Origin of the sequence: Bacterioplanoides sp., assembly GCF_965219715.1 — a bacterium.
GTDB lineage: Bacteria > Pseudomonadota > Gammaproteobacteria > Pseudomonadales > Oceanobacteraceae > Bacterioplanoides.
This window is the reverse complement of the sequence record NZ_OZ244785.1, coordinates 3,198,694-3,256,364: the sequence shown is the minus strand read 5'-3', so window position 1 is coordinate 3,256,364 and position 57,671 is coordinate 3,198,694. Positions and strand designations below refer to the sequence as shown.

Annotated in this window: 51 protein-coding genes and 1 other RNA gene (2 of these 52 only partly in view); 25 read left to right on the top strand and 27 right to left on the bottom strand. The window is 49.2% G+C overall.

What is annotated here, in order from left to right:
- The 5 genes from ACOQOZ_RS15275 to ACOQOZ_RS15255 all read right to left on the bottom strand — a co-directional run.
- On the bottom strand, window positions 1-1,145 hold the 5' end (the start) of the coding sequence (locus ACOQOZ_RS15275) for a response regulator (protein WP_420589017.1). Its footprint begins 2,785 nt before the window's first position; the window shows 1,145 of its 3,930 coding nt (coding positions 1-1,145); it begins with the start codon at window positions 1,143-1,145; its stop codon lies beyond the left edge, outside the window.
- Window positions 1,146-1,311: 166 nt separating this feature from the next.
- Window positions 1,312-3,012: an acyl-CoA dehydrogenase family protein gene (locus ACOQOZ_RS15270; RefSeq protein WP_420589016.1), complete on the bottom strand. Its 1,701-nt coding sequence runs from the start codon at window positions 3,010-3,012 to the stop codon at window positions 1,312-1,314.
- Between the two features lie 43 nt (window positions 3,013-3,055).
- Window positions 3,056-3,733, bottom strand: coding sequence for a TetR/AcrR family transcriptional regulator (locus tag ACOQOZ_RS15265; protein WP_420589015.1), 678 nt, complete (start codon window positions 3,731-3,733; stop codon window positions 3,056-3,058).
- 271 nt (window positions 3,734-4,004) lie between these two features.
- On the bottom strand, window positions 4,005-5,876 hold the full coding sequence (locus tag ACOQOZ_RS15260) for an NACHT domain-containing protein (protein WP_420589014.1): 1,872 nt from the start codon (window positions 5,874-5,876) through the stop codon (window positions 4,005-4,007).
- A gap of 76 nt (window positions 5,877-5,952) precedes the next feature.
- The gene (locus ACOQOZ_RS15255) at window positions 5,953-6,648 is read right to left on the bottom strand and encodes a glutathione S-transferase family protein (RefSeq protein WP_420589013.1); all 696 of its coding nucleotides are present in this window, start codon (window positions 6,646-6,648) and stop codon (window positions 5,953-5,955) included.
- Window positions 6,649-6,853: 205 nt separating this feature from the next.
- Here ACOQOZ_RS15255 and ACOQOZ_RS15250 point away from each other — a divergent pair, with 205 nt between their 5' ends.
- Window positions 6,854-8,068: an acetyl-CoA C-acetyltransferase gene (locus tag ACOQOZ_RS15250; protein ID WP_420589012.1), complete on the top strand. Its 1,215-nt coding sequence runs from the start codon at window positions 6,854-6,856 to the stop codon at window positions 8,066-8,068.
- An 18-nt stretch (window positions 8,069-8,086) separates the two neighbouring features.
- The gene (locus ACOQOZ_RS15245) at window positions 8,087-10,285 is read left to right on the top strand and encodes a 3-hydroxyacyl-CoA dehydrogenase NAD-binding domain-containing protein (RefSeq protein WP_420589011.1); all 2,199 of its coding nucleotides are present in this window, start codon (window positions 8,087-8,089) and stop codon (window positions 10,283-10,285) included.
- Between the two features lie 99 nt (window positions 10,286-10,384).
- Here ACOQOZ_RS15245 and ACOQOZ_RS15240 read toward each other — a convergent pair whose 3' ends face one another.
- Window positions 10,385-11,419, bottom strand: coding sequence for an AraC family transcriptional regulator (locus tag ACOQOZ_RS15240; RefSeq protein WP_420589010.1), 1,035 nt, complete (start codon window positions 11,417-11,419; stop codon window positions 10,385-10,387).
- Window positions 11,420-11,558: 139 nt separating this feature from the next.
- Here ACOQOZ_RS15240 and ACOQOZ_RS15235 point away from each other — a divergent pair, with 139 nt between their 5' ends.
- From ACOQOZ_RS15235 to ACOQOZ_RS15210, 6 genes are all read left to right on the top strand, one after another.
- Complete coding sequence (locus ACOQOZ_RS15235) at window positions 11,559-12,791, top strand: acyl-CoA dehydrogenase family protein (protein ID WP_420589009.1); 1,233 nt, start codon at window positions 11,559-11,561, stop codon at window positions 12,789-12,791.
- Between the two features lie 105 nt (window positions 12,792-12,896).
- Window positions 12,897-14,645: an AMP-binding protein gene (locus ACOQOZ_RS15230; protein ID WP_420589008.1), complete on the top strand. Its 1,749-nt coding sequence runs from the start codon at window positions 12,897-12,899 to the stop codon at window positions 14,643-14,645.
- Window positions 14,645-15,856 (top strand): CaiB/BaiF CoA transferase family protein, encoded by a 1,212-nt coding sequence (locus ACOQOZ_RS15225; RefSeq protein WP_420589007.1) that lies wholly within the window; start codon window positions 14,645-14,647, stop codon window positions 15,854-15,856. Before ACOQOZ_RS15230 ends, ACOQOZ_RS15225 begins: the two co-directional genes overlap by 1 nt.
- On the top strand, window positions 15,853-16,881 hold the full coding sequence (locus ACOQOZ_RS15220) for a DUF2804 family protein (RefSeq protein ID WP_420589006.1): 1,029 nt from the start codon (window positions 15,853-15,855) through the stop codon (window positions 16,879-16,881). Before ACOQOZ_RS15225 ends, ACOQOZ_RS15220 begins: the two co-directional genes overlap by 4 nt.
- A 72-nt stretch (window positions 16,882-16,953) precedes the next feature.
- Window positions 16,954-19,329, top strand: coding sequence for a phosphatidylinositol-specific phospholipase C domain-containing protein (locus tag ACOQOZ_RS15215; protein WP_420589005.1), 2,376 nt, complete (start codon window positions 16,954-16,956; stop codon window positions 19,327-19,329).
- 73 nt (window positions 19,330-19,402) lie between these two features.
- Window positions 19,403-20,032 carry a hypothetical protein gene (locus ACOQOZ_RS15210; RefSeq protein WP_420589004.1) on the top strand — a complete coding sequence of 210 codons (630 nt, stop codon included), beginning with the start codon at window positions 19,403-19,405 and terminating at the stop codon, window positions 20,030-20,032.
- Between the two features lie 37 nt (window positions 20,033-20,069).
- On the opposite strand, the gene ACOQOZ_RS15205 is transcribed toward ACOQOZ_RS15210, so the two are convergent.
- Entirely contained in the window at window positions 20,070-21,443 is a 1,374-nt protein-coding gene (locus ACOQOZ_RS15205; protein ID WP_420589003.1) for an MATE family efflux transporter, read from the bottom strand.
- Between the two features lie 235 nt (window positions 21,444-21,678).
- Here ACOQOZ_RS15205 and ACOQOZ_RS15200 point away from each other — a divergent pair, with 235 nt between their 5' ends.
- The 4 genes from ACOQOZ_RS15200 to ACOQOZ_RS15185 all read left to right on the top strand — a co-directional run bounded on the left by ACOQOZ_RS15200 (window position 21,679) and on the right by ACOQOZ_RS15185 (window position 26,575).
- Window positions 21,679-22,395, top strand: a complete 717-nt coding sequence (locus ACOQOZ_RS15200; RefSeq protein WP_420589002.1) for a DUF481 domain-containing protein — start codon at window positions 21,679-21,681, stop codon at window positions 22,393-22,395.
- A gap of 309 nt (window positions 22,396-22,704) precedes the next feature.
- Window positions 22,705-23,898 (top strand): acetyl-CoA C-acetyltransferase, encoded by a 1,194-nt coding sequence (locus tag ACOQOZ_RS15195; RefSeq protein WP_420589001.1) that lies wholly within the window; start codon window positions 22,705-22,707, stop codon window positions 23,896-23,898.
- Window positions 23,899-24,063: 165 nt separating this feature from the next.
- On the top strand, window positions 24,064-25,743 hold the full coding sequence (locus ACOQOZ_RS15190; RefSeq protein ID WP_420589000.1) for a long-chain-fatty-acid--CoA ligase: 1,680 nt from the start codon (window positions 24,064-24,066) through the stop codon (window positions 25,741-25,743).
- 145 nt (window positions 25,744-25,888) lie between these two features.
- Window positions 25,889-26,575, top strand: a complete 687-nt coding sequence (locus ACOQOZ_RS15185; RefSeq protein WP_420588999.1) for a hypothetical protein — start codon at window positions 25,889-25,891, stop codon at window positions 26,573-26,575.
- A 10-nt stretch (window positions 26,576-26,585) separates the two neighbouring features.
- Here the strand turns inward: ACOQOZ_RS15185 and ACOQOZ_RS15180 are convergent, their stop codons facing one another.
- Window positions 26,586-27,236: a hypothetical protein gene (locus ACOQOZ_RS15180; protein ID WP_420588998.1), complete on the bottom strand. Its 651-nt coding sequence runs from the start codon at window positions 27,234-27,236 to the stop codon at window positions 26,586-26,588.
- Window positions 27,237-27,528: 292 nt separating this feature from the next.
- Between ACOQOZ_RS15180 and ACOQOZ_RS15175 the strand changes: the two genes are divergently transcribed.
- The 4 genes from ACOQOZ_RS15175 to ACOQOZ_RS15160 all read left to right on the top strand — a co-directional run bounded on the left by ACOQOZ_RS15175 (window position 27,529) and on the right by ACOQOZ_RS15160 (window position 31,322).
- On the top strand, window positions 27,529-27,849 hold the full coding sequence (locus ACOQOZ_RS15175; protein WP_420588997.1) for a DUF3817 domain-containing protein: 321 nt from the start codon (window positions 27,529-27,531) through the stop codon (window positions 27,847-27,849).
- The gene (locus tag ACOQOZ_RS15170; protein WP_420588996.1) at window positions 27,849-28,607 is read left to right on the top strand and encodes an NRDE family protein; all 759 of its coding nucleotides are present in this window, start codon (window positions 27,849-27,851) and stop codon (window positions 28,605-28,607) included. Before ACOQOZ_RS15175 ends, ACOQOZ_RS15170 begins: the two co-directional genes overlap by 1 nt.
- A 168-nt stretch (window positions 28,608-28,775) precedes the next feature.
- Window positions 28,776-30,572: a L,D-transpeptidase family protein gene (locus ACOQOZ_RS15165; RefSeq protein ID WP_420588995.1), complete on the top strand. Its 1,797-nt coding sequence runs from the start codon at window positions 28,776-28,778 to the stop codon at window positions 30,570-30,572.
- Between the two features lie 183 nt (window positions 30,573-30,755).
- Window positions 30,756-31,322 carry a DUF882 domain-containing protein gene (locus ACOQOZ_RS15160; RefSeq protein WP_420588994.1) on the top strand — a complete coding sequence of 189 codons (567 nt, stop codon included), beginning with the start codon at window positions 30,756-30,758 and terminating at the stop codon, window positions 31,320-31,322.
- 28 nt (window positions 31,323-31,350) lie between these two features.
- Here ACOQOZ_RS15160 and ptsP read toward each other — a convergent pair whose 3' ends face one another.
- Together ptsP and rppH are read right to left on the bottom strand one after the other, a co-directional pair.
- Window positions 31,351-33,639: a phosphoenolpyruvate--protein phosphotransferase gene (gene ptsP, locus ACOQOZ_RS15155; RefSeq protein WP_420588993.1), complete on the bottom strand. Its 2,289-nt coding sequence runs from the start codon at window positions 33,637-33,639 to the stop codon at window positions 31,351-31,353.
- Between the two features lie 23 nt (window positions 33,640-33,662).
- Window positions 33,663-34,154 (bottom strand): RNA pyrophosphohydrolase, encoded by a 492-nt coding sequence (gene rppH, locus ACOQOZ_RS15150; RefSeq protein WP_420588992.1) that lies wholly within the window; start codon window positions 34,152-34,154, stop codon window positions 33,663-33,665.
- A gap of 243 nt (window positions 34,155-34,397) precedes the next feature.
- On the opposite strand from rppH, the gene ACOQOZ_RS15145 reads away from it, so the two are divergent.
- Both ACOQOZ_RS15145 and ACOQOZ_RS15140 read left to right on the top strand, forming a co-directional pair.
- Window positions 34,398-35,054 (top strand): HAD family hydrolase, encoded by a 657-nt coding sequence (locus ACOQOZ_RS15145; protein WP_420588991.1) that lies wholly within the window; start codon window positions 34,398-34,400, stop codon window positions 35,052-35,054.
- A 14-nt stretch (window positions 35,055-35,068) separates the two neighbouring features.
- Window positions 35,069-36,304 carry an imelysin family protein gene (locus tag ACOQOZ_RS15140; protein ID WP_420588990.1) on the top strand — a complete coding sequence of 412 codons (1,236 nt, stop codon included), beginning with the start codon at window positions 35,069-35,071 and terminating at the stop codon, window positions 36,302-36,304.
- Window positions 36,305-36,333: 29 nt separating this feature from the next.
- Here the strand turns inward: ACOQOZ_RS15140 and ACOQOZ_RS15135 are convergent, their stop codons facing one another.
- On the bottom strand, window positions 36,334-37,530 hold the full coding sequence (locus ACOQOZ_RS15135; protein WP_420588989.1) for a class I SAM-dependent rRNA methyltransferase: 1,197 nt from the start codon (window positions 37,528-37,530) through the stop codon (window positions 36,334-36,336).
- 171 nt (window positions 37,531-37,701) lie between these two features.
- Between ACOQOZ_RS15135 and ACOQOZ_RS15130 the strand changes: the two genes are divergently transcribed.
- Window positions 37,702-38,580 (top strand): HDOD domain-containing protein, encoded by an 879-nt coding sequence (locus tag ACOQOZ_RS15130; RefSeq protein WP_420588988.1) that lies wholly within the window; start codon window positions 37,702-37,704, stop codon window positions 38,578-38,580.
- A 132-nt stretch (window positions 38,581-38,712) separates the two neighbouring features.
- Here ACOQOZ_RS15130 and ACOQOZ_RS15125 read toward each other — a convergent pair whose 3' ends face one another.
- From ACOQOZ_RS15125 to ACOQOZ_RS15110, 4 genes are all read right to left on the bottom strand, one after another.
- Window positions 38,713-39,936: a UbiH/UbiF/VisC/COQ6 family ubiquinone biosynthesis hydroxylase gene (locus tag ACOQOZ_RS15125; protein ID WP_420588987.1), complete on the bottom strand. Its 1,224-nt coding sequence runs from the start codon at window positions 39,934-39,936 to the stop codon at window positions 38,713-38,715.
- A 9-nt stretch (window positions 39,937-39,945) separates the two neighbouring features.
- Complete coding sequence (gene ubiH, locus ACOQOZ_RS15120) at window positions 39,946-41,178, bottom strand: 2-octaprenyl-6-methoxyphenyl hydroxylase (RefSeq protein WP_420588986.1); 1,233 nt, start codon at window positions 41,176-41,178, stop codon at window positions 39,946-39,948.
- Window positions 41,179-41,343: 165 nt separating this feature from the next.
- Window positions 41,344-42,657, bottom strand: a complete 1,314-nt coding sequence (gene pepP, locus ACOQOZ_RS15115; protein WP_420588985.1) for a Xaa-Pro aminopeptidase — start codon at window positions 42,655-42,657, stop codon at window positions 41,344-41,346.
- A 7-nt stretch (window positions 42,658-42,664) separates the two neighbouring features.
- Window positions 42,665-43,228: a UPF0149 family protein gene (locus tag ACOQOZ_RS15110; protein WP_420588984.1), complete on the bottom strand. Its 564-nt coding sequence runs from the start codon at window positions 43,226-43,228 to the stop codon at window positions 42,665-42,667.
- A 155-nt stretch (window positions 43,229-43,383) separates the two neighbouring features.
- Here ACOQOZ_RS15110 and ACOQOZ_RS15105 point away from each other — a divergent pair, with 155 nt between their 5' ends.
- The 4 genes from ACOQOZ_RS15105 (at window position 43,384) to ACOQOZ_RS15090 (ending at window position 44,897) form a co-directional block, all read left to right on the top strand.
- Window positions 43,384-43,617 (top strand): TIGR02449 family protein, encoded by a 234-nt coding sequence (locus ACOQOZ_RS15105; RefSeq protein WP_420588983.1) that lies wholly within the window; start codon window positions 43,384-43,386, stop codon window positions 43,615-43,617.
- Window positions 43,610-43,921: a cell division protein ZapA gene (locus tag ACOQOZ_RS15100; RefSeq protein ID WP_420588982.1), complete on the top strand. Its 312-nt coding sequence runs from the start codon at window positions 43,610-43,612 to the stop codon at window positions 43,919-43,921. The genes ACOQOZ_RS15105 and ACOQOZ_RS15100 overlap by 8 nt, the downstream gene beginning before the upstream one ends.
- Before the next feature lie 191 nt (window positions 43,922-44,112).
- Window positions 44,113-44,291: non-coding RNA, 6S RNA (ssrS, locus tag ACOQOZ_RS15095), on the top strand.
- 27 nt (window positions 44,292-44,318) lie between these two features.
- Window positions 44,319-44,897 carry a 5-formyltetrahydrofolate cyclo-ligase gene (locus tag ACOQOZ_RS15090; protein ID WP_420588981.1) on the top strand — a complete coding sequence of 193 codons (579 nt, stop codon included), beginning with the start codon at window positions 44,319-44,321 and terminating at the stop codon, window positions 44,895-44,897.
- Between the two features lie 35 nt (window positions 44,898-44,932).
- Here ACOQOZ_RS15090 and ACOQOZ_RS15085 read toward each other — a convergent pair whose 3' ends face one another.
- Window positions 44,933-45,058, bottom strand: a complete 126-nt coding sequence (locus ACOQOZ_RS15085; protein WP_420588980.1) for a hypothetical protein — start codon at window positions 45,056-45,058, stop codon at window positions 44,933-44,935.
- A gap of 162 nt (window positions 45,059-45,220) precedes the next feature.
- Here ACOQOZ_RS15085 and ACOQOZ_RS15080 point away from each other — a divergent pair, with 162 nt between their 5' ends.
- Window positions 45,221-45,682, top strand: coding sequence for an EVE domain-containing protein (locus ACOQOZ_RS15080; RefSeq protein ID WP_420588979.1), 462 nt, complete (start codon window positions 45,221-45,223; stop codon window positions 45,680-45,682).
- 16 nt (window positions 45,683-45,698) lie between these two features.
- On the opposite strand, the gene ACOQOZ_RS15075 is transcribed toward ACOQOZ_RS15080, so the two are convergent.
- From ACOQOZ_RS15075 to ACOQOZ_RS15045, 7 genes are all read right to left on the bottom strand, one after another.
- Complete coding sequence (locus ACOQOZ_RS15075; RefSeq protein WP_420588978.1) at window positions 45,699-46,145, bottom strand: ester cyclase; 447 nt, start codon at window positions 46,143-46,145, stop codon at window positions 45,699-45,701.
- A 77-nt stretch (window positions 46,146-46,222) separates the two neighbouring features.
- Complete coding sequence (locus tag ACOQOZ_RS15070) at window positions 46,223-47,191, bottom strand: alpha/beta hydrolase (protein ID WP_420588977.1); 969 nt, start codon at window positions 47,189-47,191, stop codon at window positions 46,223-46,225.
- A 51-nt stretch (window positions 47,192-47,242) separates the two neighbouring features.
- Complete coding sequence (locus ACOQOZ_RS15065) at window positions 47,243-47,758, bottom strand: dihydrofolate reductase (RefSeq protein ID WP_420588976.1); 516 nt, start codon at window positions 47,756-47,758, stop codon at window positions 47,243-47,245.
- Between the two features lie 64 nt (window positions 47,759-47,822).
- Window positions 47,823-49,526, bottom strand: coding sequence for a putative bifunctional diguanylate cyclase/phosphodiesterase (locus ACOQOZ_RS15060; RefSeq protein ID WP_420588975.1), 1,704 nt, complete (start codon window positions 49,524-49,526; stop codon window positions 47,823-47,825).
- 207 nt (window positions 49,527-49,733) lie between these two features.
- Window positions 49,734-50,528 (bottom strand): thymidylate synthase, encoded by a 795-nt coding sequence (gene thyA, locus ACOQOZ_RS15055; RefSeq protein ID WP_420588974.1) that lies wholly within the window; start codon window positions 50,526-50,528, stop codon window positions 49,734-49,736.
- 26 nt (window positions 50,529-50,554) lie between these two features.
- Window positions 50,555-51,361 carry a prolipoprotein diacylglyceryl transferase gene (lgt, locus tag ACOQOZ_RS15050; protein WP_420588973.1) on the bottom strand — a complete coding sequence of 269 codons (807 nt, stop codon included), beginning with the start codon at window positions 51,359-51,361 and terminating at the stop codon, window positions 50,555-50,557.
- An 82-nt stretch (window positions 51,362-51,443) separates the two neighbouring features.
- Window positions 51,444-52,229 (bottom strand): sulfite exporter TauE/SafE family protein, encoded by a 786-nt coding sequence (locus tag ACOQOZ_RS15045; RefSeq protein ID WP_420592424.1) that lies wholly within the window; start codon window positions 52,227-52,229, stop codon window positions 51,444-51,446.
- A gap of 178 nt (window positions 52,230-52,407) precedes the next feature.
- Between ACOQOZ_RS15045 and ACOQOZ_RS15040 the strand changes: the two genes are divergently transcribed.
- Window positions 52,408-54,606 (top strand): FAD-binding protein, encoded by a 2,199-nt coding sequence (locus ACOQOZ_RS15040; protein ID WP_420588972.1) that lies wholly within the window; start codon window positions 52,408-52,410, stop codon window positions 54,604-54,606.
- Between the two features lie 62 nt (window positions 54,607-54,668).
- On the opposite strand, the gene ACOQOZ_RS15035 is transcribed toward ACOQOZ_RS15040, so the two are convergent.
- The 4 genes from ACOQOZ_RS15035 to ACOQOZ_RS15020 all read right to left on the bottom strand — a co-directional run.
- Window positions 54,669-55,613 (bottom strand): DMT family transporter, encoded by a 945-nt coding sequence (locus ACOQOZ_RS15035; RefSeq protein ID WP_420592423.1) that lies wholly within the window; start codon window positions 55,611-55,613, stop codon window positions 54,669-54,671.
- Window positions 55,614-55,715: 102 nt separating this feature from the next.
- Entirely contained in the window at window positions 55,716-56,441 is a 726-nt protein-coding gene (locus ACOQOZ_RS15030) for a helix-turn-helix domain-containing protein (protein ID WP_420588971.1), read from the bottom strand.
- Between the two features lie 13 nt (window positions 56,442-56,454).
- Window positions 56,455-57,336 carry a transporter gene (locus ACOQOZ_RS15025; protein ID WP_420588970.1) on the bottom strand — a complete coding sequence of 294 codons (882 nt, stop codon included), beginning with the start codon at window positions 57,334-57,336 and terminating at the stop codon, window positions 56,455-56,457.
- Between the two features lie 43 nt (window positions 57,337-57,379).
- Window positions 57,380-57,671, bottom strand: partial view of a hypothetical protein gene (locus ACOQOZ_RS15020; protein WP_420588969.1) — the 3' portion only. It continues 53 nt past the right edge of the window; 292 of the gene's 345 nt are visible here — the last part of the coding sequence; its start codon lies beyond the right edge, outside the window — the gene reads right to left on this strand; the stop codon is at window positions 57,380-57,382.

The following is a 57,671-nucleotide window of genomic DNA, read 5'->3' as shown; positions in this document are numbered from 1 at the left end:
TAAGGCTTGGTAAAAGCCATATATTCACGCCGTTCTACGGTGGGATTAACACCCGAGATTAAATCCAGTTCGCCACGCTTAAAGGCTTTTAACGTTTCCTGCCAGGTTGTGTGATACACAGGTACAAACGGTTTATGAATCAGCTGGCTGACCAGCTCGTTATACTCCGCCGACAAGCCCTTGGGCTTACCCTCTTCATCAACAAAATCGAATGGTGGCCAGTTGGTATCGCTGCCCATGGTTAACGAGGAAAATTGCTGCAGATATTTTTGCTCAAGCTCGGTCAGTGTGAATAACGTGTTGTTCGCCGGATGCTCACGCAATGCCATCCAGTTCGATAAAATCATCTGCCTTTTCTTTTCCGGCATCGATAACAAAGCTTTATCGATAATACTGACCAGAGGTTGCCAGTCCGGATCTTTAAAAACAGCAAATCGCTGTAATGCCAGTGGCATTCCGGTTCCACCCGAAACCACCAGATTGTTTAACTGCAGATTACTCATCACCCAGCGCACAACAGCCTGATTACCAATGTAGGCATCAACACTGCCGGTGGATAATGCAATTAAGGCTTTTTCGGTTGAAGGGAATATACGGATGCGAACGTCGGGGTAATTTTTTTCGATAATATCGACCAGATAAAAACCCTCTTCAATCGCAAGGGTTTTATCGGCTAATGCCGAAAAGCTGTCGAAATATTCGCCGTTGCGATTACTGACCAACACCTTCATTGCCGCAAAATACGGTTGGGTAAACCACAAGTGTTGTTTTCGTTTTGGGGTTTCCACCATGGTGGCAGCCAGTGGAATTAATCCTTGCTGTGCCGCCTTGGCCATTTCACCAAAGCTGCTGAAGCGTTGCGCTTCGAAACGTACATCCAGTACCTGTTGCAGGTAATCCAGATGGTCTTTAAGAATGCCGGAGACTTCACCTTCCTCATTCACAAAATCAACCGGTGGCCAGCGTCCATCGATACCAATAGGAATAACAGGGTTTTGTTGCAGCCAGTCGCGTTCGGCCTGGGATAAATTCGTTAACAGCGGCTGTGCCTGAACCGCAGCAACCGGAAAAAAGCCATGTAAAACCAGGCTGCATAAAACCAGCGGCAACAGGTTTACAATACTCCGTGCAATACAAGCCGTCATGGCCATTCCTTCCTGACTACAAATAGCCGTTTGATGTTGCCTTAATTATAGAAGAGTTGCCACAACGCAGATCGGGCAATCAGGAGAAGCTGATAGTGATGACACTAATGTCGCATACCCAAAGGTATACGACATTGTGTTTGGAAGAGGTACTGATGAAATAAAGTTACAGCTGTGGTTGGGCACGTTTCATAATGGCTTCACAGTTCACATCGGTACCCAAAGTACCAAAGTTCACCGCACCATTGTGGGCGATACGCGAACTAACATAAGCAGCAGCGATGTCTTTTTCACCTTTCTGAATCAGTACCGATGCCTGTAGTGCAATCGCCAGTTTGTCGACGACTGTACGGGAGCGATATTCCAGCGTGTCCATATCAGCGAACTCACCCTGTAACTCAACCAGGTACTGGTCATACGCCGGGTACTGACCGGCAGCGCGTTTTAATTCATTAATAAAGGCATCCACCACCGCAGGCTCTTTAGCCATGGCGCGTAATACATCCAGACACTGAACGTTGCCGGAACCTTCCCAGATGGCGTTGACCGGCGCCTCACGGTAATGACGCGGCAGGACGTTATCTTCGACATAACCAACGCCACCAATACACTCCATCGCTTCATAGGTGAAGTGTGGTGCACGTTTACAGATCCAGTATTTACCCACAGCGGTCGCTAAACGGGCAAACAGGTTTTCGTGCTCGTCGTCCAGGTTATCCAACGCATGACCAACCCGCATGGTCATCGCCAGTGCGGCTTCGGATTCCAGCGCCATATCCGCCAGTACGTTTTGCATTAACGGTTGCTGGTGCAGATTATTACCAAATGCACTGCGGCCAGAGGTGTGGTGAATCGCCTGAGCCAGGGAACCACGCATCAGTGACGCTGAGCCCACCATGCAGTCGAAACGGGTCATGGAGACCATTTCAATAATGGTGCGAACACCGCGACCTTCATCACCAATCATCCAGGCGTAAGCGCCACGTAATTCGATTTCCGATGACGCGTTGGAAATATTACCCAGCTTGTTTTTCAAACGCTGAACATACATGGCATTTTTGCTGCCATCCGGACGCCAGCGTGGCATCAGAAAACAGGACAAACCTTTTTCGGTGTACGCCAGAATTAAGAAGGCATCACACATTGGTGCGGAGCAGAACCACTTATGGCCAACCAGCTCGTATTCTTTACCGTTACCTAATTCGTCGGTTAACGGATAAGCGCGGGTGGTGTTAGCACGAACATCGGAACCGCCCTGCTTTTCCGTCATCGCCATACCAATGGTCACGCCTTCTTTTTCGAAGAAAGGTACGTTACGACCATCGTATTTTTTCGCCACGATTTTCGGAATCCACTGCTTCGCCACTTCCGGCGAATACTGCAATGCTGGTACCGCAGCAAAGGTCATGGTTAACGGACAGCCAGAACCGGAGTCCGCCTGATTGTGCATATATTCCATCGCTGCACGGGCAACGTGTGCGCCTTTTTTACCCTTACCATTTTCGTCTTTTTCTACCCATGGCAAAGAATGTAAGCCAGCTTCAATCGCGCTGCTCATTAACTCGTGATAAGCCGGGTGGAACTTGGCTAAATCGATGCGATTACCAAAACGGTCATGGGGATAAAAAGTAGGTTTATTCTCGTTGGCGAGAAAACCGGCTTCAATTAAATCACCACCAGCTAATGCGCCGTATTGCTGCAGACGATCTTCCGCCCACTCACCACCGTAGGCTTTGGTCCAGTATTGCAATGCAGCATCACTGGTATAGGCATTGTAGTTTTCCAGCGCGGTTGGCTGATTGAACACTGGATGGGTTTCTGCTGCCGCTTTGTGTTTTTCTACATCAAATTCCAGGTCTTGGCTCATTACTGGTTCCTCGCTGTTTTTTTATTTTTACGAAAATAACGTACTAATTTTTCTGACAGCCAACAGCTCTCAGGCATAACGCATTTAATTGGCCGATCAATAATGTGTGATCAGGCTGATCGCCGTTGTTTATTGCCGTGTGTTCGCGCTGCAAAAATAACGGGCCAATTAACGATTCAGATAACATACCGACCAATGCTGCCGCTGATAACGCCGGTTCCTGGTCGACGAATTCTCCGGCAGCCATACCTTCACGAATCAGATCTTCAAAAATTTCGGCATACGCCAGACGGTATTTCAGACGCTCTTCTTCGACACGTGGATCAACCGGCTCAGCGATCAACGCATACGCCAGCCGCGGGCCTTGTAACGCCCGCTGGGCGAATACGGTTAAACCAGCCTGCAAACGCTCAGCACAACCGCTGTTTGTTTGTGTCGCCTGATACACCATCTCAACTTCATGTTCGGTGGCATATCGAAACACCTCAGCCACCAGTTCCGCTTTATTGGGGAAATGACGATAGATACTGCCCGCCGCCACTTCTGAACGCTTGGCGACAGCCGCTGCCGTCGCCGCCGCAAAGCCGCCTTCTGCCACCAAGGCACGGGCGGCCTTCAGCAAACGCTGGCGGGTGTGAGCCTTTTTGGCCTTAGTATGTTCGGTTTCGCGATATGCCACGGAGTCATCATGGGTCAGCTTAAGATCAAACAAGTGAATCATGATTCACTTTTAGGCGCAACTAAGAAGTGAATGCAGGTTCACTGCTTTGAGTGCGAACATCGCTCAATAGAGATATTAATCGGCCGGAGGCGTGGCAAAGAGGAGGTAGGAAGTACTCTCGATAGGTGCGCATCAGTATGATTCGCAAGAAATTCAGCAGCGATTGGGAGATGGGTTTCTGTTAATCACTGCTGAACTGTTTGAGTTTATTAATCCGTTTGGTGATTCCAGACCGTATATTTATGGAAGTTCCCGAAAAAGTTAATATTAATCAAGCAGGCTCTTCTTTTTTGAAAACCTGATTCAATAAACTTGGTTTGGATTTTTTCTTATAAAACTTCATTAACTCTTTATGAGGGGTTGAAATATCTTCACCAAAAGCTATCTCTAGAAGATCTAAAAACCTATCTGACTTTTCAGTATCAACACTATCTAAGAGATCTGCTAAGCTCACACTTACCTCTCTATTTGTTTTAAAGCTCTCCTTCAATTCATTACTATTCTCCTTGATATATTCTAGGTAAATACCACTTTTTATAAGAGACAACATTAGATCACTCATTATTTTCCTGTAGAAAAATGAGCTCATATTTTCATTAACTCTAAATCTAAATCCTATACTCAATTCGCGAGACTTATTGTTTTCACTACTTATAATACTTTTGTGAAAACTTGAGAAAGGTATTTCAACAGCTCCGATAACCTTACCCATCCATAGTTTCATAGATGCATAATCAATTTCAGGTTTAACAGAAGATACTTCAAACATCTCTTTAAAACAGGGAATATAATAATATCTTATATAATTCTCTCTATCTAAAGATGAAAGGAATTTCAATACAGCATCATACTTATTCTCTTGGCTATAAACTTTTACCGCACTATAGAAATTCCTAATATCATGGATCTTCTGGCCAGCTATGTAAGAAGCAGTGTAATATTCTTGAAGAGACTTGTGAGAGAAACAGAGCTGATCATAACCATCGTTAGATATAATCCCTGTACATTTTTTAATAGTATCAACTACATCCTCGGGACAAATATCATCATGACATTCACTTTCTAGTGATTTCTCCATAAATTCGGATGCTTCGCGAGTGCTAAAAGATGTTACGCCTTCAGAGAAAGTTGTGAAGCAGAATACACTAAAAACATCCTCGATCTTATGATCATTAAGAGGTATATTTATACCTCTATCAATTTTTTTTCCAGGCTTTAAGGTATCATGATGAGTAAGCAATGTTATAAATATTTTTTTATAGAAATCTGCCAAATTGTCAGGTATTTTTGACCACGTTCTATAAGTTATGAAAAGCAATATAGATAGTATAGGCGTTTTTGCTATTTCAAATATTTGCGGATTTTTTTCTAATTGTTCTATTGCTTCATCTGTTCTTTGAACGTTATTTTCCGAAATATTTAAAAATAACTTCCTAACATTTTCCGCACTTAAACTCAGGACATTATAATTACTAATGAAAGGTTCTGTAGTTATTATTGTGTCTGGCCTGCTAGTTACTATTATCGTTACTTTAGGGTACAACCTAGATAAATCTTTTATTATTTCTAGCGCACTTCCCTGCTTAGAAGGCTCTATTTCATCAAATGCATCTAAAAATATCTTTAAATAACCATATTTCAATAACCGACCAATACCTTTCTCGGATATATTAAGATTATGCCTAGAAAACCATTTTGATAACTGCAATACTAGCGATTCATCCGTGTTGATATACTTAAGCTCGAAGAAGACTGGAATAGTGCTGCCATGTTGAAGTTCATTTAACAACATCTTTCTCAAAAATGTAGATTTCCCCTGCCCTGCGCGACCAATTATATTAGTGATACCTTCGCTGTAAAAATTCAGATTCGAGATTTCATATTGGGAATCCAAATCATTACTAGGGCTCATAAACAAAGGAACATATACATCGTCTATAAACACATCTTTTTGGCTAGAATATAACGTTCTTATGTTCACATATTCATCGCAAGCCATACAAAATCTGACAAGATCTTCATGACTGAATGAAGCATTATATTCCTCCGCGACTTTATTCCATCCTAAGTCTGAAAACTTTTTAATAAGTGACGATGTTAAGGTCTTTAATCCTGTTAGAGCAATCGCTTCTATCACTGCCATGTGTTGCCTTCCATCAACGTGAGTTATGTGGAAAATTTATCATTAGAAATATCACTAATCAATAATTTAGTGAAACTCAAACCGTCTCCCCATCCACCCTCTGCAGCCACTCACTCACCCGCGGATAATCAGCCGCCACACCTTTACCTTCCGGCGTAGCAACAATACAACTCAGCTGGCTTGCTACGGATATATCCGCCAACGTCAGAGAGTCGCCGACCAAGTAGTCCTGGCCTTCCAGCCAGTCAGATAAATGCGAGAAGTGTTTTTTCAGATCGGACAATACTTCCGCAAGAGACTTACGGCCAATACCCTGAGCTTTAGCTTGCTTGGCAATCATACCCGGCGCCACCATCTTGCCAATCGCAGCAAACAAAGCATTATCTTCTTTTGCGGCCATCGCCGCGTATTCCGGTGCATTGGAAGGCAGCACAAAACGTAAATACACCTCGTTAAAGTACAAACCTTCATCCGCCCAGTCTTCAAAGAAATGCACCAGCGCTGCTTGTTTCTTATCTGCCGGTAATAACGGCTTCTCAGGATACTGGTGCTCCAGTTCAGCAATAATGGCGGAAGAGTCGGCGATATTCGTACCATTCAAGCTTAACACCGGAAGCTTGCCAATCGGAGTGAGCTTCTTCAGATAACCAAACTGCACCTGCTGCAGGCTGACATTTTCCACCTCATAGCCCAGCCCTTTGTACTTCAGTACCCGGCGAACCTTGTCGCAAAACGGTGACATCTCAAACTGGTACAGGGTAATTGCGCTCACGGTCATTTCCTTCTTAGTTGGCCTGATTTACAGACACGGATCATGGTGATGATGTTTTAGGCCATTTTATTTGTCATCTGATGCGATGGTTGGGTCACAACACGACAAGTAAGGTGTCGATTGGGCCAATTGCTTATATTAGATCGAAAGCTATTGAAACTACACCGCCCGGTTTTTATGTTCCACAACTTCAGCTGAGGAAGTTATGACTCAATCTGCTTATATTTTTGATGCCATCCGCACACCACGCGGCAAGGGCAAAAAAGGCGGCGCACTGTATACGGTTAAACCCATCACCTTAGTCGCCAACCTGTTAAACGAACTAAAACAACGCCACGACCTCGATACCTCACAGGTGGAAGATATCGTGCTGGGTTGTGTTACCCCGGTCGGTGACCAGGGTGGCGATATCGCAAAAATCGCCGCTTTAGTTGCTGACTGGGATCAGGTAACGGCTGGCGTACAAACCAACCGCTTCTGCGCTTCAGGCCTGGATGCCATTAATATCGCTGCAGCCAAAGTCATCGCTGGTTTTGAAGATCTGGTGATTGCCGGTGGCGTGGAGTCTATGTCACGTGTACCGATGGCCTCTGACGGTGGTGCCATGGCAATGGATCCACAAACCAACGCGGCTATCGATTTTATTCCACAGGGTGTGAGTGCTGACTTATTGGCCACGCTGGATGGTTATTCCCGTGAAGACGTCGATGCCTTCGCACTCAAGTCGCAGCAAAAAGCGGCCGCCGCCTGGGAAAATGGCTACTTCGATAAATCCGTTATTCCGGTAAAAGATCAGAACGGCATTACCCTGCTGGAAAAAGATGAATTAATTCGTGAAACCAGCATGGAAAAGCTCGGCCAGTTACAGGCCGCTTTTGAAATGATGGGCGAGATGGCATTTGATGCAACGGCCATTCGTAAATATTCCCAGGTAGAAAAAATCAACCACGTACACACCGGTGGTAACTCCTCCGGCATCGTAGACGGCGCAGCACTGGTATTAATCGGCAGCAAAGAAAAAGGCGAAGAACTAGGACTGAAGCCTCGCGGTCGTATCGTTGCTTCGGCGCTGACCTCAGTGGATCCAACCATTATGTTAACCGGCCCGGCTCCGGCAACCCGTAAGGTGCTGAAAAAAGCAGGCCTGACTATGGAAGACATCGATCTGGTCGAAATCAATGAAGCCTTCGCTTCGGTGGTTATGCGCTTCCAGAACGAAATGAATATCCCGGAAGAAAAAATCAACGTGAACGGTGGCGCCATCGCCATGGGCCATCCACTGGGTGCTACTGGCGCCATGATTATGGGTACCTGCCTGGACGAACTGGAACGCCAGAATAAGCGTTACGGTTTATGCACCCTGTGTGTTGCAGGCGGTATGGGTATCGCCACCATCATCGAACGTGTTGAACAGAACTGAAACTGCGGGGATATTTTTATGACGACTGATAATTCAAACGCCCGCGCGGTACGTTTAGAAGAAAAAGACAACGGTATTGTGCATCTGGTTCTGGATGCACCGGGCCAGTCAGCCAACACCATGGATGCGGCTTATCGTGAAGCAATGGATATCGCGGTTGCCGAGTTAAAACAAAAGAAAGAAAACAACACCATCAGCGGAATTGTGATTCGCTCTGAAAAGAAAACCTTTTTTGCCGGTGGCGATTTAAACGAGTTGGTACAGGTAACGCCTGCCCATGCTGAAGAGTTTTACCACGGCGCTAATGCGGTTAAACAAAACCTGCGTGATATCGAAACCTTGGGTGTGCCGGTTGTTGCCGCCATTAACGGCACTGCATTAGGTGGTGGTTTTGAGATTGCCCTGGCCTGTCACCATCGCATCTGTTTAAACGACGAAAGCATTCAACTGGGCCTGCCGGAAGTTCAGCTCGGTTTATTGCCAGGCGGCGGCGGTGTTATCCGTATGGTGCGCTACCTGGGTGTGGAAACCGCACTGCAGTATTTGCTGGAAGGAAAAAAAATCCGTCCATCAAAAGCCAAAAGCGTTGGCCTGGTGCACGATATTGCTGAATCTCCGGAAGAGCTAATCGCCAAAGCGGAGCAATGGATCAGCGAGAACAAAAACGCCAAACAACCTTGGGATATTAAAGGTTTTAAACTACCGGGCGGTGCGGTGATTAATCCGAAGGTTGCGCAACGTATCGCCGTTGCTCCGTCTTTTACCCGTAAGAAAACCGCGGGCTGTTACCCAGCTGCCGAAGCCATTATTGCGGCCGCCGTTGAAGGTGCACAAATCGACTTTGATTACGCCCAGCAGGTAGAAACCCGTTACTTCACCGAACTGGCGACCGGCAAAGTCTCTAAAAATATGATTAATGCCTTCTGGTTCCAGCTGAACAGCATTAATGCCGGTTCTTCCCGTCCTGATGATTTGCCGAAATACACCACCAAAAAAGTTGGTGTTATTGGTGCGGGCATGATGGGCGCGGGTATTGCCTACGTTACTGCCAAAGCCGGAATTGAGGTGGTATTAAAAGATATCTCCCAGGAGGCTGCAGACAAGGGCAAGGATTACTCCGCCAAGCTGCTGGAGAAAAAAGTTAAACGTGGCTTTATGTCAGAAGCAGAACGCGATGATTTCCTGGCACTGATTAATGCCACGGCAGACGCAAGCGACTTCGATGGTTGTGACCTGATTATCGAAGCGGTATTCGAAGATAAAGGTTTAAAAGCCAAGGTAACCCAGGAAGCCACGGCTAACGCCTCTGCTGAAGCGGTAATTGCCTCGAATACTTCAACTCTGCCAATCACAGGTTTAGCAGAAGCGATTGAAGATTCCGAACGTTTTATTGGTCTGCACTTCTTCTCCCCTGTAGACAAAATGCCACTGCTGGAAATCATTAAAGGCAAACAAACCAACGATGAAACGCTGGCCAAAGCGTTTGATTACGCCTTACAAATTAAGAAAACGCCAATCGTAGTGAACGATGCCCGTGGTTTCTACACCACCCGGGTATTCTCAACCTATACCCAGGAAGCCATCGCCATGGTTGGTGAAGGTATACACCCGGTGATGATCGAGAACGAAGCTAAATCAGCTGGTTTCCCGGTATCACCACTGGCCGTTTCCGATGAAGTTTCCCTGACTCTGATGCAGCATATTCGTGATCAGACGGTGGCAGATTTACAGGCGGAAGGGGCTGACTTTAAAGTGCCGGAAAGCTTCGCTGTTGTTGATAAAATGTCGAACGATTTTGACCGCAAAGGTAAAGCCGCAGGTGCTGGTTTCTACGAGTACAACACCAACAAAGCGGGTAAAACTGAAAAATCGATCTGGCCTGGGTTGATGGAACATTTCTACCTGGCGGATCAGCAGATTGATCCACAGGATATTCGTGATCGTTTGTTGTTTATCCAGTCGATTGAAGCCATCAAAGCCATGGAAGAAGGTGTGATTGATTCCGTTGCCGACGCCAATATTGGCAGTGTGTTTGGGATTGGTTTCGCCCCGTGGGCCGGTGGTGTACTGCAGTTTGTTAACTATTATGGCGCCAAAGAGTTTGTCGCCCGCTGTAACGAACTGGCTGTTAAATACGGTGAACGGTTTGAACCACCGGCTCTGGTTCAGGAAAAAGCTCAAAAAGGTGAAGAGTTCGTGGCTGATTTAGCGGACTAACCCTTAGCGCTTGTTGGGGTTCGTAAACTCACCACCAACCTACAGCATTATTGTAGGTTGGTGGTGAGCCAGCGAACCCCAACGATCAGTGAATAACGCTTAAGTTAACCGATATTTTCTAGGTGTCGTACCGGTCCATTTCTTAAAGGCCCGATGAAAATTACTGGTTTCGGCAAAACCTAATTTCTCGGTGATTTCCTGCACCGATAAATCGGTATCATTGAGATAATAAATCGCCAGATCACGACGCAGCTGATCTTTAATATCCTGAAAGCTGGCACCTTCATCTTTCAGTCTGCGACGTAACGTCTGTGGCGTCATATGCAGCAGTTCGGCAATTTCTTCCAGTGATAATAAATTTTCAGAAAAATCGCGCCCCAATAATTTACGCACCTGACCGCTAAAACTCTGGTTATCATCCGGGTTAAACATCAGGCCGTTGGGAGATTGCATAATAAATGCTTTCAGATCGACTTCGCTGCGCACCAGTTTCGCCGCCAGGTGTTTTCGCGGAATAATAAAGCCACAAAAATCCTGATCAAATTCCAGCTCAGACGTAAAAAACTGCTGATAATCGTGGGATGACTGAGGTCTGGAATAATCAAAGCAGGCTTTGATTAATGGTACACGCTCACCGATCAGCCAACTGCCGAAACGATGAATAATACCCATAGCACATAAGGTCAGATAATGATCGTGATCTTCCAGCTGCGACATATCGATACTGATTTGTGCCAGCTGATCGTCGATCAGCTTCAGACGAATCGCCGGTGTATGATCAAACATCTGATAAAAGCGGTTAGCCCGTTTTAATGCGTGCTCAAGGTTATGACACGGTAGAATCGTCTGGCTCATGGTGGCAAAAGTGCCGGGTTTACTGACAACCTGACCAAAGCCCAGAAACTCATCTTTTAATAATAACCACAGATTTTGTAATAACCGTGCGTATCTTGATGAAGCAATCCGCGCACCGGGATTGCTCAGAATTTCAGGATCAATCCCAACCTGCTGCAATAACGCTTGCGGATCATAACCCTTATTGATCGCTCCTCTGAGAGAAGCCGCAACCAGATAACCTGGAGTTGTGTGTTCAGGCCCGGGTATCAGGTCTGCTTCGGAGTTTACCTTGGTCATCAATGACTATCCCCGACCTTGTAAGCTGATTTTATTCTAATAAATAAAGATTAACCCGGCTTAAACCCAGATGGTAGTTTTCGCCAGTTTTTTCGTAGCCTGATGCCATTGGTGCATTTTCGACCACTCCGTAAGCTCTGTGGACGTATTAATTCTGACAACTGCGATTTTTCTATTCCGCCTTGGTGATCGGGCGGGTCGCATGGTTGTTAATAAACGCCAGGAGCCGGATATGAAACGCCGCCATTATAACCAAGAACAAAACATCTATCGTGAGTCATTACGTGCTTTTCTTGAAGCGGAAGTAAAACCGCATCAGGACGACTTTGAAGCCGCAGGGCAAGTGCCCAAAGAGCTATGGCAGAAAGCCGGCCAGAACGGTTTTCTGTGCCCCTGGGCAGAAGAGCAATATGGCGGCGTCGGCGAAAGCGACTTCCGTTACGAACAGCTGATGATCGAAGAGCTGGCCCGTATCAATGAATCCGGTTTTTTTGTTCCCCTGCACAGCTCCGTGATTGCGCCTTACATCGCCGATTACGCTAACGACGAACAGAAAAAACGCTGGATGCCAGGCATTGTCAGTGGCGAAAAAATTCTCGCCATTGCGATGACTGAACCGTCCACCGGCAGCGATCTGGCAGGCATGAAAAGCCACGCTGTAGAACACGACGAACACTGGGTATTAAACGGTGCAAAAACCTATATTTCCAACGGCCTGATTTCTGATCTGGTGATTGTTGCGGCCAAGACCGATAAAAACAACAAACACGCCATGGGTCTGTTTGTGGTTGAAGCGGACATGGCTGGATTCGAACGTGGTCGCCGTCTGAAAAAAATCGGTATGCACTCCCAGGATACTGCCGAGCTGTTTTTCAACGATGTAAAAGTTCCGAAAGCAAACGTGCTGGGCAATCCACAGCAAGGCTTTATTTATCTGATGCAGAAGCTGGCACAGGAACGTTTAGCCACCGCTTGTGGCGCTGTGGCTGCGGCACAAAGCGCATTGGATATGACCATTGAATACACCAAAGAGCGCAGTGCTTTTGGTCGTAATATTTCCCGCTTCCAGAATACCCGATTTAAGTTGGCGGAAATGAAGGCCAACATTCAGGTGGCACAAACCTACGTTGATCAATGCGTGTTGGAACACAACGAAAAACGCTTTTCCGCAGATGACGCCGCCATCGCCAAGCTTCACTGTACTGAGCTGTTAGGTAAGGTCGCCGACGAGTGCCTGCAACTACATGGTGGTGCCGGTTATATGTGGGAATACCCGATTGCACGCCTCTACTCTGCTGCCCGAATTCTGCGTATTTACGCCGGCACCTCAGAAATCATGAAGGAAATTATCAGCCGTACCATGCGCCTTTAGCGCATGGTTTCCGATCCTGTCGCAATCAGATGATAACGACAGCTAAAAATAACAACAGCTGAAAGTAACAACGGCCAACAATAAAAACGGAACAGGCGCATTCTCGTGAATACTGTAAACAAAGTCCGCACCATTACCGAATGTTTAATGCAACACAGTGCAGAACGTTCGGACAAACCGTATCTTGTCCAGCCGCATAACGGCGAAATTACTGAATGGAGCTGGAGTCAGATGAAGCTGGATGCCGAAGCCATCGCCAGCGGCCTGAAAAGCGCAGGCATTCAGGCCGGTGATCGGGTGGCGATCTGGTCAAAAAACTGTGCGGAATGGATTATTGCGGATTTTGCGATCGCACTGTTAGGAGCAGTGAGTGTGCCTGTTTATCCGGGCCAGAATAAAGACAGCGTACATTACGTATTGGATCACGCCGGTTGTGATCTGATTATTCTTGGCAAACAGGATAACGACGCTGAGGTAGCCGACGCGGTAAAAGACATCGATATTAAACGTCTGGCGTTGCGCTATTACAGTGGCGAAGCTGAACTGCAATGGCAAGAGCTGCTGCGTGATAATCGTGGAGCTGTCATTGATCCATTTCCGTCCGCCATCGATGACTTATACACCATTGTTTATACCTCCGGCACAACAGGTAATCCCAAAGGGGTTATGCACAGTTATCGCAGTTTTGGTGAAACCTGCGAAATGTTTAACCAGGTATTTCAGGCAACCGATCAGCATCGTTTTTTCTCCTATTTGCCTTTAGCCCACCTGGCTGAACGTATTATTGTTCAGGGCAATAGTATTTATGCTGGAGCCCCTGTCTACTTTGCTGAATCGCTCGATACTTTTATGGGCGATATTCAGCGCGCTCAACCATCTATTTTTTTCGCCATCCCACGTATCTGGGAAAAATTCCGGGAAAAAATTCTGGCTCAGACATCCCAGAGAAAACTCGATTTATTACTTAAGATCCCGGGCATTAATCGTCTAGTGAAAAATAAAGTGCAACGTGCTCTGGGCCTGAATAAAACGGAAGTGATTGGCTGTGGTGCAGCTCCCATTCCTGAAGCCACCTTACGTTGGTTCGATAGTCTGGGAATTCAGATTCTCGAAGGTTACGGTATGACCGAAAACGCTTGTTACGGCACCATGAACCTGGGTGAGCCTTTATACAGTCACAAACGCAAAGTCGCCAGCGTTGGCCAGCCGATGCCAGAGTGTGAAGTCCGTATCAGCGAAGACGACGAAGTTCTATTAAAAAGCCCGGGGCTTATGACGGGTTATTACCGTGACGAGAGTGCCACTGCATCGGTATTCACTGACGATGGCTTTTACCGTACCGGTGATAAAGGCCGAATTGATAACAACGGCTTTCTGCATATTGTTGGCCGCCTGCGCGAGCAGTTTAAAACTGCCAAGGCAAAATTCATTGTGCCTTCCCGCATCGAAAAGTTATTGGTGAGCCATCCCCATATTGAACAAGCTTGTGTGATTGGTCGTGGTATGGTGCAACCGGTAGCACTGGCCCAGCTATCGGAAACAGCTGAAGGCATCGATAAAGAAACACTAAAAGCAGATCTGACCGCTCACGTCAGCGATATGAATAGCCAACTGGAACACCACGAGATTATCGATGGGTTGTGGATTTGCGCTGAAGAATGGACTGCGGCCAATCATCTGATGACGCCAACTCTGAAAGTGAAACGCCATGAGGTAGAGCAGCGTTATCGCCCGATCATTGAGGCCCAGTTGAACAGTCGCAATGGACTCCACCTGGTGAACTTCCTGGGTGCAACAACGGGCAAAGAAAATAAGACGGATACCGAACAACGAAAAATACAGGAGAGTGCGTAATGGCTACTTCTGTATCATCAGGCAACTCACCATTGTCGGGAATAAAGATCCTCGATTTTTCAACTCTGCTGCCGGGTCCGTTTGCCAGCAAAATGTTGTTGGATATGGGTGCTGACGTTATTCGTATTGAAGCACCGGATCGTCCTGACTTAGTGCGATTTATGCCACCTTTTGTTGACGGTGAATCTGCGTCGCATCGTTTGTTAAATAGCGGTAAAAAATCGGTTGCTCTCGACCTTAAAAAACCGCAAAGCGTTGAGCTGATTAAATCCATTATCGATCAGTACGATATTGTGATCGAACAGTTTCGTCCGGGTGTTATGGCGAAATTTGGCCTGGATTACGATTCGTTAAAAGCCATTCACCCCGGCCTGATTTATTGCTCGATCACAGGGTATGGTCAAACCGGTCCACTGGCTCAGCGTGCAGGCCATGATATTAACTATCTGGCACTTGCCGGCGCTGCTGATTACAGTCGCCGCTCCGGAGAAAAACCCTCTCCATATTCTATTCAGGTGGCTGATATCGCCGGTGGTTCTCACCATGCGGTGATGGCAATTCTGGCAGCACTCTACCAGCGCGATGTGCAAAAAATTTCATCAGCCGACGAGCTTCAAGGACAGTATCTTGATATCGCTATGGCCGATGCGGCATTGGCGATGAATGGCATGGCGGCAGCCAGCGCGTTGGGTGGTGATGATATTCTGCCACAGCAACAAATTTTACACGCTAAGAGTTATTACGACTTTTACGAAACCAAAGACGGCCGTTATTTTTCAGTCGGCAGTTTAGAACCCAAATTTATTACCGGTTTGTGTCAGGTGATTGGTCAGCCCCATATGGTTGGCAAAGCCATCAGCCAGCGACCGGAAGATATCGCCGAATTTAAACAACTGCTGACGGATTTCTTCTTGCAACGGGACTTCGACACATTAGAGCAAATCTTCGCTCCACGGGATTTGTGTGTCGAACCTGTGGTGAGCCTGTGCCAGGCCCTGGCGCATCCTCATTTCATCGAAAGGGGGATGATTAAACCTGGCTCTTGCGGGGGAGAACTGGGTTCTCCCCTGCCTTTTTCCTCACCAGATTCATCAGAATCCAATAACAGATCTCTCGACAAACTCGGGCAATCGACTACTGAATTTCTGCGTCAGCATCATTTAAGTGAAATGGATATCCAGCAGTTAAAACACGATGGAGCGATCAAATGAGTTGCCGTGAATTTTTGCCCTTACCTGCTTCATTGTTCGATGCTCATACCAGAAAAATTCACTGGGGAACCTTTCAGGGGCAGGTGGAAAACTGCAATCTGATCAATATCCCGGGTATGTATTCCAGCGAGAATAAAAATGATAAACGCCTGAAGGAGTGGCAGGCGTTTCAGCTCGGTGATGGTGATCGGTTTATTTGTGGTGCCGTGTATAACGCCAAAAAATTTGCCGTGATTGCTCTGGCCTATTATCAGCGCAGTACCAACACCCATCACTTATATAAAAAGTTCGTTCGTCCTTCCAGGGTTTCGGTTGCGGATGGCAGTCTGCCCAGCATCACTAACTTTAGTCATCAGAGCAACGAGCCTCACTATCGCATTACACGTGACCAACAGACGGGCTGCGAGATCGATATCTACTGGCCTGCCAGTGGCAAGCTGCCGGAACTGAAGATAAAGGCTGAGCTACAGGATAATTATAATGGTATGACGATCTGTCAGCCATTTGCCAGCCAGCGTCCTCTGTACAGCTATAAAAATGTGATGAAAGCATCAGCCGATATTCAACTGGGCACCCGCATTCATCATATTCAACCGGATAATGGCTACGCCATTATTGATGACCACAAGGGCTATTACCCCAAAGAGGTGAATTATGATTGGGGAACCGCCGCCGACCATGTTGGTGGCAGGTTGATTGGTTTTAATCTGACCCGAAATCAGATTATTAATCAGGAAAGATATAATGAAAACTGCCTCTGGATTGATGACAATCTATATCTTCTCCCTGCTATCACCGTCACCCATCATGAAGATCACTGGCACTACCAGGATCAAAATGGTGATATCGATCTTAAATTTTATCCACTGGTTAAAAATAATCAGAAATTCCATTTAGGCTTCGTATATATGAATTATCAGGGCCCGTTTGGACACTTCGAAGGTCATATCTCCCACCCGAATTCAGGACGAATTGCCATCAACAATATGTTGGGCATGGCGGAAAGGAAACGCTACAAACTCTGAGGCATACATCAGCGCCTGTGAATTATTTATGGGTGCTCTGTGCCTCGCATAATAAACACACGGAGACAAAGCATGACAATAATAAAAAAATCTCTGCTTGTTCTGTTTAGCGTACTGACATTCAATACACTGGCATTGTCAGATGTGGATAAAAGCCGCTGGATGGAACAGCTTTATAAAAACCGCCCTGACACCCGTATTCGCGACATGGTGATTCCTGCCAGTCATGATGCAGGTGCATACGGAATGAATGGAAGTTCAGATATCGCTCCAGGAGAAACCGGTTGGTACAACCTGGCAAAACCCATTGTTGCCAACTGGGGAAATACCCAGAACGTAAATGCCTACCACCAGCTAAATGGCGGTATTCGTAGCCTCGACTTACGGGTTCTACATCACAAAGGCCGCCCGGTAATCGTACATGGCTTAGTCAGCGTGACGTTGGAAGAAGTTCTTAAGGATGTGAAAGAATGGAGTGCACAACATCCCAAAGAACTGGTGATTCTGGAATTCGCCAAAAACCCTAAAACGGTTGAAGAACAGGAAGTTATGCACAACCTGGTGATGCAATATCTCGGCGACCGTGTACTGGTCAATAATAACAACCGTTTTAATGCAGCCAACCTGACGCTGAACCATGCATGGCAGGAGAATAAAAGTATTTTATTAATGACCAACGCCGGTCATTTACACTCTAAATACGAGCAGTGGTTTAACTCAGATGCCATGTTAACCGGTGTCTACGGTGATACCACCAGTATTGGCAGCCTGCACCACTCGTTAATAAACGGTCGTGGCCATCGCCTGGGATTAAACAATCAGGACCCGAATCGTTGGCATAATATTTCCATTACTTTCACCCCGGATGCTGATGCTATCGCCAGTGGTGTGTTTGGTGGTTTGATCGACTTATTTACCCGGGAAGATACACCGAAAAACCTGTGGCAATTAACCCAAAAGTTAAAGTTCGCTGCGGCCGAGTGGATTCCACAATGGGTCTCGGAAGGCAAAAAAGTGAACTTTGTGTCCGCAGATTTTTTTCAGAACACCAAAATAGTTGATGTTGCAATCGCCATGAACCATCCGGACGTCGCTGCTCCTCAGGCGCCACTGGCGTTAAAATCGGTCAATCAATATGACTGGGTTTATGACGACCATAAAACCGGTGCGTCAGAAGACTTCAGCATCTGGAAGCCAAAAACCGCCTTTGGTTTTTATCCATTAGGTTATGCCGCGATGCGTGCCCACGCTCATCCAAATTATCCCAGCCATGTGGTTTACGATCAAAAAAACGGTGCTCTGGTTAACCCAGTCGGTTATAGCTGGGTTTGGGATGACCGTAATTCCGGCGGTACTCATGATGTGAATATCTGGGCGGGTATTGCACCACGTGGCTATACCTGCCTGGGTCATATCGCAACCTTAGGTTACCGCAATGAGCCAGCTAAAGACGCAATGAAATGTGTGCACAACAGCTACCTGGTGGATGGTAATTTAAATAACCGTATCTGGAATGACCGTAAATCAGGGGCTTATATCGACGCAGGTGTCTGGGCATTACAGGCAAATGATGCTTTCTCCCATAGCAGTGGTTTATTCCTGGCAAATCGCCAACACTGGAACAGCGCTAATCATTACCCTGCCCGCACTATTATCAGCAATAAAGCTCAATCAGCCGACAATGTTGTGGGTTATCGTATGTTGATGGATCAGGCTTCTGGAAAATGTTTAACCGTTAAATACAACCAGGCTTATAACGGCCAGGATGTGATTCTGCACACTTGTAACAACGGTATTAATCAGCGTTGGTATTACGATAAAAATAACGGATTTTTACGCAGCGAAATGGCCGGTAATTTCTGCCTGGATAACCGCGGTAATTTAAACAACGGTGCGCGTTTAGGTATTCACGAATGTGTTGACCACAACAATTTACGTTGGGATTGGCAGGCGACAGGCCTGGTTAATCGCAACAACGCTGATATTGCCATGGATGCCAGCTGCCGCGATGACTATTGTGCGATTGTGAATTATCGCAAACACGGCGGGGCTAACCAGCAATGGCATTGGCTGGAAGTATTAAGCTTCCGCGACCAGCATCATGGCAAATGTTTAGCCATGGCCGACCAACCGCAAAACTGGACCAAGGTTGTTCCGGCGAATTGTGGTGGTGCACACCAGCAGTTTATTCACTGGAATGGTCAGCTGCGGCCGTTAGCCAATCCGACTATGTGCCTGGATATCGTTCGTGGAGAGTTAAAGAATGGCGCTGAAATTGTCAGCTGGCCGTGTCATGGCCAGGCTAACCAACGCTGGACGATTTCTGACTCCGCAATTCTGACGCAGATGAACGGTCAACACTCCATTAGTGATAACGGTGGCAGCCGCATCATTATGTGGGAGCACTATGGCAATGCGGATCAGCGCTGGACCATTACCAGGCACTAAAACCCCTCGTTAATTTTTTCACTAAGCCAAGCAATATTCCTCCGCCAAACGGCGGGGGAGTTATAAAGAACTTATGTATACCGAAAATACCCAGGCGACCTTCGCCATTTTACGTGACACGTCCCAGTTAAGCTGGAGTGTTATTCCTTTTATTTCTATCGTCGTGCTTGTCTTTTTCTGGCAGGCCGATCAGAAGAACTGGTCACGTATTCTTGCCGCATTGGCATTCTTATTTACCGATTTATTTAACGAACTGTGGAACGGTCTGGTTTGCCACTGGAGTGAATTTGCTCCGGTCTGGGGGATTAAACCAGAAACTAACTATCAGATTCTTATTGGCTGGAATATCGAAATTTTATGCGGCTTTATGTTGGTAGGTATTGCTTCAACCATGGCGATGCCAGCCGATAAAAGTGTGAAATATTTTGGTATTAATAACCGTCTCTGGTTTATCGGTATCAATTCAGCCCTGTCGGTAGCTTTTGAAATAGCTTTAAACAAAGCTGGCTTAATTCACTGGGCCTGGCCCTGGTGGAATGCGGAAAACCCCTGGCTGATTTTCCTGGTTGGATATGTGCCGTTTTTTACCATGGCTTATCTGGTGTATGACGCGCCAATTAAGCGCGCCGTTAAGATACTTGCGGGTATTATCACGGTGGACATTATTTTTGCTTTGATTCTGGCCAGTAAAGGTTGGATCTAGATATATCAATGGCTGGACTTAAGCGCTGAAGATTCTATCAGCGCTTAATATCTTCAAACGAGAAGCGGGTGATCCCTAAACTCACTTCTCCGTTGTTAGCTACAGTGCGGGTCAACTGCCACACCACCAGACCAATAATCAGATTGCCCAACGCAGCACCCATTAACAGGCCGCTATAACCCATCAGATACGATCCGATAAACGCTCCGGGTACATAAAACACAAACAAACGAATTGCGTTCAGTACCATCGAGTGGCTGGTTTTCTGCAGTGAATTCAACGCAGAATTCACACACAACACCACACCCATGCCGAAGTAACCAATTGGCAACCAACGGACAAATTCGATAATGGTTTGTTGTACTGCCGGATCATCAGAGAACAAGGCTGCTAACCAATGGCCTGTCAGCCAGAAGGTTACAACAATCGCTCCCTGTAAAATCAGTAAAAATTTAAAGCTGCTTAACAGCGCTTGGAAGATGCGTTCGTCCTGGTGGGCACCATGATTTTGAGCAACAAAGGTCGGCAGCGTCGAAGTCAGCGCCAGAATCACAATTAAGGCAAACGGCTCTAAACGCATTCCCACGCCAAAACCGGCAACCGCCTCTTCACCCAGTGGCGCCACCATAATTAATAAAATCGCACCGGCAATTGGCACCATCATATTGGTTACCATCGCCGGAATACCCAGCGACATCATACGCTGCCACAGCGCTTTGGTTTGCTGCCAGGTCATTCCGTGGCGACTTAAGAAACCAGAGCGACGCTGATTGGTCATAATCACTGCTAATACAATCAGCCAGCAAAGTGTGCTCGCCAGCGCAGCACCACCAACGCCCATGGCCGGAATCGGACCCAGGCCAAAAATCAGTACCGGATCTAGCGCTGCATTAAGCACAGCAGCCACCAGCATCATTTGTGACGGTAACTTAGTATTACCAATGGCTCGCATCGAACTGTTCTGCACCATCATCACTAACATGACCACCGAACCCGGCCACCACCACAACATAAAATTCCAGATTTCCGGCAGCAATTCTTCCGACGCACCTAATAACAGGAATAAATAATCGTTAACCAAAAGTCCGACAACACTGATGACTAAACCCAATACCACACTGAGCATCAGCGCGGCCATGGCGGCTCGTTTCGCCTGTAAGTCTTCACCCGCACCAAAGGCCTTGGCAATAATGGCTGAAGCGGCAATACCAAGACCGATCGATAAATTCATCACCAGCATGGTAACCGGCATCGCAAAGCCAACAGCGGCCAGCGAGGTAGTACCGAGTAACGAAATAAAATAGGTATCCACCAGCTGAAAAAAGAACACCGCCAGGATGCCAATCACCATAGGTTTGGTCAGCTGATACAACACCTTATCAACGGGTGCGCTGAGAATAGCGTCTCTCACAAATCAAACTCATCATAAAAATTAATCTCAGGGTTGTTACTCTACACCAGTTTGATTCACCGCAGGTGGTGGCTTTATGCCAGATATCGAACAATGCGTTGCCATGAAACCGATATTGTCCCGGAGTCATTGTAAAACCTTGTTTAATCAACCTAATGGCCGGTTGTTCGCTCACACCACGGTCGTTAACCTGCAACTATTATTCAGTACACGACCCATGCAATAAGGGCCAGTTATGCGCAAAACAATTCTGATTTCTACGTTATTAATGGCTTCCGGTGCTGCTTATGCCGCCGAAGAGGCACCACAGTCTCCGTGGAGTGGCTCCGCTGAACTGGGCTTTATCGACACCTCGGGTAACACCGACACCCGCAGCACCAATGGTGCTTTCGAGCTGAAGCACAAAGGCAAAAACTGGGATAAGTCTCTGAAACTGTCGGCGCTTACCAGTAAAGAAGAAGGCACCACCTCGAAAGAGAAATACAACGCTGCCATCAAGCTCGATCGTAACTTCAGTGAGCGTTCCTATCTGGCAATTGATGCCACCCAGGAGCGCGACCGCTTTAATGGTTTCGAATACCAAAGCACAGTTTCTGTCGGTTACGGTTATCGGGCCATCAAAGAAGAAAAGATGAACCTGTCGCTCGAGGCTGCACCCGGTTATCGCCGCGATAAGTTAAAAGAAAGCGGCGATATCAACGAAGATTCTATTCTGCGTTTAGCCGCTAACTTCGATTGGGAAATCAGCGAAGGCGTGTCTTTTATTGAAGAATTCACCGCCGATATCGGTGAAGACAACTCCACGTACAAATCTGAAACCGGTTTAAAAAGCAAAATCATTGGCGCTCTGGCAACCAAAATCACCTACAAAATCAAGTATGTGGAAGAAGTGCCGGACGACAATGAAAACACCGATCGCGAGCTGGGCATCACCTTCGTTTATAGCTTCTGATCAAAGATTGACGGCATGTCCGAAAGGATCTGTCGGCGACCATCTTCCCTAAAAAGCACCCTGCTTGCCGGGCATCTTTCCAGTTTTTATAACTGATGTGAGAGCCCGGTTCTTTTTTCTCCCCTTCCTGACGTCATTGGGTGCAACTCAACGCTCCACCTTGGTCGTAGCGGCCTAAGCTGACAATCCATACTACTTACGCAGAAATACCAGTATCATTCCTGAGTTTTCAGGATCGCTGATTATTTTTGTAATAAACCCTGTGCTAAGGGTAAAAGCGTCCCTTAATTATCTCATTTGGAGTGAAGCATGACTGACGTAATGTCAAACGACGTAGTTATTGTTGCCGCAACCCGTACGGCTATTGGTACCTTTGGTGGTTCTCTGGCCAGTGTCTCCGGCAGCGACCTGGGCGCCACGGTTATTAAATCCCTGCTGGAGAAAACCGCGATCGCTCCTGAGCTGGTTGATGAAGTATTAATGGGTCAGGTACTGACCGCCGCTTGTGGCCAGAACCCGGCTCGTCAGGCAGCGATTAAAGGTGGCCTGCCGGATACCACTCCAGCGATGACCATTAACAAGGTATGCGGTTCAGGTCTGAAAGCCTTACACCTGGCCGCACAAGCGATTAAATGTGGCGATGCGGATGTGATTATTGCTGGTGGTCAGGAGTCGATGTCTAACGCTGCTCACGCTCTGCCAGGTTCCCGTAACGGCCAGCGTATGGGTAATTGGAACATGGTCGATACCATGATCTCCGATGGCCTGTGGGATGCCTTTAACGATTACCACATGGGCATCACCGCTGAAAATATCGCCGACGAATATAAAATCGAACGCGCCGAGCAAGATGCATTTGCAGCTGCTTCCCAGGCTAAAGCGCTGGCAGCCATCGAAGCCGGTAAGTTTAAAGACGAAATCACCCCGGTTGTGATTCCACAACGTCGTGGCGACGATATTGTGTTCGATACCGATGAAAACCCACGCGCTGGTATCACAGAAGAAAAACTGGCAGGTATGCGCGCTGCGTTCAAAAAAGACGGCTCAGTCACTGCCGGTAACGCGTCTTCACTGAACGATGGTGCTGCCGCTGTAATGCTGGCATCTCGTGCAAAAGCGGAAGAATTGGGTCTGCCAATCCTGGCAACCATCAAAGCCTACGCTAACGCCGGTGTTAATCCGGAAATCATGGGAACCGGTCCAATTCCAGCAACCAAAAAATGTCTGCAAAAAGCAGGCTGGAGCATCGCGGATCTGGATCTTGTAGAAGCCAACGAAGCCTTTGCCGTACAAGCTCTGTCGGTCAACAAAGGTCTGGAGTGGGACGCCGAGAAAGTAAACGTGAACGGTGGAGCCATTGCTCTGGGTCACCCGATTGGCGCATCCGGCTGCCGTATTCTGGTTACCCTGCTGCACGAAATGATTCGTCAGGACGCAAACAAAGGTTTGGCAACTCTGTGTATTGGTGGTGGCATGGGTGTGTCACTGGCAATTGAGCGTTAATACCGACTCATTAGCAGCCTACGGAAATCCCGCATAAACACGGTTTATGCGGGATTTTTTATGCCAAAAACAGCAATTGCCCGCCAACAGCAACAAAGTTGGTTGCCGCGACTATTATTGCCTTTTATTCTGCAATCAAACTTTTCTTCGCAAAGGACTCTGCTTATGTCTGCCCCGAGTGTAGCGACGGCGCCTGCTGGCAATATGATGACTCAACCGCTGATTATTTCCGACTTACTGGAATACGCAGCAGCCCATCATGGTACCCGTGAAATTATCAGTCGCCGCTTAGAAGGTGATATTCATCGTTACAACTATCGCGATGCGTTACAGCGCGCAAAACAATTAGCCATTGCCCTGCAACAATTGGGAGTTCAGCCAGGCGACCGGGTGGCAACACTGGCCTGGAATACTTATCGGCACTTCGAATGTTATTACGGTATTTCCGGTATCGGAGCCATTTGCCATACCGTAAACCCGCGTTTATACACAGAACAAATCGAATACATTATTAATCATGCGGAAGACTGCTACGTTTTCCTCGATGCCTGTTTTGCTCAGTTGCTGGAACCTATCGCCGACAAGCTGACGTCTGTTAAAGGATTTATTCTGCTGATCGACGAAGACAAGATGCCACAAACATCATTGCCAAACGTCAGCTGCTACGAGACTTTGATTAACGCTTCCGACGTAACCACTCAGCTGGAAAATTTCAGCTGGCCGCCACTGGCTCAGGATACCGCCGCCTGCTTGTGTTACACCTCAGGCACCACGGGTAATCCGAAAGGCGTTTTATATTCCCACGGCTCTACCGTATTACACGCTTACGCCAGCCGTAATCCGGATGCACTCAATATCAGTTCTGACACGGTTGTGATGCCGGTCGTTCCTATGTACCACGTCTGTGCCTGGGGTATGCCCTATATCGCTCCGATGTCGGGTGCCACTCTGGTATTACCGGGGGAAGGTATGGACGGCAAAAGTCTGCACGAATTAATCGAGCTGGCAGAAATCGATTTAATGTTGGGTGTACCAACCGTGTGGCTGGGATTAATCGATTATTTAAAACGTAATAATTTACGCATGGATTCGGTAAAAACCGTCGGTGTCGGCGGCTCAGCTTCACCACTTTCTCTGGTGGAAACGCTGGATAAAGAATACGGTGTGTATTTATTACCAATTTGGGGCATGACGGAAACATCACCACTGGCAACCCTGGGCTCTCCAACCAAAGCCATGCAATCGATGACGGATGATGAACGTTATCGCCTGCAAACCACCGCTGGAAAACCCATGTTTGGTATCGAGCTGGAAATTTTCGATGACGAAGATAAACCAGTCGCTCACGATGGCGAAAGTCGTGGCTATTTGCGGGTGCGTGGCCCCTGGGTATTAACCGCGTATTTTAAAAACGAAAAGCCGGAGTCTTTCTTTATCGATAACAACTGCAATCAGTGGTTCGATACCGGCGATATTGCGGTGATTGATAGCAACAGCTATCTGCAAATTGTTGATCGTGCCAAAGACGTAGTGAAGTCTGGTGGTGAATGGATTTCATCCATCGATTTAGAAAACGCCGCGGTTGGCCACCCGGATGTCAACGAAGCCTGCGTGATTGGTGTTAAACATCCGAAGTGGGATGAACGGCCGCTACTGTTTATCGTAAAACACGAAAATGCAGATGTGACTAAAGAGGATATTCACCAATACCTGGAAAGCAAAGTGGCTAAGTGGTGGTTACCGGACGATATTATTTTTGTCGAACAGTTACCTCATACCGCAACCGGTAAATTACAGAAGCGTACCTTACGCGATCAGTATTTTAATTACCTGATTGAAAAATAGTCCCTGCATTGCTCCGGTCGTAAGACTGGAGCAAATCGAGCCATACAAAACACCATTAACGCCACCCTCCGCGACTCCCTTGCCCGCAGTCATAAGCCAGCCTATATTGGCGCCCCTGTTTAATTTATCAGTAAATGGATTTTGTATGCGCTTGCTCGTGGTTTTTATGGTATTCGCAGCCAGCCTGTTCCCTGTGTCAGCCTGGTCAGATAACCACTCCGATAACCTGATCAGAGCCGAAATCGCTGCCTATCAGCTATCCAGCGCATTCTCTGCCTTTGTATTTTTTGAAGGGGCGCCACGGTTTTCCAAAGAACTGCGCCACGCCCGGCAACAAGGCGACCAGATGATGCAAATCATCAGTGAACGCTACCCTCAGATTCAGCAACAGTGGCAACAGGCATCCGGCTTCACCGCAGAAAAAGAAGAGACGGTGTTTGATGGTTCAGATATGCGTCTGGAAATTGGCTTAAGCGTTTATCAGAACGAGCTTTACCGTCAGATTAATCTGGCAAAACAGCAGTCCGAACTCATTGCTTCCAACTACCTGCAGGCGCGCCTCAAGCTGGAAAAGATTCTCGCTCAATATATGTACAGTGCGGTATCAGCCGGAGCTTACAACAGTGAAAACAACATCGACGAGGACGCGCAGATTTTGTCCGAGATGATTACCCGGCTGCCAGATCACGCAAGTCTGCGTAATAAACTGACCCGGAAGTGGAGTTTTATTAAAACCAAGGTGCTGGCAACCAAAGAGCAGGTCGCCCCTTTTCTGACGTTACACACGGCTAACGATATCCGTAAATTGTTAGCCGCGATGCAACAGGGATAATTCTCCGCAATCAGGAAGCTTCTGCGGTCAGCAGCATATCCTGCTGCTCTTCGGCCATATTACGCTCAAACGCCAATGCCGATGCCAGCAACCAGGCGTAACCATTCAGCTCGGCCACTTCTTCATAAAAGCGGAAGAATTCCGGCTTGAGGATTTCCTTATCGAATATCGCCCCAACGCACAGCAATGCCATCGACATCATGGCAAACAGGAAGAAATGACTGCTCATTACCTGTTTCATCAGTCCCCAATACACGGAAAAGTTGCGGCCCAGAATCACAAGTAACGGGATCCAGATCGCCAGCATCAGAATTTTAAAACCACGGCCATCCACCATGTAAATTAACCAGTCAATGCCCGAATGTTTGACGCTCATCTCGCGAATCAGAAAACTGAACATTAATGCCGTTGCAGTAATCGCCAGCCAGCGTAAATGCTTGCGCGTTTCCGGCGAAACATCTTCCATTTCACACCAGTCACTGCGGAAAAATACCACTCCGGCAGCCAGAATTAACACCAGCTGTAAATGCTCCATCATATGATTTTCGTCATACAGAATATGCAGGCCCTGCATCATCACTGACCAGGCCAGAATTAAAGACAAAATGGCAACTGAACCAATGGCCCAGCGCCCAGGGATCAGGTAGGCTTTTTTACTCATCGCTCTCTCTCACAAACCGACAAAGTTTCCAATTTGAGCGAATTCTATAAGACGGGTTCCGCCTGTTTTATTCCATAAATCGCAACAATTTAACCCAATCGAGCCAACAATCACGAAATCCCAGTAACAATGGGGTTGATCCAGTTTCTCGCTTAAAAGTGCTCTGAAAAAACTCATTGTCTCAATTTTATTTCCAATTCAAAAAGTGTGTCGCCAACCGTTAAAACTTGGCGCAATCACCGAATTCATGCAGAATCCTGACTGTTTTTTTTTGCCGCAGTAAGTTCTGTTTATGTTTAAGTCCAATCATCCCCTCAGCACCCTGACCCAGGTTGGTTTCCTCGAAGGTATGTCTTTCCTGCTGTTACTGGGTGTGGCCATGCCACTGAAATATATGATGGGAGTTAATGAAGCAGTGCGCTTTGCGGGCTCAGCCCACGGTATTTTGTTTATTGCCTACCTGGTGGTATTGCTGATGACCGCACATCGGGTGAAATTTCCTCTGTGGGGAATGCCTGCCGGGGTGATGGCAGCAATCCTGCCGTTTGGCCCGTTTGTATTCGATTGGGCGATCAAAAAAGCCGTCGATAAAAATCTGCAAGAAAACCACTGATGTGCCTGATCAGCTTTGCCTGGCAACCGCAGCAACAACAGTTGATAGTTGCCGCCAATCGGGATGAGTTTTTTAAGCGCCCTGCTGCGCCAATGGCTGAGTGGCCGGAGCATCCCGGTTTATTTGCCGGCAAAGACCTTGAACAAGGTGGGACCTGGCTGGGCGCAACCCGGAATCGCCGCTTCGCGGCACTGACCAATATCCGCGCTCCCGGAGAAGGACCACAGAATCCAGTGTCCCGCGGCCATCTGGTGCTCGACTTTCTGACATCTGACGATTCTGCGGAGTCGTACATGATGTCGTTAAGTGACAAGGCAGACAGTTACGGTCTGTTTAATCTGTTGTGTTTCGACGGACAACAGCTATGGTACGCCAATAATCATCCACACTTTGATGCCAGAGCACTCGATGCGGGTCACTACGGTTTAAGTAATGCCCATCTTGATACTCCCTGGCCTAAAACCGAGCTGGCCAAGCAACAGTTACAGCAGTGGCTGAACACGCATGATGCAACGAGCCAGCTGCCGGGCAGCCTGCTCGACCGACGCGAACCCTTTGCCGATGATCAGCTGCCACAAACCGGCGTGCCTTTTATCTGGGAGAAAATGCTCTCCAGTCAGTTTATCCACACACCGACTTATGGCACCCGTTGCTCCAGTGCAATCAGTATCTCTGAACAGCACATTTTGCTGGAAGAAATCAGCTGGGATGAGCAGGGTGAAAATTGCCACGAATTCCGGTACCAAATTCGTACTTGACGAAAATTCGTCGCAATTCAATGAGTTACAAACTTCACCGCTAAGTCATTGAGTCACAAAGAAACTCTTATCTGACGCGACCACCTTGTTGCATACGCTTACAAATATTTGTAAACCGTAGCGCGATTCGTGTCACATTTCGGCAAATCGCCGTCCATACTTTGTGGCATGGATACCTTAACCCCAACGTCAAAACCCACCCGAGCGATCGGTGCCACAGGCTGGATTGCCATTGCCTGTATGGTACTGCTGTTTGCGGCTTTGGCGGCGAGCATCAATACCAAGCCATATATGCCACCTAAAGTGGCGCAGAAATATATGGAGCACTGGTTGATCGAATCCGCACGACGTGTGGCGGGTGAGGTGCGTCTTAAGCATGTCCGTTCCATCGAACCTTTCTACCTGCGCCGCGATTATCAACCCGTCTGGATGGACAGCTATGAGCTGACCCAGGCCGGTCAGGAATTACTGCAGGTGCTGCGTGAAACCGCTGCCGATGACTGGCGCAACTATGGCTACGAACTGGCAACGCTGGAACGCGAAACCAGCCGCCTGTCGAACATCCCGAAACAAGCCACCGCGGTCGAAGTTCTGCTGACCGATGCCTTTGTCACCTACGCCAAGCAAGCACTTAACTCAGAGCTGTTGCCCGATACCGGCGAAGGCGATCACCCAATCCGTAAAGTGGCACTCAGCCAGACCAACACCGTCGGCAGTCAGATCAGTGAAGAGCAAATTGTCGATCTGCTGAATCAGGCCATCGCTAATAACGATCTGGATAACCTGGTCGATAATCTGACACCGTCACACCCGGGCTACCTGCGCCTGCGTAAAGAATTAAATCGTTACCGCGATATCGCCAACAGCGGTCGCTGGTATCCGCTGGAAGAAGATCTGACGCTGCAACAAGGCGAGCGCCATCGTTTAGTACCACACATGCGCTGGATGCTGAGCCAATACGGTGACCTGCCAAAAGGCGCGCTGTCATGGTTATTTAAAGATGCGGCGGAACGCACTTTATCTCCGGCAAAAAATGCACAGTTTGATCTGCAACGGGCTGAGTTCCTGCTGGATCAGTCGTTAAGTGACGCACTGAAAAACTTCCAGAAGCGCCACAATCTGAATGCAACCGGCTCTGTGGATAAAGCCACACTGCAACATCTGAACGTACCGCCGTATCAAGTGGCGCAGAAAATTGCGCTGAATATGAAACGCTGGCGCCACCTGCCACGCGACCTGGGTCAGCGCCATGTCATGGTTAATATGGCCGACTATCGTCTGCAGCTGATGGATGGTGATTCAGCAGAAATCGACATGAAGGTAATCATTGGAAACCTGCAACGCCGCACGCCGGTTATGGTGCAGCAAATCAGTACCCTGGAACTGGCGCCAACCTGGTCAGTACCACGCCGTATTGCTGTAACCAGCTTACTGCCAAAACTGAAACGTAATCCGGATTACCTGCACCAGAAAGGTTATCAGGTGATCCAGCAGGTAAATGGCGTTGATCAGTTTATCGATCCGAAGACGATTAACTGGAAGAAACTCAACGCTCGTTACTTCCCTTACCGCCTGATCCAGAAGGCCGGTAAAGACAATGCGCTGGGCACCATTAAATTCCTGTTCCCGAATGATAAAGACATTTATCTGCACGACACATCTCAGCCGCAGCTGTTCAACCTGGACAAGCGGGCATTAAGCTCAGGCTGTGTGCGGGTAGAGAAACCACGCCTGCTGGCTGAGAAGCTGTTGCGCGGCCAACAAGGCTGGCACCGTTCTAACATCGATAATGCGATTGATCAGAACCGTACCACCCGTATTCGTTTGCATGAGAAGGTTCCGGTCTACCTGATGTACTGGACCAGCTGGGTAGACGAAGATGGCCGCTTACACATGCGTGATGATATCTATAAGCGTGACCTGATTGCAGGCCTTGCTCCAACCAATCCAGCCGTCAGCCTCTGATCCGATATTCATAGTCGGATCAGTAACAGGCGATTTACGACAGCTGGTTACACAAGTTTTCATGTCATTAGTGACATTGGAGACTTTTTCCCACAACACATCAGAGATAACCGACTACTCAGCTTTGGTATTAGGCATACTGCCGGAATATCGCAATGTTAATTGATGTAACGGGGAAGTCCGATGCCAGCGCGTCGTCAGTTTCTGAAACAACTAGCCGGAGCCGGAAGTGCCGCCGCACTGATGGGTACCAGCCAGCTGAGCTTTGCAGAACAATTCAAACAAGATCAGAAAATTGCCGAAGAACGTACGCTTAAGTTGTACAACATTCACACCGGTGAATCTTTACAGGCAACCTTCTGGGCCGATGGTCAGTTTGTTGATGATGAAGTGCAACAGATTGACCTGTTGATGCGCGACCACCGGGCTAATCAAGCGATGGCGATGCAGCGCCGCTTGTATGAAAAGCTCTATCACCTGCAAAACCTGTTTGGCTCAAAAGAGCCTCTGTACGTGGTTTCCGCATACCGCGCTCCGAAGACTAACGCCGACCTGCGTCGCCAATCCGGCGGTGTTGCTGAGGGCAGTATGCATATGCAGGGTAAAGCGATTGATATCCGTATTCCGGGGGTGTCGCACCGTCATTTGCACAAAGCAGCCGTTGCCATGCGTTCAGGAGGTGTGGGTTATTACCCGAAAAGTGGTTTTATCCACATTGATACCGGACGTCGCCGTCACTGGCAGGGGTAAGAGCAGCCTTGATAGGCGCTGAAGACGATTAGTTTTTGGCGCCCTGTGGGCCGATGATCCGGCCAAAGCCCGCCTTCTCTAACGACAACTGAATTGTCGCAACAATAATCGGCGCGCTGTCCATCTGCATCACTTCGTCCAGTAACTCCCTGGCCCATTCCAGACTGACACCACGCATAATCGACTTCACCTTCGGCAGGTTAGTCGAGTTCATCGATAACATGTCATATCCCATCGCAATCAGAAGTACAGCACCAAGTGGATTCCCGGCGAGCTCGCCACAGACACTGACCGGCGTATTCTGCTCACGCGCGCCTTCTGCAATGGTTTTCAGTGCAGTTAATACGGCTGGATGAAAGGCCTGATAAAGATCGGCAACTCGTGGATTGTTGCGGTCGACCGCCAGCAGATACTGAGTCAGGTCATTACTGCCAACCGATAAAAAGTCGACTCGCTGGGCCAGTTCTTTGATCTGATAAACCGCGCCGGGAACCTCAATCATCACACCAACTTCCGGCATCTCTACCTGGAAGCCTTCTTCCTGAACTTCCGCGTGGGCGCGATAGATCAGGTGCAACGCTTCATCCACTTCACTGGTGTGACTGATCATCGGCAACATAATGCGCAGATTATTCAGACCTTCGCTGGCTTTCAGCATGGCCCGCACCTGCACCAGGAAAATTTCCGGGTGGTCGAGCGTTACCCGAATGCCGCGCCAGCCTAAGAAAGGGTTGGCTTCGTTGATCGGGAAATAAGTCAGTGCCTTATCGCCACCAATATCCAGCGTACGCATGGTCACCGGTGCCGGAGCAAAGGTCTCCAGCTGCAGGCGGTAGGTTTTTTGCTGCTCGTTCTCACTGGGAAAACGATCTTTCATCATAAAAGGAACTTCGGTGCGATACAGGCCAACACCCTCAGCACCGCGATCGAGACTACGCAGTGCGTCGGTGATCAGGCCTGTATTTACCCACAATGGAATGCGATGACCATCCAGAGTTTCTGCCGGCAGATCTTTTAACCCCTGCAGGTCCTGCTGCAGCAATTGTTCGTCGCGATAAATCGCCTGGTACTCTTCGCGCAGCTCTTCGTTTGGTGACGACAGCAACAAACCGCGATAACCATCAACGATCAGTTCCAGGCCATGTAACTGAGCATAAGGGACATCAACCACACCCATCACCGTCGGAATACCCATGGCCCGGGCCAGAATAGCGACGTGTGAGTTGGAAGAGCCTTTTACTGAAACCAAGCCACGTAACTTATCGGATGGCACTTCCCCCAGCATTGAAGGCGTCAGTTCCTCACTGACAAGAATGGTGTCATCCGGAAAATCTTCGTCGCTGGTACTGGTTTCATTGCCCTGCAGATGGGCCAGAATGCGGGTGCCAAGATCACGAATATCAGTCGCACGTTCGCGCAGGTAAACGTCTTCCATCAACTGGAAGTGGCCAACATATTCCATCACCACTTCACGCAATGCCCCCTGAGCCCAGTTGCCATTGCGAATGCGGTTTTTCACCTCGGCGCCCAGAGCGTTGTCATCGAGCATGTTGAGATAGACATCAAACAATGCCATCTCTTCCGGCCGCAGCTCACCTTTCAGCTGGCCACCCAGCTTTTTGATTTCGTTACGTGCTGCTTCCAATGCCTCGTCGAAGCGAGCCAGTTCAAGATCGATGCTTTTAGGTTCTTTATCGGTGACCGATGCCAGATCGGCTGCCGGAGTAATAACGAATGCGGTGCCCAGACCAACACCAGGAGCACCGGGAGCACCGTTAAAGCGGGCACTCTTTTTCTTTTTTGAGGATTTCTGAGTCGGCAGATCAAGAATATTACCGGTTGCTTCAGCGTGAGCGATAACACCCGCCAGCTGAGCTGACATGGTAACCAGAAATGCTTCTTCACTTTCGTCAAACTGGCGGCTTTCCCGTTGCTGTACCACCATCACACCCATCAGCCGTTTGTGATGAATAATGGGGACACCTAAGAAAGACAGAAACGGGTCTTCACCGGTTTCAGATACGAAATGGAATTTGGGGTGCGACGGCGCATCGTCGATATTCAGAGGTTCTTCACGGGCGCCGACCAGGCCAACCAGGCCCTGGGACGAACTGAGCGTCACACGACCAACGGCTTCTTGTTTCAGACCTTCAGTGGCCATCAACACATATTGTTTGATATCTGGGTCGTACAGGTAAACAGAGCACACCTCGGTCTCCATGGCTTCGCGAATGCGGGCCACAACGACCTTCAGGGCATCAGTCAGATCATTGGCTGAGCTGACCTCCTGAACGATGCGTCTGAGAATATCGAGCATAATTTCCTGTACCTGTGATTAGGCTATCCGTTATTGCGCTGTAGTTTTGCGATTCGCGGCGCCAGCTCTGTCATCGCCCGGCGATAAACATCGCGCTTAAAAGCCACCACTTTGCCCAGCGGAAACCAGTAACTGACCCAGCTCCAGCCATCAAACTCAGGCTTATCACTGGCGCGAACGTTAATGGCGGAATCATCGCTGGTCAGCTTCAGCAAATACCATTTCTGTTTTTGACCTACACACACCGGATGGCTGTCATGGCGGATCATGCGTCGCGGCAGCCGGTATCTGAGCCAACCCCGGGTACTGCCAATGATCTGCACGTCTTTTTTTGTCAGGCCAACTTCTTCAGTCAGTTCCCGATACAATGCCTTTTCCGGGGATTCACCCTTTTTTATTCCCCCCTGGGGAAACTGCCAGGCATCTTGACCAATTCTCCGCGCCCATAACACCTGACCTTTGTCGTTACAAAGTATGATGCCGACATTGGGGCGGTAACCCTGTTCATCAATCACAATGCCGTCCGTATCTGTTTAATATGCTTCCAAAACTTGCTGATTTCCAAGCAAAGGTCAAGTAAATCACCGTATTACAGCGTAAAAGGAGCGATTTCCGCCAACTTGTGCCAGCAGACTCGTTAGAACCAGGAAGTTGTAAACATATATCGGTTAGAAACTCATAATTATAAGGAAAGAATCCAGTCTTGCCCTTAGAATAGCGATTTATTTTTATCTTGTTTCGTAAAGAGGCTGACTCTTTTGGCATTAGCAATCTTTGATCTCGACCACACGCTTCTCTCTGGTGACAGCGACCACGCCTGGGGACAATACCTGGTTGACCGCAATCTGGTGGATCCGGCAGAGCATCAGCGCCGTAACGATCACTTCTATGAGCAATACAAAGCGGGCACTCTGGATATTCATGAGTATCTGGCGTTTGCTCTAAAGCCACTTACGGAGCATCCGCTGGAATTGATGCTGGCAGAGCGTGAGCGTTTTCTGCAGGAACGTATCGAGCCACTGATCAGCCAGAAGAGCCGCGATCTGATCAGCAAGCACAAAGAAGCCGGCGATACTCTGCTGATCATCACCGCTACCAACGGTTTTGTGACGGAACCGATCGCTGACATTCTGGCTATCGACCACATTATTGCGCCACAGCCGGAGTTTATTGACGGCGCTTATACCGGTGGCATAGTAGGTATTCCAAGCTTCCAACAGGGCAAGGTTACCCGCCTGCAGGAATGGCTGGCTGATAAGCAGCTGGATCTCAGCGGCAGCTATTTCTACAGCGATTCTCATAATGATTTGCCACTGCTGGAACAGGTTGATAATCCGGTAGCCGTCGACCCAGATGACACCCTGAAACAACGTGCAACAGAACAGAACTGGCCAATCATCAGCCTTTGCCTGTAACGGAGAACTTCAGCATGGCCGCGCTCAGCCGTACGACCAGCACCGCTTTGCTTCTGACTGCTATCGCATTATCTGGCTGCGATCAGTCAGCGACGACCACTCCGGTAAGCACCGTAGCCGATAAAATCAGCTCCGGTGCTGAGCAAACGGTTGATGCCAGCGGTTTTCATTCGTTCCTTGGCTTAAGCGCCTACACCAGCTTGTCTCACGCGACACAGCAGGCACAACAGCTGGATCAGCGTCTGTCTGCGTTTTTGCATCAGCCCGACGCAACGCATCTGGTTCAGGTACAAAGCGCCTGGCGTCAGGCTTACGATGCTTACCTGAACACCTTGATTTACACTTATTTGCCAGTAAAAGATCCGGCTGAATGGCGCCAGAAAGGCATCGATTACAAAACCACCGTCGCATTGCTCGACAGCTGGCCGATAGAAGGTGGCTATATTGATCACGTACCCGGTTACCCGTTCAGCGGCATTGTGAATGACCTGGCACTAGAGCTGAATGAAGAAAGCCTGCTGGCACAGCATGGCTTCTCCGACCCTAGCTACGCCAGCCTGGGCTATCACCCATTGGAGTTTATGCTGTGGGGTGCCAATGGTGACCGCGAAGCCGGTGACTTTATCGCCAAAGAAAATACCGCACCAGTAGTGATGCCAAGCGAAGGGAATAGCGATAGCGAAGACAGCACCAGCGCGACACCAGCGACCGTTCTTAAAATACAGAATCACAACCGCCGTCGTCAGTACGTACAGTTGTTGTCCGATCAATTGCTTGAGCAACTGCATCGCCTGCAACGTCGCTGGCAACCAAGCAATGGTTACTACACCGAACTGTTGAGCAAAACCCAGCCCAACCAGGCGTTACTGGCGGCGATGATGGCGGGTCAGTCACTGCTGTCGAAAGAGTTACTCGACCGTCGCCTGGGCACCAACAGCAGCGAGTTCAGTAACACCGGTATCGATGACATCATCGCCATCAGTGATGGACTGAAAACCCTGATGTTGGGTAGCGAGGAACAGTCAAATGCGGTGATCAGTCTGCTGAATGCTGAGTTGCAGCAAAACTGGCAACAGCAGTTTGCTGAGTTGCAGCAAACTTTGACACTGTGGCAGGAACAGGGACTGGCCAGCGCAGAAGTGAATCAGCAGGTACGACAGCAGTTTATTGGCCTGCTGTCGTTATTAGAAAAGTCTGCCGCCAGTTTAAATCTGCGCTTACCGCGCAGCGAAGATCTGGCGCGACACTGAATAGTCCCAGTGCCCGCCATTGTTAATGCTTAGCGGGTAGGCAGCACGCGGGCAAAGACTGCTTTGAGGTAACGAGTTTCGGCAATCGCTGGTAATACCGGGTGGTCTGCACCCTGGCTGCCAATATGCTGGATCATTACCTCACGATCCAACTCACGACCTAGAATACGCAACATATCCGGCAAGCGATCATCACCTAAATGCATTGAACAAGAACCTGCCACCAGCAGACCGTCTTTGTTCAATAAGCGCATTGCCAGCTGGTTCAGACGGCGGTATGCCTGCTCACCGGCTTTGATATCTTTACGACGCGGAATAAAGGCTGGCGGATCAACCACCACCACATCGAACTTCTCGCCGGAATCTTTCAGCTGCTTCATCGCCTGAAACGCATCACCTTCCCAGCAATGTAACTTTTCTTCGACGCCATTCAATGCGGCATTCTGCTCAACCCAGTCCAGTGCCTGGCCAGAAGCATCAATACAATGAACTTCACTGGCGCCATGATTAGCCGCCTGCACACCCCAGCCACCGACGTAGCTGAAGACATCCAGTACCCGCTTGCCATTCACCAGGCGATTGAGCACCGCGCGGTTTTCACGGTGATCATAGAACCAACCGGTTTTCTGACCATGGATAACCGGTGCCATAAAGTTGGTGTCGTTTTCGATCAGTGGCGCACAGTTATCTTCCAGTTCGCCATGAACAATCTCAACGTATTCTTCCAGACCTTCAACGGCACGCAGCTTGCCGTCATTCTTCAATACGATAGTGTCTGGTTTAGCGACTTTCATTACTGCATCAATAATCTCCTGACGACGTAGTTCCATCGCCATATTAGAGATCTGAACCACCACCACAGCACCAAAGCGATCAATCACCAGACCCGGTAAACCGTCACTATCACCGTATACCCAGCGATAACACTGGTGCGGGTACCACAATTCACGGCTGCTCAGCGCGACTTTCAGACGATGCACAATCAGGGAGCCATCGAGTTGTTGCTTGCTGTCACGGCTGATCAGGCGCGCACAGATCAACTGTTCCGGACTGACAATAGCGCGACCCAGAGCTTTACCGTTGGCAGCCTCAATCACCACTTCCTGACCCGGTTGCAGACCTTTTAGCGGCGTCTGCTGGGTGTCCACTTCATTGGAGTAGACCCAAAGATGACCACCTTTCAGGCGACGTTCGGCTTTATTTTTAAGGCGCAGGGAAGCAAGCATAAGATCCTCAGGGGTTGCACAGTGGCAAAGTAAAACGGCGGCGCATTATATACCTCTACTGAGTAAAAAATCGCCTATTACATAAAGACATTTGAGGTAACAAAGCGCCACACACCAAGTCAGAAATTTATCCTAAACTTGAAGCATCATAGCCAGTAAACCTCCGTAGACATGTCTCAGGAACTCAGCGAAGAGCAAATCAAGCAAATCCTTCAGGGTATCCGTATCCCGCCACAGCCCCAGATTCTGGTGGACCTGCAAATCGAACAACTGATGCCGGACCCGGATATGGGGTCAATATCCAAACTGATCAGCCAGGATGTTGGCCTGGCAGGCACCGTATTGAAAGTTGTGAATTCGCCGTTTTACGGTCTCAGCAATCGTATTACGTCGGTGGAGCAGGCCGTTAATCTGATTGGTCTGAACAGCGTGGTGAATATCATCAATGGTGTTTCGATTAAGAGCCAGATGAGCGACGAAACCATTGTGAACATGAACCGCTTCTGGGATACCGCCACTGATATCTCCCAGGTAGCGACTCAGATTGCCAAACAAGTGGGTTATCCCAACCCGGATTTAGCTTACCTACTTGGCTTGTTCCACAACTGTGGTATTCCGTTACTAATGGCTCGCTTCGATAACTATCTCGAAGTGATGGAAAAGTCCTACGCTCACGACCCGGACCAGCGGGTGATCGATGTCGAAAACCAGCTGCTCAATACCAACCATGCGGTGATTGGTTACTACACCGCCAAGTCGTGGAAACTGCCGAAAATTCTCTGCGACGTTGTTGCCGAGCATCACAATGCCGGTCGCTATTTCAACAGCACCAACCAGAAGGATTCCGAGTTAAAAACTCTGCTGGGGATTCTGAAAATGTCGGAGCACATTTGTGGCAATTACCGCATTCTCGGCAAACAACGTGAAGATCATGAGTGGTTGGCAATAGGAGCAGAAGTATTGGCTTATCTCGGCCTGGGTGAATATGACCTGGAGCAGATGGAAGCGAACTTTGCTGAGATGGGAATTGGGGTGCAGAATTATCGGTGATAGTGACTATGGATGAGCCAGGGAACATATTTCCTCTCGACACGCCGTAAATGCGTCCTTGCAGGCTCGACTGTGGCAGACGGTCGAGCGACAACACGTTTCCTATCTCAAATCACAGTCTTGAAAATGGGGTTACTTCAACCCCATCGCCTGCTGCATCACATGCTGCTTTACAGGGAGTAATTTATCGAACCAACGCATCCCTTCATTACGCAGCAAACGCACCAGCGGCGCTTCGGAGCCAAATAACTCTTTAAAGCCCTGCATCGTTGCCATGGTCACCAGATTATCCGCCTGACGCCTGCGCTGGTAACGACCTAACACTGCCGCACTTCCCAGATCCAGCCCTTTGTTAAAGCCACGTACCAGCTCTTCAGATAATACCGCCGCATCTTTGAAGCCCAGATTTACCCCCTGGCCTGCCAGCGGATGAATAGAGTGCGCCGCATCTCCGGCCAAAACCACACCGTCACACCAATAGTCTTTGGCGTGACGCTGACGCAATGGGAAAGCCACACGTTTTGAGGCAGACACAATGGTGCCCAAACGACCTTCAAACGCCTGCTCTAACGCTTTGTTAAAAGCATCATCATCCAGCGCTAACACTTCTTCGGCTTCTTCCGGAGTGGTTGACCAAACGATAGAAGCAAAATGAGGATTATTCGCTAAAGGTAAAAAGGCCAACGGCCCTTGCTGGCGGAAACGTTGCCAAGCGGTTGCAGCAACCGGCTGCTCGCACTCCACCGACGCAACAATTGCGTGGTGCTCATAATCCCATTCTCGCGTGGGTAAACCGGCCCATTGACGCACTCTGGAAAGCGCACCATCAGCACCAATCACCAGCTGGGCCTGTAAGGTGTCGCCGCTTTCCAAAACAACCGGGGTATTGCCACCAGCATCGCGGTTATCGAGGTAACGTACAGGCTGGTGAATAAACTCAACGCCAGCATCATTCAGCACTTGCTGCAGTGCCCATAAGGTCTGACGGTTTTCGACAATATGACCGAGGTTATCCACATGCAGATCAGCCGCTGCAAAGTTGACTGCGCCAGTGCCTTCAGCGTCCCATACTTTCATTTCGGTGTACGGACTCAACGCCGCTGCCGGAATTTTCTGCCAGGCGCCAATATCGGTTAATAACTGCTGAGTCTGAGCCGTTAGGGCACTGACGCGCAGATCATAATCATTCAACTGTTGAGACAACGGAGGCTCAGAGACTTGCGCCGGATCGATCAGCGCCAATGACATGGGCTTGCGAGAAGACTGTTTCTCCTGCTGCATCAGAATTGCCGCAGCAATCGCCTGGCCCACCAGACCAGCACCAACAATCACAATATCGTAGTGTTTATCGTTCATAAGCTTCTCTTACAGAACTGCTGCTTTTTGGCCAAGCCCCATCGCATGACGGGCAAATAAGCGGCGTGCAGTTGGTGCAGCCGCCAGGCTTAATAATCCGGCGTCACGCACAAAGGTCATCACAGAATTTTTACTGCCAAACAGTTTTGGCAAGGCATCGCTGGCGACGATGGTATTGCGCTGATCAGTTTGTTGCTGACTTTCATAGGCCTGCAGCAATTCAAGATCGCCCAGATTCTGGCAATTGGCAAAAGCACGATTCAGATGTTCTGCCAACACCGCAGCATCTCTTAACGCCAGGTTAAAGCCCTGCCCCGCCACCGGATGCAGGCTATGCGCGGCGTTGCCTAATAACACCAGAGAACGGCGAACCTGCTCTTTGCTTTGCACCAGCGCCAGTGGATAACTCAGACGTTCTCCAACCCGAATAAACTTACCCAGGCGCATGCCAATCTGTTGCTGCAGACGCTGTAAAAACTCGTCATCGCCTAACGCTTTGGTAGCATCAATTTCGTCATCATTGATGGTCCAGACCACGGCAAAACAACGCTTCTGTAACGGTAGAAAGGCAATTGGGCCATCACCACTGAAGCGCTCGTAGGCCCAGTGCTGATGATCCTGATCACACTCAATTTGAGTAACCAGAGCATGAGTACCGTAAGCTTCGCGGGAATGCTGAATACCCAGTTGTGACGCCAATGGTGAACGACCACCGTCAGCCATAACCAACAATTGAGTTTGCAGCTTACGGCCATCGACGAAGGTTAATGCAGCACCTTCGGCATTCATCTGAACGTTCTCTGCTTCTGCGGAAGCAAACAGCTCAACATTATCCAGCTGCTCAATGTTGGCTAACAGACCTTGTCCCAGGGCGGCGTTTTCAATCACATAACCCAGGGCGTCACTATTTTGCTCGGCGGCATGCAAATGCGCCTGACCAAAGTTGCCCTGATCTGATACCTGAATATGTTCGATAGCGCAGGCGGCGGGTTGAATGTTTTGCCACAGATTCAGTTTTTCAAACAGCTGTTGAGTACCGTAAGACAGCGCAGTCGCCCGGCCATCAAAGCTTGGTGGCCGTTGACTGATATCCGCTGACCAGTCTTCACTGGTCAGTGGCTGGCGATCAATCAGCGCGATCTTCAGCCCCTGCTTACGAGCTGAGCTCAGCAAATGGATCAGGCTAGCGCCAGCCATACCAGCGCCGAGTATGGCGATATCAACCTTATGTTCGGTACTCATTGTTTTGCTCATTCGTTTCAACGTTTACAGCAAGAAGTAGTCATAGGTGTTTTTTGGCTCGACCGTCTGCCGCAGGGATGCGGCAGTCGAGCTTACAAGGAAGTATTCACAGCGTGTCGAGCGAAAATACCTATGACTGCTTCCCTGACCTATGATGCAGAAAAATCAGGCCATCAGATCTTCAATAGCATCAATCGCTTTTGGCACATCAACAGTTAATACCTGACAGCCTTCTTTGGTTACCACCACGTCGTCTTCGATACGGATACCGATACCACGCCATTGCTCGTCCACGGTTTCATCGTCCGGACTGACATACAGACCCGGTTCAATGGTTAACACCATGCCCGGCTCCAGCTCGCGCCATTCGCCGTCGATGCGGTATTCACCCACGTCATGTACATCCATGCCCAGCCAATGTCCGGTTTTATGCATGTAGAACTGGCGGTACTTTTCATCTTTGATGATTTCGTCGGCATCACCTTCCAGCAGGCCCAGCTCCAACAAACCATCCACCAGTACTTTTACCGCGGCTTCATGTGGCTGATTCCAGTGGTTACCTGGTTTGACCTGCTCAATGGCAGCGATCTGAGCATCCAGCACCAGCTGGTATAACTCTTTTTGCGGATCGCTGAACTTGCCGTTGGCCGGGAAAGTACGGGTGATATCTGCCGCGTAATAATCGAGCTCACAACCGGCATCGATCAGAATCAGATCGCCGTCTTTAATCTCTTCGGTATTCTGGGTGTAATGCAGAATACAAGCATTGTCCCCGGTGCCAACAATGGATGGGTAAGCTGGCCAGCGACTGCCGGCGGCCATAAAGGTACGCAGAATTTCTGCCTCCAGCTGATACTCCATCATACCGGGTTTCACCATCTGCATGGCACGCTTATGAGCTTCAGCACTCACTTCGGCGGCTTCTTTCATCACTGCAATTTCAGCGTCGGATTTAATCAGACGCATTTCATGTAACAGATGATCCAGCGCACTGAATTCACGTGGCGGTGTCGCGCCATTACGCACCTGGGTTTTGATGTGATTAACCCACTGCATCAGCTGATGATCGAAGTCCTGACGCACGCCTAAGCTGGCGTAAATACGATCTTTGCCTTCCAGCAATCCAGGCAAAATATCGTCGATATCGGTAATCGGGAACGCGTCATCCGCACCTAGCACCTCTGGGGCGGCTTCCGGGCCAACGCGGCGGCCGGTCCAGATTTCCTGTTCTTTGATTTTTTCCTGGCAGAACAACACGTATTCACCGTGCTCACGACCCGGCACCAGAACCAGCACGGCATGTTCTTCAGCAAAACCACTGAGGTAATAGAAGTCGCTGTCCTGGCGAAACGGATGCTCAACATCACGATTACGGGTAGTCAGTGGCGCCGAGGGTACGATGGCAATCGAGTTCGGGCTCATGGCCGCCATCAGTTGCTGACGACGGCGGGCGTATTCGCTGGAATCCAGTTTAATCATAAGGGCCTCAGTGCAGGGTTTTGCGTTCCATTTCTACTGCAGGTTTCTGGTTCATACCGTAAAACACGGTTAATGCAGAAATACGGGCGTGCTCTGCCAGTTCCAGATACAAAGCTTCATTATCCGGGTCTTTTGGATCTTCAATGGTGGCATTAGAGAAAGCATCCAGATCACGCAACACTTCGGTCACGTCTTCTGCCAGTTTGTTGCCCTGCAACTTGCCGGAAGCGCCAATGCCATCAAGAAAGCCTTTGCTCCATTCAGCCAGGCAATCCACCTGCTCAACCACATCGGCTTCGTCATCCGGCGGCAGCAGCGGCTGATAGGTCATATCTTCACCGCTCAGGCCTTTTAATACCTGATCATAAAAATCGACCAGTGCCGCTTTCAGCTTATCTTGCGGCGCTTCATCCAGCTCCAGATAATCTTCGGCTTCGCGCAGCCAGTTTTCCGTGGTTAACCGTGCTCCGGCGCTCAGATATCCGGTCAGCCAGCCATGTAATGCTGATGGCGTCTGGTAACAACGAGACTCCAGCCAGAGATCAGCGATGTCGGAAAAGTCGATATTCATACGGGTAACTCAAACAGGGCTTATAGAAACGCCCCATTCTAACATTGGCGCAGATCGAAGGCGGAGAAATATTCGCTGTTGTGGCCAGCGGCTGATGCGTTACTGCAATTGACCCATCCGGTAACAGCCTCTTATAGTAGAGAGCTCAACCGGTCATGCTGTTTAAATTTAAGACGATGCAAGATTTACAACTGCAACATCTGCAACAAAAAATCGAAAAACTGCTGCGCGTTCAGGATGAATTGCGTGAGCAGAATCGTGCCATGCGTGCAGCTGAAGCGTCCTGGCAATCAGAGCGCGCCAAGCTGACACAGCAAAACGAGATTGCCCGTCGCAAAGTGAATGAAATGATCAACCGCCTGCAAACGCTGGAGCGCAACAGTGGCTAACGCGAAAACCCTGGAACTTAATATCCTTGACCGTGACTATCGGGTGAACTGCCCTGATGGTGCTGAGGCTCAGCTGAAAGACGCGGCGCGTTATCTCAACGAGAAGATGGTAGAAATAAAGAACGCCAGCTCCACCGCCGGCAAAGTGCTGGGCACCGACCGTATTGCCGTAATTGCTGCTCTCAACCTGGCCCATGAACTGCTGGAAATGCAGCAACAGCAGGGCAGCCAAAATGATCGTCTGAACAAGATTCATCAGATGATTGATGAAGCTCTCGACAAAGATTCACAGCTGGAACTCTAACAAGCTCCCTCCATTTTTCGGGCAGTGTTGTAGCCTGTAACACCCTCGCTGACTCCATTTACGGGGTCAGCGTTCAATCTTTAAGCGCTTTCTGAAATCGCTTTTCAGGTCAAGCAAAAAAGCTACAAAATTGCCGCATTTCTGCAACAAAAACAGCCTCCACAGCCGTGCAATTTTGTTATACTTTTTCGCGCTCCCTGGGGTGTTAGCCAGTCAATAAAGACCTGAGCCGATGCTTTTTATTATGGAAGGTTCATTCGTTAATGTGTGCATGTCCGCTCGACGGAAAGCCTAATTTGATGTCTGGCCTGCCACCTTGGACCACAGGGTTCAAGGCCTTTATTTATGACAGCGGCACAGTGGGGAGCTCCATTCTTTTCTTCTGCTGCCTCATTCCATGAACAAATCTGAACTGCGTAAACTGATCCGAAACAAACGCCGTAATTTGTCGTTGCGCCGTCGTCAGAGCGCAGCCCGCGGTCTGTTATCGACATTACGTCAGAGCAGCCAGTTTATGGCTGGCAAGCGTGTCGCTCTGTACCTGAGCAACGACGGAGAAATTGATCCTCAGCTGGTGTGTGACGATCTGGAACAGCGTGGCAAACAGGTGTTTCTGCCGGTATTACATCCACTCAGAAAAGGCCACCTGAGCTTTATTCGTTATACCCGCAACAGCCGTATGAAGCGCAATCGTTATGGTATCAGCGAACCGGATTTCCGCTTTGGCCAGCACGCCAATGCACGCTACCTGAGCAGCGTATGCCTGCCACTGGTGGCGTTCGATCAGCGTGGAAACCGCCTTGGCATGGGTGGTGGATATTACGATCGCACACTGGAATTTATGCATCAGCCTGGACACAAGCCCGCATTGATTGGCTGTGCTTACGAATTTCAGCAGCTGCCACAACTCCCGGCCGAAGCCTGGGATATTCCGCTAACCGCCATTGCAACCGAAGCTGCGTTCCGCCGCTTCTGAACACACTGGTGGCTTACCGCCAAAACCAGTATTCGTTAGCGAATGCTGCTTTCCGCAGCCACCACATGGGCAGGACGTTTTTGTTCAGCGGTCATACCGGTAACGGCAGCGCCTAATGCTACGATGATGGTCAGGAACACCAACAGGTCTGGTTTCTTCATTTATCTACTTCCCCCAAATAAAACTGCCCGGAGCCTGAAGCTTATGGTTGCTTCAGTGCTGTAATAATTATTCTGCGCCAGCATTGTGGTTCGCAGTGATGACAATACGATGATAGGCTGAGCAAAAGCCGCACCAATCCGTTTTCTCAACACAACAAGCTTATGAACTACTGGTTACTTAAGTCCGAGCCCGACGCTTATAGTTATTCTGATCTTGAAAATGCGCCGAATCAGCGCACATTATGGGACGGAGTGCGCAATTATCAAGCAAGAAACCTACTTAGGGATGAACTCAGATCAGGAGATCTGGCATTTTTCTACCACTCAAGTTGTAAAGAACCCGGAGTTGTCGGAGTTTGTCGTATCACAGCGACAGGAATAACCGATCCCACATCACTCGATCCGGCATCAGATTATTACGATCCGAAGTCATCGGCGGAGAATCCGCGCTGGATTACGGTGGAAGTAGAAGCGGATCGGCCATTGGCCAGGACGGTTACTCTGAAAGAGCTGAAAAATTATCCACAACTGGAAGATATGGTTCTGCTGAACCGGGGCAGGTTATCCGTGCAGCCAGTCACCGAGGACGAATGGCAGTTTATCCTCGGTCTGGCCGAACAATAGTCTTAGGTAGGTGGCTTCAGAGCACCGCCAGGTTCTGCTTTTTGCCCATAATGCCTGAGGCCTGGTGTATCAGATCTGCAGTATCGAGCAGCGAATGACCAGACTGAATAACGCCTTGGCGAATCTTCCAGAAAGTAACTGCGTTTAATGCCAGCATACGGTCGGTTGGTTCAAATCCCATAAAAGGTTTGACCAGTGTGCCGCTGAAGGTGGATTGCGATACCACCTGATTCCCTTCCGCCACCAGCTCATCAACCGCGATGGTGAAGTCATCAAATGCATCCTGAATGGTTTGCACCACAACACCCATATTCTGCAGTGTCATCGGGTTATCAATCATGCTGGCATGATAGGTAAATTCGGGTGCGACTAATGAATTAGCCAGGTTAAAGCGCCCCTGATTCCAGGTGAGCTCAATAAACTGCCGGATTAGCTTTTTATTATTTTCTAATCGTTCTTCCATGGGGTACTCCTGTTATGTGACTTCCGTATCGTTAGCAGCCATCCTGGTTGCTTTCCTGTTGAGTTCAGTGTGTCGGTTTAATCAAGATTCAACCATTTTGCGACCTGCTGATAGACCTTTAGGCGATTCTCCACCGATTCATTCACTACATGGTGCTGCCCCCCGGGCAACATAAATACCTGCCTGTTTGGAAATTTTTGCGACAGGATTTCAAGATTATGACACCAGTCCACAGTGTTGTCTGCGTCGCCCTGAATAATATTGAGAGGCACATCACACTTTGGACTTAATTCGATAAAAGACACCCATTGGCGCAAAGCGCCCACCCAACGAACACTGAGGTGGCGTGGCTGTAGCGGGTCGTGTTCAGCAATAAACCGGAGGAAACGACCGTCAGCCGAATTCGGGTTAAAGTCGCGTTTAATACGGCGAATAACCAGACTCAGAATACTGTGCAGGACCCGCGCTTTGGTCCAGCCTTTCGGGCGCACCAAAGGTGCAAACAGGGTGATGGCTTTAAACGGCGACTGTTGCGGCGTCAGCTGGCGCTTCAGCAGATAATTAATACTGATGGCACCGCCAGTGCTCTGGCCAAACAGATACAGAGGTCCGCCAAGGTGCACTTCTACTTGCTGCAGCACCAGGCTGAATACTTCATCGTATTCCTGAAAATTATTAATCGCGGCACGCTCGCCGGACGACAGGCCATGGCCGGGTAAATCAAAGATAACGACATCCAGCCCCTGCCGCAGGCAGAATTCAATCAGGGAGCCGTAAATACCGGTATGGTCGTAATAACCATGCACCAGCAACGCGGTTCCGCGGGCTCCTGGCTGGCGCCAGATCTGCACCGCGATATCGTAACCCGAGGTCTTCAGTAAACCGGCAAAATGGCTGACCTGCTCCAGCCCTGCAAAATCGAGTTTGTAGAATTGTCGATAAGCCCGCCACTGCTCACTTTCAGCAAGACATGGCTGCTGCCATTGCAGCTCTGGTATCTCTGCAATCAGGCTTTCACGCTGCCATCGGGGGCTTTCCGTAACCATACATCTCTCTTAAGCTTTTGATTAATAAAAGATTATAGACGATTGCCGAAATCAGACAGGCTCGTAAACATTAAAGCTGTAGGCATAAGGGTTTGGCCCTTCTGCGGCAAAATCTTCGCCAGCCACCTTGTTCCAGGCGCTGCGATCAAATTCAGGGAAGCGGGCATCTCCCTCCACTTCGGCATGAACTTCCGTCAGATACATACGGTCGACCAGTGGCAGTGCCAGAGTGTAGATCTCAGCACCACCAATAATCATGGCCTCTTCCTGGCCATCAATCAGACAGATATTCTCAGCCAGCTCACGGGCCTGTTCGAGAGAAGCAACAACCTTAACGCTGTCGTTAGCTCCGGGAGGCTGATAATCAGCTTGGCGGGTAATGATGATATTCGTGCGTCCTGGTAATGGCTTACCGATACTCTCGTAAGTTTTTCGCCCCATCACCACCGGCTTACCCAGAGTTACCTGCTTAAAATATTTGAGGTCGTTCGGCAGATACCAGGGAAGTTTATTATCACGGCCAATAACGTGATTTTCGGCAAGAGCAACAATCAGTGAAAGTTTCAAAACAGCTTTCCAGAACAAACAGTGAAAGGCCGATCATAACCAGCCATCAACAGCTTGTAAAAAGTCAGCCCTGACGGTGAGCTGCCTTTTGCGGAATTTCCTCAGCCGGAATCGGCCTGGAGAAGTAGTAACCCTGATACTGATCACAACCAAACGCCATCAAGCGTTCCAGCACTTCTTTATCTTCTACGCCTTCGGCAATCACTTTCAGGCCCAGGTTGTGAGCCAGACCAATAATGGAATTGGCAATGGCAGCGTCGTTGTCGTCGGTGACAATATCTTTAACGAACACCCGGTCGATTTTCAGGTAGTCGATCGGCAGATCCTTCAGATACGACAGTGAGGAATAACCAGTACCAAAGTCATCAATGGCAACCGCAACACCAAGACGTCGCAGGTGCGCCAGCATCTCGATGCCCTGGTCGAGGTTATTCATCAGCATACTTTCGGTTACCTCCAGCGTTAGCCGCTGCGGCGAAAGCTGGCTGGTTTGTAACGCGTTTTTGATTTGCTGTGCCAGATCCGGTTGCCGGAACTGACGCGGCGACAGATTAACCGACAACTTGGCGGTCGCAGGAATCTGTTGCTGTTGCAGCCATTGGGCAAATTGCTCACAGGCAGACTGGATCGCCCATAAGCCAAAGCGATCGATCAGACCGGTATCTTCCAATACAGGGATAAACACCGTGGGGGGCACATTCCCCAACACCGGATGACGCCAGCGCATGAGCGCTTCAACACCGGTAAACTCGCCACTATTCAGATCAACCTGAGGCTGATACGCCAGATACAATTCCTGGCGCTCGAGCGCATGATGCAACGCACTCTCCAGCCCCAGGCGAACCTTATCGGCAGGAGAATGATGCTCCTGATACAACACTCTGGCATTGCGACCATTACGCTTTGCATCGTGCAGTGCTAACTCAGCATGACGCACCAGTTCACCAACATCGAAATTCACCCGACTGGCGAGCTGCATACCAATGCTGGTGCTGACAAAAATTTCGTGGCCGGCGATATCAAATGGCTGAGTGAACGCCTGGTTCAGCTTGTCTGAAACCCGGTACATACCATCGTCGTCATCCACATCATCGAGAATAACAGCAAAACTGTTACTGCCGAGCCGCGCCAGAGTATCCGAACGCCGTACCTTCTCCAGCATACGTTCAGCACAAGCCACCAACAGCTGGTCACCAATGTGATGACCATAAATATCATTCACCACCCGGAAGCGGTCGAGATCGAGAAACAATACTCCGACACCCCGGGCACGACGTTGATTCTGCAGCAGGCTGTGCTCCAGCCGATCCTGAAACAAGCTGCGGTTTGCTAGCTGGGTCAGAGGGTCATAATGAGAGAAGCGTTTTAACTGAGATTCATAAGCGCGCCGGGCACGGGCCTGCAGAATCAGGCGCTGCCAATCGGCCATGGCTGGCAGATCCCAGCTGGTGACTTCGTGCACCCCCAAACCAATCAGGGCAACACTGTTCTGTTGCAGTTGCTGCGATGACGGCAGGGCAACAATAATCGCGGCATCCCCCAACGTCAGCTGAATTCGTTCAATCGCTGCTTTTAATTCGCTGTTGATTTGCTCCGCCAGAATCAGAATCGCGCTGTCCTGATTCATCGCAGAGCTGCAGATTTCATCCGCACACTCAACCAGAGGCAAGCCACCCGACTGCAACGCAGCAGGCACACTTTGGTCTTCCAGCAGGGACAATAAATGAACCTGGGATAGCTCGGGTTGTGAATTGGGTGTCGGAGACATAAGAAAACAGATCAATGAACGTTTTCTCAGTATAGCCAGCGGTCGTCAAATGACAGAGACTCATCCTGTCATGACTGACATTTGCTCCGGCTGATATCAACTTTTTTGTAATTGCTGGACAGGCTGGGACAAGTGCTGATCAAAAGTTAGCCAAACACCATCCCTGAGAGGGATAAACCCCTTATGAATTAAGGGGTTATAACAACATCAGACCGCTACCGGCGCCTTGATATGAGCGTGGGACTGGTAGCCTTCAATCTCAAAATCTTCGAATTTATAGTCGAAGATGGACTCCGGCTTACGGCCGATTTTCAGCTTCGCCAGTGGCATCGGCTCGCGGCTTAATTGCAGGTCGGTTTGTTCCAGATGGTTCGCGTATAAATGCACATCACCACCGGTCCAGACAAAGTCACCAACCTCTAAGTCACACTGCTGCGCCACCATATGAACCAGCAATGCGTAACTGGCGATATTAAACGGCACACCAAGGAAAATATCGGCACTGCGCTGATACAGCTGGCAGGACAATTTGCCATCGGCAACATAGAACTGGAAGAACGCGTGACACGGCGGTAATGCCATATTGTTCACTTCCGCTACATTCCAGGCACTGACAATCAGACGACGGGAATCCGGGTTGTTTTTGATCTGATCAACGACCTGAGTAATCTGGTCGATATGACCACCATCCGGCGTTGGCCAGCTGCGCCACTGGGAACCATAAACCGGGCCGAGGTTGCCCTCTTCATCCGCCCATTCATCCCAGATGCTAACACCGTTTTCTTTCAGGTATTTGATGTTGGTATCGCCACTCAGGAACCACAACAGCTCGTGAATAATCGAGCGCAGGTGCAGCTTCTTGGTGGTCACCAGCGGGAAACCTTCACTCAGATCAAAACGCATCTGATAGCCAAAACAGCTGTAAGTACCGGTACCGGTACGATCCTCTTTAAAGGTGCCGTTTTCGCGTACATGACGCATCAGATCGAGGTATTGTTTCATCGTTAGCTCTCAGTAAAAGTTTTTCATCAGGCCGTTTGACGGACCTTATCACCGCGGTAAGCCCAAACCATAAAGGCGATACCAATCACAATCATCGGTAAGCTCAGCAGCTGACCACGGCTGACCCAATCAAACAGATCAAAACCGATATGGGCATCCGGCTCACGGAAGAATTCGGCGATGGTGCGGAAAACGCCATATCCTATCAGAAATGCAGCACCAACGGCTTTTTGCGGACGTGGTTTATTCGAGAACCACCACAAAATAACAAACAGCAGGAAACCTTCCAGCGCCGCCTGATACAACTGTGACGGGTGACGCGGTAATTCACCAGCACGTGGGAAAACCATGGCCCAGGGCACAGATTGTGGATCAGCGATGCGGCCCCAGAGTTCACCACCAATAAAGTTACCGATACGGCCGAACATCAGGCCCAGCGGCACAAACGGCGCAACAAAGTCGCCAACATCGAAGAAGTTCTTCTGATATTTTTTACCGAACCAGGCCAGCGCTGCCAGAACGCCTAATAAGCCACCATGGAAAGACATACCACCTTCCCAGATGCGGATCAGCATCAGCGGATCTTCGAGCAGTTTCGGGAAGTTATAGAAGAATACGTAACCCAGACGGCCGCCGAGGATAACCCCCATAGCACCAAAAAAAATCAGGTCAGATACCTGTTCTGGCGTCCAGCCAGAGCCAGGACGCTTGGCTCGCAGATTAGCCAGCCACCAGCTGGTACCAAACGCCAGCAGATACATCAGGCCGTACCAATGAATTTTTAATGGCCCAATCGCAATGGCAACCGGATCAATCTCAGGGTAAGTCAACATAACAACATCCTTGCAGCGGAATTGAGGTCAGAATGTACCGTCTCAATCCGGCAGTTTTATGAACAGAGGTGGTATCTCTGCCTTAAGACAACAGAAAGCGCAATCCAACCACAACCAGCAGCAGGGCGAAGGCTTTTTTCAGTAATTTTTGGTCAAGCTTATGGGCCAGCTTCGCTCCGACTTTAGCGAACGGCACACTGGTAAGCACGATACCGCCAATCGCTGGCCAGTATAAAAAGCCGGTGGTCCAACCTGGTAAATCGGTGTGATTCCAGCCGGCAAATACGTTACTCACCGCGCCAGTTAACGCAATGGGTAAACCACAGGCGGCTGAAGTTGCTACCGCCTGACGCATCGGAATCTGCATCCAGGTCAGATACGGCACAGTGAAAGTACCACCACCAATTCCAAACCAGGCAGAGCCGAAACCCACCACACCACCGGCAGTAACTAAGCCTCCGTTACCCGGACGTGAGCCGTCACTTTTCGGATCGAGACCAAAGAACATCTTGATCGCAACCAATAAGGCAAATACGCCAATAATCTTCTGTAAAACCGGGCCCGGCACGCTGGTAATCAGCGATACACCTATGGCAGTGCCAGCAATGATGCCAACACTCATGATGCTGACCAACGGCCAATCGACCGCACCGTTTTTGTGGTGCTCTCGTACCGAGCTGATGGAGGTAAACACAATGGTCGCCAATGAGGTCGCCACCGCCATATGGGTTAGCACCGCTTCGCTGATGCCCTGAGCCGCAAAGGTCAGCACCAATACCGGCACAATCACCATGCCACCGCCAATACCAAACAAACCCGCTAATAAACCGGCAACCGCACCCACGGCGAGAAACAACAGAAAAATCATAACAATCACACACAATTTGCAGGGCGGGCATTATGCCCCGAGGCTGGAAGATATGCACAGTCTTGCTGTAAAAATCGCACAGCATTTATACATGGATGACCCAAGCTGCCCTAGCATTAAAGTGGCACTTTGGTTTCAATACACAGCTTATAACAAAAACAGTAACAGGGCCTTCAACGTGTCTTATTTCTCACCCTTAACGTCGGCAGCACGCAGCCTTGCAGCGTTTGCCCTTACCGCCGCATCCTGTGGTGCTATGGCGATGAGCCAGCCTCCAGAGACTCCTGCTCCAACGGATGTCGCTGAAAAGGTACGTATTACCTTCACTGCTGATGACAACCCAGCCAAACTGGCGCCCCGCCGTATTCTCGAAGGAATCGAGATCTGGCCCGCGAAAGATCAGAACAACCTCAGCCATTACCGGGTTTATTGGGGAGATGCCGGAAAGAATAAGCTGGGTTTAGGCCTTGCTCCGGTGCAGGCAGAAATTGCAGCCAACAGCGGCCAGCAAAAGCTGGTTTACGAATTTCCTGCAAATTTCCGGATGGAAGCCGGTGCCATGTATGTGCTGGTGTGCAGTGTTAATAAAGACGCGAACGGCAGCAAAGAATATTGCCCGAAAGAAAACAACCTGGAGCAGATCTCCGATCCGTTGTTAACTATCGCCGGTAATCTGAGTTCAATCAAAGGACTGCTCGACACCGAACTGAACCTGCCGGGTGTTGATGTAATGGCAACCTGTGGTGATCTGGTATGTAACGGTGTAGAAACCATCACCAGTTGCCCATCCGACTGCTCGGACTACAAGCTGGCATCGTTTAACTTCCAGACTCTGTGTCACGACGTTGAAGAAGTAATTCACCCAACCTCGGTGGAACAGATTCAACAAATCATCGCCCGCGCGAATAAAGAGAAAAAGCGCATCAAAATGACCAGTGGTCGTGGTTACAACACCACCTCTGGGTCGGCCACCACCATCGTCTGTAACGACGGTATTGTGCTGGTGATGGATAAATTTAATCAGCAGCAACAAGCACTGGGAATGTCGCTGGAAACCTTCGAAGGTCTGGATGTGGTGAACGTTGCCGCCGGAGCCAGTTTGCATGAAGTCGGCGAATGGTTATTCGAACGCAATAAAGGCCTGGGTTATGTTCATCTGGGCTGGCGCGATGTATCAGTGGCCGGTGCATTAGGTACCTCGGCCCACGGCAGCTCTCCGAAAAACCGCAACGTGTTATCGCAGCAAGTGGTTTCAATCGATCTAATCGATGCCAGCGGCGCGTTAAAAACGTACTCGCGCGGCACCACAGGTAAAACCGATCCGGATTTATGGAAATCTTTAACCACTCACCTGGGCTATTTGGGAGTATTAACCCGTGTGCGTCTGGAAGTATCCGAAGCCACCAACACCCATGTAAAAATCACCTTCCATGATGAAGATGAATTATTTACTGCGGCAACAGACAGCGTCTTAAACGACATCAAAGACTGCGACTACGGTCAGTACAACTGGTTCCCAAGCCTGAACCGTTACCTGCGCACCTGCGGCACAACCACCGATTTGGCCGCAGAAGAAGGCGCGAACAATGAACTGCTGTTTCCTTATGTCGACACCGACCAGCTGAGTTCCAAAGACACCATGCAGATTTTCCAGATTGGTGGTGCCAAGCCGGACACCCAGGCCCACGAAAAAATGGCGTATATGCGTAAAGCCGGTTGGCACTTAACACCACCGCTGACCAAAACCATTAATGGAGAAAAGCGTTACACTTCCAACGCCGTCGGCCCGACTCACCGAATCACCTCAAGTAAGCTGATCGATACCATTGGTCGTGAGATGTTCCAGATGGATTGGGAATTCGCCGTACCTCAAAAAAATATTCAGGCAGCCATGGAATACATTCGTGAATTCAACAATGGCCTGAATACCAAGAATCGTGAAATCCCGGTGCCTTTAATCGGTATTTTTGTACGCTTCTCAAAAGTGGGCGATCAGGCGTTAATGGCATACACCGGTGCCGGTAACGGTTTCGAAAATGGTACAACAGCGGTTCACATCGAGATGCCGATTTTTGTTCCGGTAAATCTGACTGCCGAACAGTTCGCGGAATACATGGACCCGTATGAAGAAGCCATGCGTAAACTGATTACTGGCTTCGGCGCTCGTGGTCACTGGGGCAAAAATATGTACGCTGAACAATATGGCAACCAGGACTGGGTGTTTACTTTACAACGTGATCTGAAAGTGTATGGCGATCATTTAGAGCGCTTTAACAAACAAGTAGGCAAGCTGGATCCAAACGGTTTATTCGCCAATAAGTTTGGTAAAGCGATTGGTATCGAATATCCGAACTTCGAATACCCTGCCAGCTGGTAAGCCCGCAGGCGGTTATAAAATCGTCCTCCGCTAACCACAATAAAAACGCCAGCCGAGTTATCTCAGCTGGCGTTTTTTTCAGGTTCTTTCCCAGCGCAGGATTGCCATAACAATCCTGAAATAATTAATACAATACCCAGCCAGCCAATCGTGGCAAAACGCTCACCAACAATCATCACCGCCAATACCGCTGCAATAACCGGCTCTAACAATGTGATCAGTGTTGCCTGACTGGCACTGACCACGCGCAAACCATAAGCGAAAGCAATATAACCAATAAACATCGGTATAAACGCCAGATACAGCAGCGCCGTTGTATTAATGGAGCTGGCAAACAGTTGCTCGTCACTGAACATTAATCCAGGAATTAACACTGCACTGGCAAAAGCAAACATCACCGCCATGGCTGAGCCGGAACTGACTCCCAGCTCAATCATCGATTTGGCCGCCCAGGAATAACCGGCGTAACTCAAGGCGGCAACCAGCCCCAGCATAATGCCCAGCAAATAATCAGTGTCTGAACTTTGTTGCGGCAGCGATTGCTTACTCAGAGTCAGTAATACAATGCCACCGGCGCAAATAACAAAGCTCTGCCACCATTGCTTTGAGATTGTTTTTCCATCAATACACACCTCCAGCAACGCACTGAAAAACGGCGCGCAGGCCAGCGAAATAACAGTGCCAACCGCTACGCCAGCTAACGACATCGAGGAATAAAACGCCAACGGGTAAATCATCACAGCCAGACCACCACAAAGAATTAATCGCCAACATTGCTGCAGACGTCTGCGCTCTTTTAATAATTGTCGCAGGCGATATAACCCCATCAGCAGACCACTGACTCCCATGGCAAATGCACCAACGGCCAGAGAGCTGATGCCCTGAATAAAACTCGCCGCCGTGCCGGTTGTTCCCCACAACACACAGGAAAAAATAATCGCCAGTTTTGCCAGTGCTACAGACGTGGTAGGTATTTTTTCGGAATAATTGGAATCTGTATCGGCCATCGCCACAGAAATTACCTCTGCCTGAAATCTGCAAACAGTGTAAATTCAGTGGTTGAGGTGAATTGTGCAGCAAAGACGATTTTTCAGGTTCAAAAGATTGTTTTAACGCTTGGCGATTTCACTCGGCTTTAAACCGAAGTGTTCATTGAAGCGGCGGCTGAAAGCCGACACATCCTGATAGCCAACCCGCTCAGCCACCAGCTGCACCGGATAATCGGTATTTACCAATAACGCCTTGGCACGTTCCATACGTTGCTGTCGCAGAAACTGCATAACGCTTTGGCCAATTTGCTGGCGGAACAATTTTTTAAACTGGCTGGTACTGAGGCAGGCAACAGCTGCCAGACTGTCGATGGATATATCGTCGGCCAGGTGTTCGTTGAGAAAAAACTGTGCCGCACGAATACGACTATCAAGCTGGCGAATCAGAGTTTGTTGCTGCAGCAATAAACAAAAAGTCTGTAGCATCAGTTGCTCCAGCTGCTCATTCGCCTGCTGCTGTAATTGTTGCTCAACAAATCCGAGATAACGATTCAATGGCTCGCTGGTGCTGAATACCAGAGTTTCGCTTTGCTGCAACAAGTCCGGCAATTGCTGTAGGTCAGCAACCACAAACCGGGCATTTTCTGCAGCCGTAAAGTGATGAACAACATCCCGGTGAATAATCACACATTCACCCGGAGACACCTTGCCACTGTAACCATCTAACTCGATATTAATCACACCCTGCAGCGGCAACACCAGCTGGTTAAATGTATGGCTGTGACCACGACGAGTCTGGCTGTAAGAACGAATGGATAAATGATCGATGGCGGATTGCTTCATCATTAACTGCCCAGACCTACAAACGCCAGCGGTAATTCAGGCTGGCGCCGAGGTAATGATCAGCCACCGTTTCGGATAACCCCAAACCGGCATTAGCCGTCAGTGAAATCGCCCGACTGAAACGCCAGTAACCATTTACCGCAACCGAACGCGCGGCCTCAGGCTGTGATTCCAGTTTCTGTTTATAAAAATAAGACACACCCACGCCGGTTGTTTTACCCGGAAAAAACATCAACCCCAAATTGCTGTACCAGCGCTGATTATTGTCTTTGTTGGCCTGATATTCCCGCCAGTGATGACCCAGCGAAGCACTCAGTGTCAGCCGTTCAAAACGTTGTGAACGGTGCACCGACAAACGCCACTCATGACGGCCATTAGAGAATTTCTGCTCATCGGTCAGCGGTAATTTCCAACGTACCGCCAATCGCCACGAGCCCTGACTTTTATCCAGTAATGACCGTCGATCTGACCAGCGATAACTCAGTAATACACTCGGATCTGATACGCCACTGCGGTGGCGGGAAATGGTTGATTGTCGTGGTGCTTCGTCCGGCTGCGGATCCTGTGCCGGGTTGTCATCATCGGGGAGATCTGTATCAGGGTTGTCCTGGTCAAAATCATCCGCTGGCTGTTCATCATCCGCCTGCTCTTCATCCAGATTATCGCCATCAACAATCCGCTGACTGCCATGCTGTTGAATAACTGCCTGGCTGTATCCCAGTTGCCAGCCATCGTGACGATAATTTAACCGCAGTTGATTCACCCAGGTGTCAGTATCGGAATCGCGACCATAGTCCCCCTGATAAAAGTACGAAGCCCAGGAGGTGTGTAATTGCTCACCTGCCTGGGCTGAAAGCGTAATCAGCATGGCTGTAATAATCAGAAGGCTTTTACTCATACACTCTTTTTCTGGTGCCAGCCGTTCGGACAACAGCCGGGAATCAGTGGGCGAACGATTTAATCCGGGTCGCCTGCACCGGGTTAATAATCTGAATCAGCTGACCACTGCGGCGGTCGGTTTCAAAATTCAGCGTGGTTATTTTAGCAGCCTTACGGCAACGATCCGGCTGAACACGTTTGATTATCAGCCTATCAGGATCTGGCCAATCGAGCGAAAAATCCTCGGTTTTGGTACAACCATGACTCACCACATCAACAAACAGAATATTGCCCTGCCAGCGATAACCATACAGGGTTTCCAATGTAGCTGGTGACGGGTTGCCGGTCGTTGAC

Coding starts and splice junctions, on each gene's coding strand:
- ACOQOZ_RS15210 (WP_420589004.1), top strand. CDS start 19,403: ATGTATACCGAAAATACCCAGGCGACCTTCGCCATTTTACGTGACACG.
- ACOQOZ_RS15140 (WP_420588990.1), top strand. CDS start 35,069: ATGGCCGCGCTCAGCCGTACGACCAGCACCGCTTTGCTTCTGACTGCT.
- ACOQOZ_RS15090 (WP_420588981.1), top strand. CDS start 44,319: ATGAACAAATCTGAACTGCGTAAACTGATCCGAAACAAACGCCGTAAT.
- ACOQOZ_RS15225 (WP_420589007.1), top strand. CDS start 14,645: ATGGCTACTTCTGTATCATCAGGCAACTCACCATTGTCGGGAATAAAG.
- ACOQOZ_RS15215 (WP_420589005.1), top strand. CDS start 16,954: ATGACAATAATAAAAAAATCTCTGCTTGTTCTGTTTAGCGTACTGACA.
- ACOQOZ_RS15240 (WP_420589010.1), bottom strand. CDS start 11,419: ATGACCAAGGTAAACTCCGAAGCAGACCTGATACCCGGGCCTGAACAC.
- ACOQOZ_RS15220 (WP_420589006.1), top strand. CDS start 15,853: ATGAGTTGCCGTGAATTTTTGCCCTTACCTGCTTCATTGTTCGATGCT.
- ACOQOZ_RS15245 (WP_420589011.1), top strand. CDS start 8,087: ATGACGACTGATAATTCAAACGCCCGCGCGGTACGTTTAGAAGAAAAA.
- ACOQOZ_RS15265 (WP_420589015.1), bottom strand. CDS start 3,733: ATGATTCACTTGTTTGATCTTAAGCTGACCCATGATGACTCCGTGGCA.
- ACOQOZ_RS15110 (WP_420588984.1), bottom strand. CDS start 43,228: ATGAATATCGACTTTTCCGACATCGCTGATCTCTGGCTGGAGTCTCGT.
- pepP (WP_420588985.1), bottom strand. CDS start 42,657: ATGATTAAACTGGATTCCAGCGAATACGCCCGCCGTCGTCAGCAACTG.
- ACOQOZ_RS15250 (WP_420589012.1), top strand. CDS start 6,854: ATGACTCAATCTGCTTATATTTTTGATGCCATCCGCACACCACGCGGC.
- ACOQOZ_RS15060 (WP_420588975.1), bottom strand. CDS start 49,526: ATGTCTCCGACACCCAATTCACAACCCGAGCTATCCCAGGTTCATTTA.
- ACOQOZ_RS15185 (WP_420588999.1), top strand. CDS start 25,889: ATGCGCTTGCTCGTGGTTTTTATGGTATTCGCAGCCAGCCTGTTCCCT.
- ACOQOZ_RS15075 (WP_420588978.1), bottom strand. CDS start 46,145: ATGGAAGAACGATTAGAAAATAATAAAAAGCTAATCCGGCAGTTTATT.
- ACOQOZ_RS15030 (WP_420588971.1), bottom strand. CDS start 56,441: ATGATGAAGCAATCCGCCATCGATCATTTATCCATTCGTTCTTACAGC.
- ACOQOZ_RS15130 (WP_420588988.1), top strand. CDS start 37,702: ATGTCTCAGGAACTCAGCGAAGAGCAAATCAAGCAAATCCTTCAGGGT.
- ACOQOZ_RS15135 (WP_420588989.1), bottom strand. CDS start 37,530: ATGCTTGCTTCCCTGCGCCTTAAAAATAAAGCCGAACGTCGCCTGAAA.
- ACOQOZ_RS15045 (WP_420592424.1), bottom strand. CDS start 52,229: ATGATTTTTCTGTTGTTTCTCGCCGTGGGTGCGGTTGCCGGTTTATTA.
- ACOQOZ_RS15180 (WP_420588998.1), bottom strand. CDS start 27,236: ATGAGTAAAAAAGCCTACCTGATCCCTGGGCGCTGGGCCATTGGTTCA.
- ACOQOZ_RS15170 (WP_420588996.1), top strand. CDS start 27,849: ATGTGCCTGATCAGCTTTGCCTGGCAACCGCAGCAACAACAGTTGATA.
- ACOQOZ_RS15025 (WP_420588970.1), bottom strand. CDS start 57,336: ATGAGTAAAAGCCTTCTGATTATTACAGCCATGCTGATTACGCTTTCA.
- ubiH (WP_420588986.1), bottom strand. CDS start 41,178: ATGAGTACCGAACATAAGGTTGATATCGCCATACTCGGCGCTGGTATG.
- ACOQOZ_RS15105 (WP_420588983.1), top strand. CDS start 43,384: ATGCTGTTTAAATTTAAGACGATGCAAGATTTACAACTGCAACATCTG.
- thyA (WP_420588974.1), bottom strand. CDS start 50,528: ATGAAACAATACCTCGATCTGATGCGTCATGTACGCGAAAACGGCACC.
- ACOQOZ_RS15190 (WP_420589000.1), top strand. CDS start 24,064: ATGTCTGCCCCGAGTGTAGCGACGGCGCCTGCTGGCAATATGATGACT.
- ACOQOZ_RS15195 (WP_420589001.1), top strand. CDS start 22,705: ATGACTGACGTAATGTCAAACGACGTAGTTATTGTTGCCGCAACCCGT.
- ACOQOZ_RS15175 (WP_420588997.1), top strand. CDS start 27,529: ATGTTTAAGTCCAATCATCCCCTCAGCACCCTGACCCAGGTTGGTTTC.
- ptsP (WP_420588993.1), bottom strand. CDS start 33,639: ATGCTCGATATTCTCAGACGCATCGTTCAGGAGGTCAGCTCAGCCAAT.
- ACOQOZ_RS15085 (WP_420588980.1), bottom strand. CDS start 45,058: ATGAAGAAACCAGACCTGTTGGTGTTCCTGACCATCATCGTAGCATTA.
- ACOQOZ_RS15260 (WP_420589014.1), bottom strand. CDS start 5,876: ATGGCAGTGATAGAAGCGATTGCTCTAACAGGATTAAAGACCTTAACA.
- ACOQOZ_RS15270 (WP_420589016.1), bottom strand. CDS start 3,012: ATGAGCCAAGACCTGGAATTTGATGTAGAAAAACACAAAGCGGCAGCA.
- ACOQOZ_RS15125 (WP_420588987.1), bottom strand. CDS start 39,936: ATGAACGATAAACACTACGATATTGTGATTGTTGGTGCTGGTCTGGTG.
- ACOQOZ_RS15165 (WP_420588995.1), top strand. CDS start 28,776: ATGGATACCTTAACCCCAACGTCAAAACCCACCCGAGCGATCGGTGCC.
- ACOQOZ_RS15070 (WP_420588977.1), bottom strand. CDS start 47,191: ATGGTTACGGAAAGCCCCCGATGGCAGCGTGAAAGCCTGATTGCAGAG.
- lgt (WP_420588973.1), bottom strand. CDS start 51,361: ATGTTGACTTACCCTGAGATTGATCCGGTTGCCATTGCGATTGGGCCA.
- ACOQOZ_RS15160 (WP_420588994.1), top strand. CDS start 30,756: ATGCCAGCGCGTCGTCAGTTTCTGAAACAACTAGCCGGAGCCGGAAGT.
- ACOQOZ_RS15035 (WP_420592423.1), bottom strand. CDS start 55,613: ATGGCCGATACAGATTCCAATTATTCCGAAAAAATACCTACCACGTCT.
- ACOQOZ_RS15080 (WP_420588979.1), top strand. CDS start 45,221: ATGAACTACTGGTTACTTAAGTCCGAGCCCGACGCTTATAGTTATTCT.
- ACOQOZ_RS15200 (WP_420589002.1), top strand. CDS start 21,679: ATGCGCAAAACAATTCTGATTTCTACGTTATTAATGGCTTCCGGTGCT.